Annotated in this window: 54 protein-coding genes, 1 tRNA gene and 2 pseudogenes (1 of these 57 running past the window's edge); 26 read left to right on the top strand and 31 right to left on the bottom strand. The window is 63.6% G+C overall.

Annotated elements, in window-relative coordinates; translation table 11 throughout:
- Positions 1-256, top strand: partial view of a DUF1326 domain-containing protein gene (locus AC1D10_RS08540; protein ID WP_477270555.1) — the 3' portion only. It extends 383 nt beyond the left edge of the window; 256 of the gene's 639 nt are visible here — the last part of the coding sequence; its start codon lies beyond the left edge, outside the window; the stop codon is at positions 254-256.
- 9 nt (positions 257-265) lie between these two features.
- On the top strand, positions 266-1,129 hold the full coding sequence (locus AC1D10_RS08535) for a DUF2182 domain-containing protein (RefSeq protein ID WP_477270553.1): 864 nt from the start codon (positions 266-268) through the stop codon (positions 1,127-1,129).
- Positions 1,130-1,541: 412 nt separating this feature from the next.
- Here the strand turns inward: AC1D10_RS08535 and AC1D10_RS08530 are convergent.
- Positions 1,542-1,617 (bottom strand) — tRNA-Ile (locus AC1D10_RS08530).
- A gap of 134 nt (positions 1,618-1,751) precedes the next feature.
- On the opposite strand from AC1D10_RS08530, the gene AC1D10_RS08525 reads away from it, so the two are divergent.
- On the top strand, positions 1,752-2,465 hold the full coding sequence (locus tag AC1D10_RS08525) for an SIMPL domain-containing protein (protein WP_477270551.1): 714 nt from the start codon (positions 1,752-1,754) through the stop codon (positions 2,463-2,465).
- Between the two features lie 165 nt (positions 2,466-2,630).
- Here the strand turns inward: AC1D10_RS08525 and AC1D10_RS08520 are convergent, their stop codons facing one another.
- Together AC1D10_RS08520 and AC1D10_RS08515 are read right to left on the bottom strand one after the other, a co-directional pair.
- A complete protein-coding gene (locus tag AC1D10_RS08520) occupies positions 2,631-2,987 on the bottom strand; it encodes a hypothetical protein (protein ID WP_477270549.1) in 357 nt (118 codons plus the stop codon).
- Positions 2,988-3,256: 269 nt separating this feature from the next.
- Positions 3,257-3,703 (bottom strand): YcgN family cysteine cluster protein, encoded by a 447-nt coding sequence (locus tag AC1D10_RS08515; protein ID WP_477270953.1) that lies wholly within the window; start codon positions 3,701-3,703, stop codon positions 3,257-3,259.
- Positions 3,704-3,902: 199 nt separating this feature from the next.
- On the opposite strand from AC1D10_RS08515, the gene AC1D10_RS08510 reads away from it, so the two are divergent.
- Entirely contained in the window at positions 3,903-6,092 is a 2,190-nt protein-coding gene (locus AC1D10_RS08510) for an OmpA family protein (RefSeq protein WP_477270547.1), read from the top strand.
- A 330-nt stretch (positions 6,093-6,422) separates the two neighbouring features.
- A complete protein-coding gene (locus AC1D10_RS08505; protein ID WP_477270545.1) occupies positions 6,423-6,938 on the top strand; it encodes a TIGR00645 family protein in 516 nt (171 codons plus the stop codon).
- A 112-nt stretch (positions 6,939-7,050) separates the two neighbouring features.
- Here the strand turns inward: AC1D10_RS08505 and AC1D10_RS08500 are convergent, their stop codons facing one another.
- The 3 genes from AC1D10_RS08500 to AC1D10_RS08490 all read right to left on the bottom strand — a co-directional run bounded on the left by AC1D10_RS08500 (position 7,051) and on the right by AC1D10_RS08490 (position 9,538).
- Entirely contained in the window at positions 7,051-7,917 is an 867-nt protein-coding gene (locus AC1D10_RS08500) for an SDR family oxidoreductase (protein ID WP_477270543.1), read from the bottom strand.
- 110 nt (positions 7,918-8,027) lie between these two features.
- Positions 8,028-8,657, bottom strand: a complete 630-nt coding sequence (locus tag AC1D10_RS08495) for a helix-turn-helix transcriptional regulator (protein WP_477270541.1) — start codon at positions 8,655-8,657, stop codon at positions 8,028-8,030.
- Positions 8,658-8,665: 8 nt separating this feature from the next.
- The gene (locus AC1D10_RS08490; RefSeq protein WP_477270539.1) at positions 8,666-9,538 is read right to left on the bottom strand and encodes a S1C family serine protease; all 873 of its coding nucleotides are present in this window, start codon (positions 9,536-9,538) and stop codon (positions 8,666-8,668) included.
- A 169-nt stretch (positions 9,539-9,707) separates the two neighbouring features.
- Between AC1D10_RS08490 and AC1D10_RS08485 the strand changes: the two genes are divergently transcribed.
- The gene (locus AC1D10_RS08485; RefSeq protein ID WP_477270537.1) at positions 9,708-10,655 is read left to right on the top strand and encodes a S1C family serine protease; all 948 of its coding nucleotides are present in this window, start codon (positions 9,708-9,710) and stop codon (positions 10,653-10,655) included.
- Here AC1D10_RS08485 and AC1D10_RS08480 read toward each other — a convergent pair.
- Complete coding sequence (locus AC1D10_RS08480; RefSeq protein WP_477270535.1) at positions 10,618-11,562, bottom strand: arginase family protein; 945 nt, start codon at positions 11,560-11,562, stop codon at positions 10,618-10,620. The two genes, AC1D10_RS08485 and AC1D10_RS08480, sit on opposite strands and share 38 nt — an antisense overlap.
- Positions 11,563-11,662: 100 nt before the next feature.
- Positions 11,663-12,079, bottom strand: coding sequence for a VOC family protein (locus AC1D10_RS08475; RefSeq protein WP_477270533.1), 417 nt, complete (start codon positions 12,077-12,079; stop codon positions 11,663-11,665).
- Between the two features lie 66 nt (positions 12,080-12,145).
- On the opposite strand from AC1D10_RS08475, the gene AC1D10_RS08470 reads away from it, so the two are divergent.
- Positions 12,146-12,772 (top strand): TetR/AcrR family transcriptional regulator, encoded by a 627-nt coding sequence (locus AC1D10_RS08470; RefSeq protein ID WP_477270531.1) that lies wholly within the window; start codon positions 12,146-12,148, stop codon positions 12,770-12,772.
- On the opposite strand, the gene AC1D10_RS08465 is transcribed toward AC1D10_RS08470, so the two are convergent.
- Complete coding sequence (locus AC1D10_RS08465; protein WP_477270529.1) at positions 12,705-13,664, bottom strand: LysR family transcriptional regulator; 960 nt, start codon at positions 13,662-13,664, stop codon at positions 12,705-12,707. The two genes, AC1D10_RS08470 and AC1D10_RS08465, sit on opposite strands and share 68 nt — an antisense overlap.
- A 109-nt stretch (positions 13,665-13,773) precedes the next feature.
- Here AC1D10_RS08465 and AC1D10_RS08460 point away from each other — a divergent pair, with 109 nt between their 5' ends.
- The gene (locus AC1D10_RS08460) at positions 13,774-14,409 is read left to right on the top strand and encodes an FMN-dependent NADH-azoreductase (RefSeq protein WP_477270527.1); all 636 of its coding nucleotides are present in this window, start codon (positions 13,774-13,776) and stop codon (positions 14,407-14,409) included.
- 56 nt (positions 14,410-14,465) lie between these two features.
- Here the strand turns inward: AC1D10_RS08460 and AC1D10_RS08455 are convergent, their stop codons facing one another.
- Together AC1D10_RS08455 and AC1D10_RS08450 are read right to left on the bottom strand one after the other, a co-directional pair.
- On the bottom strand, positions 14,466-14,765 hold the full coding sequence (locus AC1D10_RS08455) for an AzlD family protein (protein ID WP_477270525.1): 300 nt from the start codon (positions 14,763-14,765) through the stop codon (positions 14,466-14,468).
- On the bottom strand, positions 14,762-15,496 hold the full coding sequence (locus AC1D10_RS08450) for an AzlC family ABC transporter permease (RefSeq protein ID WP_477270523.1): 735 nt from the start codon (positions 15,494-15,496) through the stop codon (positions 14,762-14,764). Before AC1D10_RS08450 ends, AC1D10_RS08455 begins: the two co-directional genes overlap by 4 nt.
- Positions 15,497-15,668: 172 nt before the next feature.
- On the opposite strand from AC1D10_RS08450, the gene AC1D10_RS08445 reads away from it, so the two are divergent.
- Positions 15,669-16,127 (top strand): Lrp/AsnC family transcriptional regulator, encoded by a 459-nt coding sequence (locus tag AC1D10_RS08445; protein ID WP_378917654.1) that lies wholly within the window; start codon positions 15,669-15,671, stop codon positions 16,125-16,127.
- A 346-nt stretch (positions 16,128-16,473) separates the two neighbouring features.
- On the opposite strand, the gene AC1D10_RS08440 is transcribed toward AC1D10_RS08445, so the two are convergent.
- Positions 16,474-17,070: a hypothetical protein gene (locus AC1D10_RS08440; RefSeq protein WP_477270520.1), complete on the bottom strand. Its 597-nt coding sequence runs from the start codon at positions 17,068-17,070 to the stop codon at positions 16,474-16,476.
- Between the two features lie 243 nt (positions 17,071-17,313).
- Between AC1D10_RS08440 and AC1D10_RS08435 the strand changes: the two are divergent.
- A pseudogene (locus tag AC1D10_RS08435) lies at positions 17,314-18,515 on the top strand (MFS transporter).
- A gap of 8 nt (positions 18,516-18,523) precedes the next feature.
- Here the strand turns inward: AC1D10_RS08435 and mocR are convergent.
- Entirely contained in the window at positions 18,524-19,993 is a 1,470-nt protein-coding gene (mocR, locus tag AC1D10_RS08430; RefSeq protein ID WP_477270518.1) for a rhizopine catabolism transcriptional regulator MocR, read from the bottom strand.
- Between the two features lie 98 nt (positions 19,994-20,091).
- Here mocR and AC1D10_RS08425 point away from each other — a divergent pair, with 98 nt between their 5' ends.
- The 5 genes from AC1D10_RS08425 to AC1D10_RS08405 all read left to right on the top strand — a co-directional run bounded on the left by AC1D10_RS08425 (position 20,092) and on the right by AC1D10_RS08405 (position 25,166).
- Entirely contained in the window at positions 20,092-21,210 is a 1,119-nt protein-coding gene (locus AC1D10_RS08425) for a Gfo/Idh/MocA family protein (RefSeq protein ID WP_477270516.1), read from the top strand.
- Positions 21,207-22,106: a myo-inosose-2 dehydratase gene (gene iolE / locus AC1D10_RS08420; protein ID WP_477270514.1), complete on the top strand. Its 900-nt coding sequence runs from the start codon at positions 21,207-21,209 to the stop codon at positions 22,104-22,106. Before AC1D10_RS08425 ends, iolE begins: the two co-directional genes overlap by 4 nt.
- Before the next feature lie 156 nt (positions 22,107-22,262).
- Complete coding sequence (locus AC1D10_RS08415; protein ID WP_477270512.1) at positions 22,263-23,219, top strand: rhizopine catabolism ABC transporter substrate-binding protein; 957 nt, start codon at positions 22,263-22,265, stop codon at positions 23,217-23,219.
- 55 nt (positions 23,220-23,274) lie between these two features.
- Positions 23,275-24,372 carry an ABC transporter permease gene (locus AC1D10_RS08410; RefSeq protein WP_477270510.1) on the top strand — a complete coding sequence of 366 codons (1,098 nt, stop codon included), beginning with the start codon at positions 23,275-23,277 and terminating at the stop codon, positions 24,370-24,372.
- Complete coding sequence (locus tag AC1D10_RS08405; protein WP_477270508.1) at positions 24,372-25,166, top strand: ATP-binding cassette domain-containing protein; 795 nt, start codon at positions 24,372-24,374, stop codon at positions 25,164-25,166. Before AC1D10_RS08410 ends, AC1D10_RS08405 begins: the two co-directional genes overlap by 1 nt.
- Positions 25,167-25,197: 31 nt before the next feature.
- On the opposite strand, the gene AC1D10_RS08400 is transcribed toward AC1D10_RS08405, so the two are convergent.
- Positions 25,198-25,494, bottom strand: a complete 297-nt coding sequence (locus tag AC1D10_RS08400; protein WP_379100554.1) for an HlyU family transcriptional regulator — start codon at positions 25,492-25,494, stop codon at positions 25,198-25,200.
- Between the two features lie 52 nt (positions 25,495-25,546).
- The gene (locus AC1D10_RS08395; protein WP_477270506.1) at positions 25,547-26,188 is read right to left on the bottom strand and encodes a TetR/AcrR family transcriptional regulator; all 642 of its coding nucleotides are present in this window, start codon (positions 26,186-26,188) and stop codon (positions 25,547-25,549) included.
- 183 nt (positions 26,189-26,371) lie between these two features.
- Here AC1D10_RS08395 and AC1D10_RS08390 point away from each other — a divergent pair, with 183 nt between their 5' ends.
- Complete coding sequence (locus AC1D10_RS08390) at positions 26,372-27,049, top strand: PspA/IM30 family protein (protein ID WP_477270504.1); 678 nt, start codon at positions 26,372-26,374, stop codon at positions 27,047-27,049.
- 77 nt (positions 27,050-27,126) lie between these two features.
- Positions 27,127-27,387 carry a YiaA/YiaB family inner membrane protein gene (locus AC1D10_RS08385; protein ID WP_379100560.1) on the top strand — a complete coding sequence of 87 codons (261 nt, stop codon included), beginning with the start codon at positions 27,127-27,129 and terminating at the stop codon, positions 27,385-27,387.
- Positions 27,388-27,456: 69 nt separating this feature from the next.
- On the opposite strand, the gene AC1D10_RS08380 is transcribed toward AC1D10_RS08385, so the two are convergent.
- A complete protein-coding gene (locus AC1D10_RS08380; protein WP_477270501.1) occupies positions 27,457-28,125 on the bottom strand; it encodes a PadR family transcriptional regulator in 669 nt (222 codons plus the stop codon).
- A gap of 272 nt (positions 28,126-28,397) precedes the next feature.
- Here AC1D10_RS08380 and AC1D10_RS08375 point away from each other — a divergent pair, with 272 nt between their 5' ends.
- Entirely contained in the window at positions 28,398-28,655 is a 258-nt protein-coding gene (locus tag AC1D10_RS08375) for a DUF2798 domain-containing protein (protein WP_477270499.1), read from the top strand.
- A gap of 69 nt (positions 28,656-28,724) precedes the next feature.
- On the opposite strand, the gene AC1D10_RS08370 is transcribed toward AC1D10_RS08375, so the two are convergent.
- The 3 genes from AC1D10_RS08370 to AC1D10_RS08360 form a co-directional block, all read right to left on the bottom strand.
- On the bottom strand, positions 28,725-29,117 hold the full coding sequence (locus AC1D10_RS08370; protein ID WP_477270497.1) for a thiol-disulfide oxidoreductase DCC family protein: 393 nt from the start codon (positions 29,115-29,117) through the stop codon (positions 28,725-28,727).
- A gap of 40 nt (positions 29,118-29,157) precedes the next feature.
- Complete coding sequence (locus AC1D10_RS08365; RefSeq protein ID WP_477270495.1) at positions 29,158-30,222, bottom strand: DMT family transporter; 1,065 nt, start codon at positions 30,220-30,222, stop codon at positions 29,158-29,160.
- Between the two features lie 151 nt (positions 30,223-30,373).
- Positions 30,374-30,667, bottom strand: a complete 294-nt coding sequence (locus AC1D10_RS08360) for a GYD domain-containing protein (protein WP_111543731.1) — start codon at positions 30,665-30,667, stop codon at positions 30,374-30,376.
- 328 nt (positions 30,668-30,995) lie between these two features.
- On the opposite strand from AC1D10_RS08360, the gene AC1D10_RS08355 reads away from it, so the two are divergent.
- Positions 30,996-32,051, top strand: a complete 1,056-nt coding sequence (locus AC1D10_RS08355) for a TauD/TfdA family dioxygenase (RefSeq protein WP_477270493.1) — start codon at positions 30,996-30,998, stop codon at positions 32,049-32,051.
- Between the two features lie 137 nt (positions 32,052-32,188).
- On the opposite strand, the gene rpoD is transcribed toward AC1D10_RS08355, so the two are convergent.
- From rpoD to AC1D10_RS08340, 3 genes are all read right to left on the bottom strand, one after another.
- Positions 32,189-34,210, bottom strand: a complete 2,022-nt coding sequence (gene rpoD, locus AC1D10_RS08350; RefSeq protein ID WP_379100570.1) for an RNA polymerase sigma factor RpoD — start codon at positions 34,208-34,210, stop codon at positions 32,189-32,191.
- Between the two features lie 519 nt (positions 34,211-34,729).
- On the bottom strand, positions 34,730-36,673 hold the full coding sequence (gene dnaG / locus AC1D10_RS08345) for a DNA primase (protein WP_477270490.1): 1,944 nt from the start codon (positions 36,671-36,673) through the stop codon (positions 34,730-34,732).
- 151 nt (positions 36,674-36,824) lie between these two features.
- Positions 36,825-37,190 carry an RcnB family protein gene (locus AC1D10_RS08340; RefSeq protein WP_477270488.1) on the bottom strand — a complete coding sequence of 122 codons (366 nt, stop codon included), beginning with the start codon at positions 37,188-37,190 and terminating at the stop codon, positions 36,825-36,827.
- Positions 37,191-37,539: 349 nt separating this feature from the next.
- Here AC1D10_RS08340 and AC1D10_RS08335 point away from each other — a divergent pair, with 349 nt between their 5' ends.
- From AC1D10_RS08335 to AC1D10_RS08325, 3 genes are all read left to right on the top strand, one after another.
- Positions 37,540-39,204 (top strand): Na/Pi cotransporter family protein, encoded by a 1,665-nt coding sequence (locus AC1D10_RS08335; RefSeq protein WP_477270486.1) that lies wholly within the window; start codon positions 37,540-37,542, stop codon positions 39,202-39,204.
- Positions 39,205-39,309: 105 nt separating this feature from the next.
- Positions 39,310-39,519, top strand: coding sequence for a DUF2061 domain-containing protein (locus AC1D10_RS08330; protein WP_477270484.1), 210 nt, complete (start codon positions 39,310-39,312; stop codon positions 39,517-39,519).
- Positions 39,520-39,645: 126 nt separating this feature from the next.
- Positions 39,646-40,830 carry an MFS transporter gene (locus tag AC1D10_RS08325; RefSeq protein ID WP_477270482.1) on the top strand — a complete coding sequence of 395 codons (1,185 nt, stop codon included), beginning with the start codon at positions 39,646-39,648 and terminating at the stop codon, positions 40,828-40,830.
- Between the two features lie 18 nt (positions 40,831-40,848).
- On the opposite strand, the gene AC1D10_RS08320 is transcribed toward AC1D10_RS08325, so the two are convergent.
- Positions 40,849-43,131, bottom strand: coding sequence for a heavy metal translocating P-type ATPase (locus AC1D10_RS08320; protein WP_477270480.1), 2,283 nt, complete (start codon positions 43,129-43,131; stop codon positions 40,849-40,851).
- Positions 43,132-43,240: 109 nt separating this feature from the next.
- Between AC1D10_RS08320 and AC1D10_RS08315 the strand changes: the two genes are divergently transcribed.
- On the top strand, positions 43,241-43,657 hold the full coding sequence (locus tag AC1D10_RS08315) for a MerR family transcriptional regulator (protein ID WP_477270478.1): 417 nt from the start codon (positions 43,241-43,243) through the stop codon (positions 43,655-43,657).
- A gap of 12 nt (positions 43,658-43,669) precedes the next feature.
- Here AC1D10_RS08315 and AC1D10_RS08310 read toward each other — a convergent pair whose 3' ends face one another.
- Entirely contained in the window at positions 43,670-44,227 is a 558-nt protein-coding gene (locus AC1D10_RS08310; RefSeq protein WP_477270476.1) for a GNAT family N-acetyltransferase, read from the bottom strand.
- Between the two features lie 193 nt (positions 44,228-44,420).
- Positions 44,421-46,607 (bottom strand): catalase/peroxidase HPI, encoded by a 2,187-nt coding sequence (gene katG / locus AC1D10_RS08305; protein WP_477270474.1) that lies wholly within the window; start codon positions 46,605-46,607, stop codon positions 44,421-44,423.
- 262 nt (positions 46,608-46,869) lie between these two features.
- Between katG and AC1D10_RS08300 the strand changes: the two genes are divergently transcribed.
- Entirely contained in the window at positions 46,870-47,823 is a 954-nt protein-coding gene (locus AC1D10_RS08300) for a hydrogen peroxide-inducible genes activator (RefSeq protein ID WP_477270472.1), read from the top strand.
- Between the two features lie 23 nt (positions 47,824-47,846).
- On the opposite strand, the gene AC1D10_RS08295 is transcribed toward AC1D10_RS08300, so the two are convergent.
- Positions 47,847-48,563, bottom strand: coding sequence for a DNA helicase (locus tag AC1D10_RS08295; RefSeq protein ID WP_477270470.1), 717 nt, complete (start codon positions 48,561-48,563; stop codon positions 47,847-47,849).
- Positions 48,564-48,976: 413 nt separating this feature from the next.
- On the opposite strand from AC1D10_RS08295, the gene AC1D10_RS08290 reads away from it, so the two are divergent.
- Entirely contained in the window at positions 48,977-49,966 is a 990-nt protein-coding gene (locus tag AC1D10_RS08290; protein ID WP_477270468.1) for a hypothetical protein, read from the top strand.
- Positions 49,967-50,018: 52 nt separating this feature from the next.
- Here AC1D10_RS08290 and AC1D10_RS08285 read toward each other — a convergent pair.
- From AC1D10_RS08285 to AC1D10_RS08265, 5 genes and pseudogenes are all read right to left on the bottom strand, one after another.
- A pseudogene (locus AC1D10_RS08285) lies at positions 50,019-50,273 on the bottom strand (3-oxoadipate enol-lactonase); the annotation flags it as partial.
- 115 nt (positions 50,274-50,388) lie between these two features.
- A complete protein-coding gene (locus AC1D10_RS08280; RefSeq protein ID WP_477270466.1) occupies positions 50,389-51,096 on the bottom strand; it encodes a GIN domain-containing protein in 708 nt (235 codons plus the stop codon).
- Between the two features lie 34 nt (positions 51,097-51,130).
- Positions 51,131-51,697 (bottom strand): DUF1700 domain-containing protein, encoded by a 567-nt coding sequence (locus tag AC1D10_RS08275; protein WP_477270464.1) that lies wholly within the window; start codon positions 51,695-51,697, stop codon positions 51,131-51,133.
- Entirely contained in the window at positions 51,694-52,020 is a 327-nt protein-coding gene (locus AC1D10_RS08270; protein ID WP_477270462.1) for a PadR family transcriptional regulator, read from the bottom strand. The genes AC1D10_RS08275 and AC1D10_RS08270 overlap by 4 nt, the downstream gene beginning before the upstream one ends.
- A 211-nt stretch (positions 52,021-52,231) precedes the next feature.
- Positions 52,232-52,681, bottom strand: coding sequence for a GatB/YqeY domain-containing protein (locus AC1D10_RS08265; RefSeq protein ID WP_477270460.1), 450 nt, complete (start codon positions 52,679-52,681; stop codon positions 52,232-52,234).
- Positions 52,682-52,957: 276 nt separating this feature from the next.
- Between AC1D10_RS08265 and carA the strand changes: the two genes are divergently transcribed.
- Positions 52,958-54,163 carry a glutamine-hydrolyzing carbamoyl-phosphate synthase small subunit gene (gene carA, locus AC1D10_RS08260; RefSeq protein ID WP_477270458.1) on the top strand — a complete coding sequence of 402 codons (1,206 nt, stop codon included), beginning with the start codon at positions 52,958-52,960 and terminating at the stop codon, positions 54,161-54,163.
- The last annotated feature ends 32 nt before the right edge of the window (positions 54,164-54,195 follow it).

Below are 54,195 nucleotides of genomic sequence, written 5' to 3'. Positions count from 1 at the left end.
GGCGGGCGACCTGGCCACCTGGCGGGTCGAAATTCCTGGTCTCGTCGTTGGACGCGCAGAGGCGCTTTCCGGTCCGACCACACCACCCGGCAAGCGAGTGCAGACGATCAACCCGCCGGGTTCGGAGGTCGGCCCGGGCCAGGTTGCCACCTGGGGGCGTTCTGTCGAAGTGAGCACCAAGGGCTTCGGGCTCGACTGGACTGGCACGGCCCGCTCAAGCAAGCACATTCCGTTCGACTGGACCGGCCCGAACTAGGGCGTGACAATGGCTGACGCGTTCCCCAGGAAGTCGCGGCGGTTCACCCGGAATCTGCGCGGGATCCCGCTCGGTCTACTCGCATCGCTCGTCGGGCTGACAGCAGCGGCGTGGACGCTCACCCTCTACCAGACATTCAGCATGGATATGCCCATGGGCATTGCCGTGCGCGGCGGTATGGAGGGTATGGAAGGCATGGCTGGCATGGCGATGGCCGGAATTGCCGCCGACGACTGGTCATTTGCCGGCGCCGCCGCTTTTCTTGCTGTGGGGACCGTGATGATGGCGGCTATGATGCTGCCAGCCGCGGCGCCCATGATATTTATGTTCGCGGCGGCGCAGGCTAGGCGCGAACAACATGTGGCCATCCCGACGTGGACCTTCGTCGCGGGCTATCTGCTCGTCTGGGCGGGGGCGGGCCTTCTCGTATATGTCCTGGTCCAGCTCGGTAGCGACGTTGCAACGAGCCTCGATCCGCCCCAGCGTGCGAAATGGGCACCGCTCGCGCTCGGCGCCACGCTTGGCATCGCCGGGCTCTATCAATTCACGACCCTCAAGCACATTTGCCTCAGCCATTGCCGTTCGCCGCTCGCTTTCGTTGCGCAGCACTGGCGCGACGGGCGTGTTGGCGCGCTCAAGATGGGGCTGCGCCATGGTCTCTATTGCTTTGGCTGCTGCTGGGCGCTGTTTGCCGTGCTGGTCGCGACCGGCGTGATGAGCGTCGCCTGGATGTTGCTTTTGACGCTGCTCGTCTTCGTCGAGAAGCTGCTGCCCCGTGGCCGCCGCTTCGAAGGTAGTTTGGGGATTGCTTTGGTGGCCCTCGGGATCGTTGTATCGCTCGGGGCGATCGATATGCCTTGGATGATCGGCTAGACGAATAGAGGCATAAGCATCTCAGCTGTGCCGGCAGACGCTTTCGACGGCAATCCATTCGCATCGCGCTGGTTTTTAGTTGGCTGTCGCGAGACAAGCTTGAGTATCCGGTATGACGGTAGTCGACGATCGTCTTCTCGAAAGCCGAACGGCAAGCGCCTCCGAGCATTTGAGCCTGCCGCCAAAATCACAACCCGCCTAATTGCACGTCGTTGCCGCCGATTACCGCACGAATCGTTGCAGGGTCTTTCGAAGCCGCGAGTAGTGAGCTACGTGTGACGGGTGCCATCGACGAGACGGAGAAAATTGACGAACAGGCCCAAAACCATTTTGCCCAGAAGCCATAGGTTTACCCGATAGCGCCCAATTCAAACTCAAGGAATTAGGCGTAAGGTGTTGATATATAATAAGTTGGTGGGCCCGGAGGGACTCGAACCCCCAACCAAGCGGTTATGAGCCGCCGGCTCTAACCATTGAGCTACAGGCCCCACGCGGGCTGGATTAATGTTTTTCGCATCGCGGCACAAGGCTTTCCCGTCAGGCTTCCGCAGATCGCCCAAATCAACCCATAATCGCGCTCTACGCGACCTTTGCGACTTGATCGCAGACCAAGGAGATTTTCATGACCAGACACCTTTTGCCGCTCGCGCTCGCCGCTGCAATCGCTTTTCCGGCGATGGCTGGAGCCACCGATTTGCCGACGCCGCCCCGCATCATTGTGTCAGGCGAAGGCGAAGCAACCGTAGCCCCCGATCTGGCGGTCCTGACGCTCAGCGTCATGCGCGAGGCCAAGACCGCGCGCGCAGCGCTCGACGCCAACAACGACGCCATGGCCGCCGTGATCGCGGCGATGAAGTCGGCCGGCATCAAGGATCGCGACCTGCAGACCGCGGGCATCCAGATCAACCCGCGCTACAACTACACCAACAAGCCGGACGGCAGCCAGGAAGCCGAACTCGTCGCCTATCAGGTGACCAACACGCTGTCGGTGCGGGTGCGCGATGTCGACAAGACGGGCGAGATTCTGGACAAGGCGGTGTCGCTCGGCGTCAACCAGGGCGGCGGCATCGCCTTCACCAACGACAACCCGGCGGCGACCGTCACCGAGGCCCGCAAGAAGGCGGTCGCCAACGCCATGGCCAAGGCCAAGACGCTGGCCGAAGCCGCCGGCGTCAGCATCGGCCGGGTGCTCGAGATCACCGACCAGAACATCGCGCCGATGCCAATGCCGATCAACGCCAAGGCGTTCGACGCCGCAGCCGGTGCCGCGGCTCCGGTGCAGGCTGGCGAGAACTCCTACAACGTCCAGGTCACCGTCACCTTCGAGTTGAAGTAAGCGGCGTTGACGATCCTGGGGCCGAGCCTTGCTCCGCCCAGGATATACCGTGCATGAAAAACCCCGCGGGATTGCTCCCGCGGGGTTTTTTCCAGCCACACCCTTCAGACGGAATGGGGCTCAGCTACCTGCCGACCTTCGAGAAGGTCGTGTCTCGAGCTGATCTCAGCGATAAATCACCGGGCAGCCGCGATCATTTGCGAACACGACGACAACACGGTCGCCGTACTGGCGGCCCGCCACCTTTACCGTACGACGGTTAACGTCGACGATGCGGACACGGTGGAGACCCATGCGCTCGGCCTTGTCGAGGGCACGGTCCGGCGAACAGCCACGGCGCCACTCGCCACGGCGTTCATCGCGGCGATGGCGATAGCCGTCGTCACCGGCATAGACGCCGAAACGCGTGTCGTTGTTGTTGCCGAAGCCGAGATACAGGCTGTCGGCGTGAGCGGGGATGGCCGCCAGCGTGCCGAGGCCGACCAGTGCCGAAAGGGCTGCCGTCTTCATGGTGTTGAACATCGTCTTCTCTCCTTGTTGCGGGCTCTCGCCCGTCCTCGTGAACCGATGGGGGGAGAATGCACTTGTCTGTCTGAACTTATTGCGAACCGGCTGTTCATCTCCGGTTCATGTGGCGAAAAGGCATTCGCCGGGCATTTACCATCGACCCTTGCCGAGGTGAATGTTCCAAAACGCCTCAGCCAGGGCCCGGTTCCCAATCCAGCAGATCAGCTTGAAGATCAGGGCTCGTCGTCGCTGCGCGAGCTGCCGTTCGTCGTCCCTGCGCGAGCCTACGGCTCGTCGTCCAGCATGTAGTCAAAATAGTCTTCCGGCTCGGCCAGGTCGGTCTCGCTCGCCTTGACCCGGCCGCGCATTGAGATTCCGGCTTCATGCACGGTCTCGGCGCTGCCCGACACCAGCCGGTGCCACCAGTAGAGATCATGGCCCTCGGCCACCAGCCGGTAGGCGCAGGTGCTGGGCAGCCAGCTGATCGTGCGAACATTCTGCGGCGTCAGCCCGACGCAGTCGGGAACGCGCGCCAGCCGGTTGGCGTAGTCCGAACAGCGGCAGCTCTGCGCATCGAACAGCCGGCAGCCGACGCTGGTCCAGTAGATCTCGCCGGTATCCTCGTCCTCTAGCTTCGACAGGCAGCATTTGCCACAGCCGTCGCACAACGATTCCCACTCGGCCGGGCTCATCGCCTCCAGCGCCTTGGTTTTCCAGAATGGCGTTTCCATTCCCGGGATGTGGCCCCAGCCGCCGGCAAGGTCAAGCACGACGAAGGCCCAAAATGCGGCGGTCACCAGGAGGAATGACACGAAGTTGCCTTCAAAAGGTCGGCCAATCGCCCCGTACGGCCTCTATCCCAACCAAACTGGAACCAATCGGCCCGAGATCGGTTTCGGCAAGGATGGGACCCCATAAGGAGAATTTTCGATGAAACGCCAACCACGGATTCTGGCAGGCACCGCACTTGGCCTGCTGATGGCATCCGCGCCGTTGGGCGCGTTCCCGCTTCAGGGAGGCGGCCCCGCCCAGCACACGTCAGCCGCGTTCATCTTGGCGCAGGCAGCGTGCGCCGAGGGCGAATCGGCCGAGGCCTGCGCGCAGAAGCAGCAAGCGGAGCCGAAACAAAAGCACGAACGCAAAAAGGCCGAGCCGGAGCAGCAGGCGGCGCCCGCCCAGAGCGAGCAGCCCGCAGAGCAGGCGCAGCCGCGCAAGAAGCGTGAGCAGCAACAGCAGACGGAGTCCGCCCCTGCCGAGCAGGCCGCTCCAGCCGTCGAGGAGCAGCAGCCGCGCAAGAAGAAGCGCGATCAGCAGCAGCAGACCGAGCAGGCGCCGGCGGAGCAAGCCGCTCCAGCCGCCGAACAACAGCAGCCCCGCAAGAAGAAGCGCGACCAGCAGCAGCAGACTGAGCAGGCGCCGGCGGAAGCGGCACCCGCGGAGCAGGCAGCACCGGCTGCTGACGAACAGCAACCGAAACCGCGCAAGAAGAAGCGCGATCAGCAACAGCAGACCGAAGCGCCGGCCGGAGAGGCACCCGCCGGCCAGGCCGAACCGGCCAACGACAACCAGCAGGTCGAGCAGCCCAAGCCGCGCAAGAAGCAAAAGCAGGATCAGCAGGCCGCGCCGACGGAGGTAGCGCCAGCCGTCGAGCCCGCGCAGAAGCCTGAGAAGCAGAAGAAGCCTGTCGAGGTAGCCAAACCGGCCGTCGTGCCGGAAGCCGCGCCGACGCCGACCGAGAAGGCAGCTCCAGCCGGCGAACAGCCGGCCGCCCAGGGCGAGCAGCCGCAGGACAAGACCAAGAAGCACGGCAAGAAACCGGTTGGCGAGCAGCCTGTCACCGGCGAGCAGCCTACGACGGCCGAACAACCGGCCAGCGGCGAAAAGCCTGCCACCGCCGAACAGCCGGCCAATGGCGAGACGGCCGCGCCTGTCCAGGGCGAGAATCCTGTGCAGGGCGAAGCGCCTGCCGATCCGAACGCCGCTCCGGTTCTGGACAGCCAGAAGGATGCCGAGCGCAAGGGAGGCAGGAAGCAGGGCAACAAGAATGCGCAGCAGAATGGCGGGCAGAATGCCCAGCAAGGTGCCGATCAGAGCGAGAAGCCCGTGGTCGCTCCTGTCGATCAGGGGCCGCCGCCCACCGACGACAAGGCCGCCCAGCAGGAGATCAAGCCCGAAAAAATGGTCCCGGTGACGGAGGAAAAAGGCACGCGTGTCGATCGTGCGCCCGACGAGAACATCCGTGACCGCCGCCGGCCCAAGGGCGTCGACGTGCTCAAGGAGATCGGCGACCGCGTCATCATCCAGCTCAACAACCAGACGATCGTCCAGAGCAATGACGGTCCGCGTATGAACCGCGGCGCCAAGGACGTCTACTACGAGGATCTGCCGCAAGGCCGTACACGCGAGACGGTCGAGCGCGCCAATGGCGTCCAGATCGTCACCATCCGCAACCGCTACGGTGATGTCATCCAGCGTTCGCGCATCACGCCTGATGGGCGCGAATATGTGCTGAGCTATGTCGACGAGCAGGACTATCAGGACGAGGGCGACTGGCGCGATCCCGGCGACGACCTGCCGCCGATGCGGCTGACCATCCCGCGGCGGGAGTACATCCTCGATTCCGAGGACGTCGAGAGCCCGGACGACTACTACACCTTCCTCGAACAGCCGCCGGTGGAAAAGGTCCAGCGCCTCTATTCGATCGATGAGGTCAAGCGTTCGGCCCGCGTGCGCGACATTGCACGCCGCGTCGACCTCGACACGCTGAACTTCGAATTCGGCTCGGCCTCCATCTCCGACACTGAGGTGCAGAAGCTCGAAGGCGTCGCCGGCGCCATGGAGAAGCTGTTGAAGAAGAACCCGGCCGAGACCTTCCTGATCGAAGGTCATACCGACGCCGTCGGCAAACCGGAGGCGAACCTTGCCCTATCCGATCGCCGCGCCGAATCGGTGGCGGAGGCCCTCACCAATGCCTTCGGCATCCCGCCGGAGAACCTGACGACGCAGGGCTATGGCGAGGAGTATCTGAAGGTCAACACGGCCGCGCCCAACCGTGAGAACCGGCGCGTCGCCATTCGCCGCATCACCTCGCTGGTGGCGCCGGTCGCCAGCAACAATTGATCTGCTTTTCCAGAGGCTTGAGAAGACTTCTGGAATCAGATCGGCAAGAAAGGATCCATCCCGGCCTACCGGGATGGGTCGGACCGCGGACAGCATCCCGGTTCAACAAGAATTGTACCGGCATTAGAGCCGGCTCATTGAATCGAAGGCTTGCCCACCCCAGATTCTGACCAGGGCATCCCTGCCCCGTCCCGACTCCAGCGGGACGCATTGAGCCCCGCCGGGCCCTCACCGGCGGGGCTTTTTGTCTTGCAAACGGGGGCGACCTGATCGAAATACGACCCACTGCCCTACGGCCACTATCCAAAGAGAACCAACCGGAACCACTGCATGAAGCGTCTCGAACTCGCCATCGAATCGATCATCCTTGCCTCGCGCTGGTTGCTGGTCGTCTTCTATCTCGGGCTGGGCGTGGCGCTTGCCATCTATGCGCTGTCCTTCGGCAAGAAGCTCTACGAGTTCGTCACCGTGGCCTTCACGCTCGACGACACCGACACCATCCTGAAGATGCTCGGACTGATCGATGCCGCACTGGTCGCCTCGCTGGTGGTGATGGTCATCATCTCGGGCTACGAGAATTTCGTCAGCCGTTTTGACGACGAGGACGGCGGCGTGCATTGGCTGGGCACGATCGATGTCGGTTCGCTGAAGGTCAAGGTCGCTTCGACCATCGTCGCCATCTCCTCCATCCACCTCTTGCAGGTGTTCCTCAACTCGTCCTCTTATTCGACCGACCAGCTGATGTGGCTGACCATCATCCACCTCGCCTTCGTCGTCTCGGCGTTCATGCTCGCCTATATCGACCGGCTGATGGGTCTGAGCAAAGGCAAGAAGGGCGAGGAGTGAGGCTGGCGCCTGCCCGGGCGTTGAATCACTCCGGCAGGATCGTCACCCTATCGCCTTGCAAGAGCAGGATTTTCCGGTGATCGAGGATTGGCTGTTTGGCTGCCTCGAGTCTCTAATAAATCCCCTTGATCTTCGTATCCGTCCGCGCAAACACCTCGTCCGGCACAAAGAAATCCCCGGCCAGCGGCCCGGTCGCACCTGGCGCATAGACCGAAAAGTCGCTGACGCCCTCGGCGCGCAGCACCTCTTCGTCGATGTAGAAATTGCCGGTCGCCTCGCGTGATGGCCGCATGAAGATCGCGTGCGCGGCATCGGCCATGATGTCGGGCGAACGGCTCATCGCCGCCACCGTCGCGCCGCCAAGCAGATTGCGCACCGCGGCCGTGTCGATGGTCGAGATGGGCCACAGCGAATTGACCGCAATGCCGTCCCTGGCGAACTCGACACTCATGCCCAGCGTGCACATCGACATGCCGAACTTGGCCATGGTGTAGGCAACGTGGTTCTTGAACCATTTGGCCTTCATGTCGAGCGGCGGCGCCAGATTCAGGATGTGAGCATTGCCGGCCAACTTCAGGTGCGGAATGCACATTTTGGAGACGAGGAAGGTGCCGCGCGTGTTGATCTGGTGCATCAAATCGTAGCGCTTCATATCGGTCTCCAGCGTGCCGGTGAGTTGGATGGCGCTGGCATTGTTGACGCAGATGTCGATGCCGCCGAACTTTTCCACGGTCCTTGCGACCGCCTCTGCAACCTGCGCCTCCTCACGGATGTCGCACAGCACAGGCAGTGCCTTGCCGCCGGCCTGCTCGATCTCTTCAGCCGCCGTGTAGATCGTGCCCGGCAGCTTCGGATGCGGCTCGGCGGTCTTGGCGGCGATCGTCACATTGGCGCCGTCCCGCGCGGCGCGCAGCGCGATCGCCAGCCCGATGCCGCGCGACCCGCCGGAGATGAACAGCGTCTTTCCCTTCAGCGACATTTCCTTGCGCCTCCCTTGCAACATGGCAGGCGCGAACCTTTGCGCGGCAGGGGACCGCAGCGCAAGGCCCGAGGCGCTGGATGCCGAGTTACGCTGCGTAGGGTTTGTTACTAGACCAGCACCAGTCCCTGGCGCATCGCAATGGCAATGGCGTCGGTGCGGTTGGCGGCACCGAGCTTGATCAGGATCGCGGCGACATGGAACTTCGCCGTGTGCACGGAAATGTTCAGCCGCCGCGCGATCACCTTGTTGGGCGCGCCCTCGGCCAGCAGCGCCAGCACTTCAGCCTCGCGTGGTGACAGCGAAGGCCGGGCGGCGTGCTCGTCGGAGGCTTCATCCTCGAACGGCTCACCATCGCCGGCATGGAAATCCTCATTGCGCCCGCGACTGCCATCGCCCGATACGCAATAGCCGGCCGCCGCCAGCCGCGCCGCGGCGGCGATCAACAAATCGTCCGCACCCGCGGGCAGTATCGCCAACACCTCGCCGGCAGGCCGCTCGCGGCTGCCCGACAGCAGCACCCTTGGCGTGGAGGCTGGCACGGCGTCACCACTGCTGTCGTCAACGATGGCGACATCAGCGGTACCGCCGCCAGCCACGACCGGCAGCAGGTCGTCGCTCGCGGCGAGCGAGGCAGCCAGGCGCTCGGCGCGCCCCGCATCGCCAAGCGCAACCAGTACCACCAGCCGCCGCGAGGCGGCGCCGTCATGCATGATCCGGTCGCTGGTGGGCGTGTCCATCACTCCTCTCAGGAAAGCGGCTTTTCGCCGATGGTCAGCACGACGTCGCGCTGTTCGCCGCCGCGCACGACGCCGAGCGTCACCGAAGCGCCGGCGCTGTCCGGTCCGAGCCTGCGGATCAGGTCGCGTGGGCCATGCACGGCCTCGCCGTTCCACGCAACGATGATGTCACCCAGCGAAAGACCGGCGGCCTTGGCCGGGCCTTCGTCGTCGAGGCTCATCACCATCGCGCCATGCGCGTCGCGGTCGCGCACCGGATGCAGGCCGGCGCCGAGATAGCCGCGCGCGACATGGCCCTTCTCGCGCAAGGTCGCAACCGCCCGCTCGATCGTCTCGTACGGCATGACCAGCGCCCGGTGGCGCGGCCCGAACAACAGCATGCCGATCAGCGCGCCCTCGGCGTCGAGCACCGGGCCGCCCTCGAAACGGCCGCCGGCACCGACGGCAAGATTGATGCGCTGGTCGATGGTGCCACCACGCATCGAGCGCCAAGCCGGGCCGACCTCGCCGACCGAGCCCGACACGACCAGCGCCGATCCCTGGCTGTTGCCGATGGCGATGGCGATGTTGCCGGGCCGCACCGCATCGGCCTTGGCAAGCGAAGGCGTCGTGGCCGCATTGGCCGGCTTCAGCAGGGCGACGCCGGTGGAAGGATCGCGGCCGACCAGTTCAGCCTTCACCGTCTCGCCCGACGCCAGCGTCAGCTCGATCTCCTCGCCAGCCTCGACGGCTTCCTCGGCGGTGACAAAATAGCCGTCGCGCCAATGGAAGGCGCTTGCCGTGCGATGATGATGCGTGGCGAAACTCGCCGTTGCCGGCGCCGCCTTGGCGGCGAGATCGGCAATGGCCTGGGAAAATGCGCTGAGATTGAAATCGCTCATAGTGGTCTCCTGGGTTTCTTGCATAGCCCAGATATCGCTCGGCAGCGCGCTTGAAGGTACTCGCCTGACGGCTAGTTGCTGGTTTGACTGGCCATCTGGTCAGGTCGCGGTGGTTCCACCCGCTCCGCACATATAGTCATCGTTACGACTGAAAACACGGAGCCCGCCCATGGCCCTCGCCGCCGCCAAATTCCAATCCGACGACACGCTGCTCGATGCCTATTCGACGACAGTTGCCGACGCCGTCGACCGCATCGGCCCCGCTGTCTGCCGCATCGAGCGCATTGGCGGTCAGGGCGGCCATGGTTCCGGCTTCGTCATCGCGCCGGACGGGCTGGTCGTCACCAATTTCCATGTCGTCGGCGATGCGAAGACGGTGCGCGTCTCGATGCCGGACGGCGCCTCCCGCGACGGCCGCGTACTTGGCCGCGATCCCGACACCGACATCGCGCTGGTGCGCGCCGACGGCAGCTTTGCCGATGTCGCCCCCCTTGGCGATTCCAAGCGGCTGCGGCGCGGCCAGATCGCCATTGCCATCGGCAATCCGCTCGGCTTCGAATGGACCGTCACTTCGGGCGTCGTCTCGGCACTCGGCCGCTCGATGCGCGCCTCCACCGGTCGCCTGATCGACGACGTCATCCAGACCGACGCAGCGCTCAATCCCGGCAATTCCGGCGGGCCGCTGGTGTCGTCGGCCGGCGAGGTCATCGGCGTCAACACCGCCATGATCCACGGCGCGCAAGGCATCGCCTTCGCGGTCGCCTCCAACACCGCCAACTTCGTCATTTCGGAGATCATCCGCTTCGGCCGCGTGCGCCGCGCCTTCATCGGTGTTTCCGCCGACACGACGAACCTGCCATGCCGCGCAGCCCTCCTGTCGCAAGTCTCGACCAGCACGGCGGTGCGCCTGCGTAGCGTCGAGAAGAATGGCCCGGCGGCCAAGGCCGGCCTGAAGGAAGGCGACATCATCGCCGCCATCGACGGCCGCCCGGTCACCGGCGTCGACGATTTGGTGCGCCTGCTCGACGCCGAGCGAATCGGCCACGACACGCTGTGCACCGTCGTGCGCCGCACCGGCGTCAGCCAGGTAAGTGTGACGCCGGTGGCGCGTAGCTGAGGTCTCGCTGCTCGAGCATCCGCCCAAGCAGCGACACCAATAACGCCGCCAGTTCGCCGGTCGGGTCGAGGTCGGGATCGAAGATCGTCATGTCCATGCCGATGCAGGCAGGACCGGCAACCAGTGCGGACAGGATAGCGACGAGATCGTCGGGATCGATGCCGGGACTGCCGGGCGAATCCACCGCCGGCATCACCGCCTGGTCGAGCACGTCAATGTCGAGATGCAGCCAGTAGGAAGACTGCGCCAGCGTTGCCCGGGTCTTTCCCAACACCCTCGCCACGCCAAGCTCGCGCGCGGCAAAGACGTCGATCAGCGTCATGGCGGTGGAGGTGATGTCCGGCCAGGCGAAGTCGGCATCACGGCTCTCCCGTTCGCCGATCTGGATCACCCGTTCGTCGGCCACCAACGGCCCGGCAATGCCTGGCCACTCGGTCAGCAGCGGTTCGCCGCGCCCGGTGGCGAGCGCGAGATCCATGCCGGCGGCCGAGCCGAGCGCGGCATCGGCATCGTAGTTGCCGGGATGACGGAAATCGCTGTGACCGTCGACATGCACCAGGGCCAGTGGACCGGACCGCCGTGCGGCCGCCAGCGCGCCAAGCAGGATCGAACAATCGCCGCCGACGACCAGTGGAAATTCGCCCCGTCCGATCGCGCCGGCGACAAACTCGGCAAGCTCCAGATTAAACCGGCGGATCGCAGGGCCATTGCGCAGTCGGGTGCCCGGCTGCGGTTCGGTGCCGTAGGCGGGCCGTTCGAGATCGACCACCTTGGCGGGCGCAACCACCTCGACCAGGCTGGCCTCGCTCAGCGCCTGCGGCGCCCGCCATGTCCCCGGCACATGGCCGGGCCGCAGCGGACGAAGACCAAGGTTGGACGGGGCGCGGATAAGGCAGATTTCACGCATGGAAGAGCCTGGGTTTGCCAAGCCCACCATAGACCGCGAATGCCCGCCAGGTCACGCAGCCGGAGCCGCCAGACATCTTTGCCGACAGTTGCTGCCAGATTCAGGCACCCTCGGTAAATTGCGCCTGAAACTCCGGGCTCGGCGGGATCGGCTTGATCACGTCGATCAACACGCCATTGGGGTCCTTGGTGATGAAATGGCGCTGGCCAAAGGGCTCGTCGCGCAGGCTGCACAAGATCGGTAGGCCGGCGGCGGTGATCCGTTCGTAGACAGCATCTGGGTTCCTGACCTCGAAATTGATCAGCAGGCCGGACGTGCGACCCCGCCCCTCTTCGGGAATCGTTTCATGATCGCCATGGACGATGCCGAGATTGACGCGGCGATCCTCGGCCGATTGCAAATGCACGTACCAGTCGCTCTCAAACAGCGGCTTGAAGCCGAAATGCTTGATATAGAAGGCTTTTGTGCTGGCAACATCGCCTGTCATCAGCACCGGGTAATAGCTCGTAGTCTTCATCTTTCCTTCCCCCGTCAAACAACATACAGTCTGCATGTAAATCGAAATAACATACAGGCTGTATGTATGCAACAGGAATCCGCGCGCCGTTCCAACCGCGACCGCACCGAGGCGACGCGCGCCGACCTGATCGCCGCGGCGCGCAAACTGTTCACCGAAAAATCCTATGCCGAGACCGGGACGCCCGAGATCGTCGCCGCCGCTGGCGTCACGCGCGGCGCGCTCTATCACCATTTTGCCGACAAGCAGGCGCTGTTTGCCGCCGTGGTCGAGCAGGAGGCGGCAGCTGTCGCCGAAGAGATCGAGCGCGCCTCGCCGCCCTCGTTGTTTGCCCGCGACGCGCTGATTGCCGGGTCGGATGCCTATCTCGCCGCCATGCGCGCGCCCGGCCGCACGCGGCTGTTGCTGCTCGATGGTCCGGCCGTGCTTGGCCGCGCCGCCATGGACGCGATCGACGACCGCCATGGCAACCGCTCGCTGCGCGAGGGGCTGGTCGCGGCAATGCGGGCGCAGGCAATGACGAGATTGCCGGTCGAGGCGCTGACCGCGCTGCTTGCTTCCGCCTTCGACCGCGCGGCGCTGGCCATCGAGGCCGGCGCGTCAGCCGAGGATTACCGCGCCGTTCTCATGGCGCTGATCGATGGATTGTCTCCGGCTCCTCATCCGGCACCTCGGCCGGCTCGAACTCGTTGAAGCAGCCGAGCTGGCGCTTGAACTGCTCGATCAGCCAGGCCGCCGCCGGCTTCGGGCTGCTGTCGCTGCGATGCATGGCAAACAGTGGCGAGTTCACCTCCCTGAAAGGCTCGAGGTCGATTTCCACCAGCCGGCCACTGGCCAGATCGTCAGCGATCAGCCAGCGCGGCAGCCCGCCCCAGCCCAGCCCCTCGCGCATGAGCATATGCTTGGTGCGCATATCCGTAAGCCGCCAGGTTCGGTAGGCGAAGACACCGAAGTCGCGTCCCTTCGTGCGTTCGGACTGGTCGGTGACGACAAGCTGGATGTGTTCGCGCGCATCCTCGATCGCCACCGGCTTCGGCAGCAGCGCCAGCGGGTGGCTGGGCGCAGCAGCCAGCACGATCGACATGAAGCCGATGCGCACAAGATGCACATCATCGACCTCGCCCAGCAGGCCGCCAATGCCGAGATCGGCCTGTCCATTGACGACGTGATCCGGGATTAACCCAAGCGAGCCGATATGCAGGCGCAGCATCACGGTCGGAAACTGCGCCTCGAATGCCTTCAGCACCCGAACCAGCACTGGCGAAGGCAGCGCAGCATCGACCGACAGCGCGACTTCGGCCTCCAGTCCCTGATGGTGGCCATCGGCACGCGAGCGGATCCGCTGCAGGACGCCGACCATGCGCCGTGCATCTTCCAGCATCGCCCGGCCGATCTCGGTCAGCTGCGGCTCGCGCGTGCCCTCGCGCTCGAACAGTTTCAGCCCAAGCTGCGCCTCTAGGTTGGCGATGCCATAGCTGATGACCGATTGCGCTCGGTTGAGCTTGCGGCCGGCGGCCGAGAAACTGCCGGTTTCGGCGACAGACAAGAAGATTTGCAGTTGGTCGAGCGTCGGGTTGGGCTGCATGGCCATATCCACTTTATGGATGGATTGTATAGAAAATATACCAGTTTCTCAAATGGGTCGATGGCCCCATATCAACCGGGACAAATTATTCCAACCCTGGAGAGCCAACATGTCCATCCTTCTCGTCACATCGAGCCCGCGCGGCGCTGCTTCGCACTCGACCCGCATCGCCACGGAATTCGCTGAAAAGCTTGTCGCTGCCGACCCGTCGAACACGCTGGTCTTGCGCGACCTCGTCGCCAACCCGCTGCCGCATATCGATGCCGACTATTCGACCGGCATCTACACACCGGCCGAAGCGCGCACCCCGCGCCAGGCTGAAGTGGTCGGCGTTTCCGACGTCGTGCTCGACGAGCTTTTCGCCGCCGACACGGTGATCCTCGCCACCGGCTTCATCAACTTCAACATCTCCTCGACGTTGAAGTCATGGGTCGATCACGTCGCCCGCTCCGGCAAGAGCTTTGCCTATGGCGAGAACGGCCCCAAGGGCCTCGTCACCGGCAAGAAGGTCTATATCGTGCTGGCCTCGGGCGGCATCTACTCCGAAGGTGCCGCCGTGCAGATGGACCACGCCATTCCCTACCTGCGCAGCGTGCTCGGCTTCATCGGCATGACCGATGTCGACGTCATCCGCATCGAAGGCGTCGGCATGGGTCCTGATGCGGTCACCGCTGCGCTCGCCAAGGCGACCGCCAAGGTCGATGCCGTGGTGGCGGCCAGCAGGGATGTTGCGGCAGCCGCGTAAAGCACTGATCGTCATCCGCATCGAAAAGGCAGGCGCCCTCGCCTGCCTTTTTCGTTCTAGCCGATGAGGTGTCTCAAAAGGCCCGCCGAAGCGACCCCTACCAACACAGTCGGCAACATCGAAAGCCGCGTTGCAGCGACAAAGGTAATGGCCAGCGCCAGAAGGTCGGCCGGGTTCCTCGACACGAAGGCCGGCGCGATCACCGAGATCAGCACGCAGCCGGGTGCTGCTTCCATCACCGCCGTCGCGCGGGCGCTGAGCGTGCGGTTGCGCAGCACCACATAGCCGCCGATCCGGGTCAGATAGGTGACACCGGCCATCAGCACGATGGTAAGCAGGGTCGCCGCGTCGATCATGTTTCTCTCCAGAGGAACCAGGCCGAGACCAGCCCTGACACAGCGCCCGCGGCGACATACCAGGCGCCGGGAGCAAAGAGGTAGACCAATGCCGCGACGACCAGGCTGACCAGCCAGGGCCGCGCGGCGGCCACGCCCTTCCACATGCCGCGCATCAACACCAGGAAAACGGCCGGGAAAGCCATGTCGAAACCATAGGTCTCGACATGGCCCAGCATCGGGCCGAGCAAGGCGCCCGTCGTGGTGAAGACCACCCAGGTGAGATACATCGCCAGCGCCGCGCCCATATAATAGCGCGGGCTGAAAGCCGGCGTGACACCGGCCGCGGCACGCTGTCTGGCATCGGCAAGGCCCAGCGCCCAGCTTTCGTCGCATAGGAAGAACAGCGCAGGAAACATCTTGCGCCGCGGCAGGTGGCGCAGGAACGGCGCCAGTGCCGCCCCCATCAGCAGATGCCGGCTGTTGACCAGGAAGGTGATGGCGACGATGAGCACGATGTGCGGCGGCGACGTCCACAGCTGGATCGCAGCGAATTCCGAGCCGCCAGCAAAATTCAGCCCTGTCATGGCCGACAGTTCGACAACGCTCAAACCTTTCTGGGTGGCCTGGGCGCCAAGCACCAGCGCATAGGGGATGGTGCCGAACAGCACCGGCGCGCACGACGCCACGCCACGGCGGAACTCGGACCTCGAACCATCGCCTGCCGTCTCGACTGCCTGTGAAATGCTCATGGTTTTCCACGGGCTGGCCTCGCGGCCGCCGCTTTCGGTTGCGTTTGAAATCACGTGATGTCGGCAGCAACCATACTGATAACGTCTCGCAATTTGGTTGCGAAGATTGTTGTACTTCATCGAATTTTGGCATTGACTGCCGCAAATTGCCAAACGAATGGAATCCATAGCCATGAAGCTGGACGAGATCGACAAGCGGATCCTGCGGGCGCTGCAGCGTGATGGCCGCATGGCCAACAACGATCTGGCCAACGAAGTCGGGCTGTCGCCATCGCCTTGCTTGCGGCGCGTGAAGCTGCTGGAGGAAGCCGGCGTCATCGACCGTTATGTCGCCGTGCTCAACCCGGCCAGTATCGGCAAGGGCCTGACCTTCTTCACCCGCATCTGGCTGAAAGCGCAGGACGAGGACACGATCGAGCATTTCGCCACTGAAGTGGCCAAGCTTCCGCAGGTGATGGAATGCTACCTGATGCTCGGCGATTGCGATGCCATGGTGCGCGTGGTGGCGGCCGGCATCGATGACTACCGCCGCTTCCAGTCCGAGCATCTGAGCCGCATCAAGGGCGTGCAGAACGTCAAGACCGACGTTCCCAGCCAGACGATCAAATACACGTCGGAACTGCCGATCTGACGCATGCCGCTCAAAGCATATCCTTCGGGCTCGACTCGGGGTGTGAAGCGGCTTTGGGACAACGCCCGTCATCCAAATTGAAAAGCCAGACGCTTCGGCGCCCGCCTTTCTGCTTCAGGGTGAACCATCCTGGCGTGAGATTTTCGGGCCAAGCGAGCCAATCAATGGAGTGGCCCCGACAGACGGAGTGGCCCTTGTGCAGAAATAGATCGCACTGGTGGTTGCCATGCTCGACAGCGTAGCGAAGACATAAGCAAAAGGCAGCCAGTGGTCGGACAGCGCCAAAGCCACGACCGTGAAGAAGGCCGCGAAAGAGAACGACCCGACGATAACGCCACGCAACAGATTAGCGGCGGCGGGCGCTCGGCCGCTGATGATGGGTGAACATCGCCAGGACAAGAACGAATACGGGAAACGGTGCCACAAGCCCACTGAGCTCCGGCCCAAGGTATCTGGTCGATAGGGTGATCAGAAAGACGAAGCCAGTCGAAACGGCCATCCGGGCGGGAAGGTCCCATCTGGGCGCTATCCTGGCCAGTGCTTCCATATTCACCGGTTTGGTGAGGAAGGACAGGAAGAACAACGTCACCAGAAGCAGCCCAATAGCCTGCGCGAATGTCCAGGCGGACAGGTTCCAGATAAAAGTGGCGAGAAAGAAGGCGCCGACTCCGGTGATCATGCTGACCCAGCAGTTGAAGCGCCTGGCGGCGCGGGCATAGACGAAGCAGAAGATGCACGTTGACACCTGGCCCACCAGATTGCCCACTGCCGCGTGCTGAGCGAACGCCGCACCATTTTCCAATGCAGTGAAGACCGATACGGGGCCGGTCACCAATGGAATCCCCATCAGCAGCCCGCCCACCGCCGGCCCGAAACGCCGGCTCAGCAATGTGAGACAGAGGATAAGGAGCGGCGTGCTGAGCAGCTTGAAGACCAAGATCATGAAACGGATGTCTTGGCCTTGTCCGACCGCCCTGAAGAAAGATCGCCCATCAATACCGCAGCAAGTCAGCCGATGCCACACCGATCATGAATAGCGCCGGCGGAATGCGGCCCGGCCGACGGGAAAACACCGTCACGTCAAACTGGATAAAAAATGCAACCGGATTGTAGGATCGGCCTCTGCGTCAGCGTCCTTCGGGATGCAAGCAGCGCGTAGCGCTGCCCTCTGGCATGGGAGAAAAACATGAACCTTTCCTATCGTTGGGTCATCGTCGCGGCTGGCGCGCTGATGTCCTGTGTCGCCATCGGCACGATGTTTTCGCTGGCGATCTTCCTCGAGCCGATGGCGATCGACACCGGCTGGTCGCGCGCCGGCATTTCGAGCGCCATGACGCTCAACTTCCTGGTGATGGGCCTCGGCGGCTTCGCCTGGGGCGCCCTGTCCGACCGTTTTGGCGCCCGCATCGTCGTGATGATCGGCGCGGTGCTGCTCGGGCTGGCGCTGGTGTTGGCCAGCCGCACCGGCTCGCTGCTGACCTTCCAGGTCACCTATGGCGTGCTGGTCGGCCTCGCGGCCAGTGCCTTTTTCGCGCCGATGATCGCGCTGACATCAGGCTGGTTCGACACCAACCGCAGCCTTGCGGTTTCGCTGGTCTCGGCCGGCATGGGCGTCGCTCCAATGACGATCTCACCCTTCGCCCGCTGGCTGATCTCGGCCTATGACTGGCGCACCGCCATGTTCGACATCGGCATCACCGCATGGGTGCTGCTGTTGCCGGCCGTGCTGCTGGTCCGTCAGCCGCCGAAGCCGGCCGTGGCCGATATCGGTTCCGCGCCGGTTGCCGAGGGCGCCGGCCTGACGGTTGGCCAGGCGCTGCGCTCGCCGCAGTTCATCGTGCTGGGGCTGACCTTCTTTGCCTGCTGTGCCGCGCATTCCGGGCCAATCTTCCACATGGTGAGCTATGCCATGCTGTGCGGCGTGGCGCCGATGGCGGCGGTCTCGATCTACAGCGTCGAGGGCCTTGCTGGCCTGGGCGGCCGGCTTCTCTACGGCGTGCTTGCCGACCGGTTGGGCGTCAAGCCGGTGCTGATCGCCGGCCTGGCGATCCAGGCGATCGTCATTGCCGCCTATCTCAGCATCAGCCAGCTCGGGCAGTTCTATATGCTCGCCGTCATCTTCGGCGCCACCTATGGCGGCGTCATGCCGCTCTATGCGGTGCTGGCGCGAGAATATTTCGGCCAGCGCATCCTCGGCACCGTGTTCGGCGCTGCAACCATGCTGTCCAGCCTCGGCATGGCGCTCGGACCGTTGGCCGGCGGCATGGTGTTCGATGCCTTGCCAACTATTCCTGGCTGTTCATCGGCTCCGCCATCATCGGGCTCGGCGCGGTCGGCATCGCCATCGCCTTCCCGCCACTGCCGCGCCGGGAACTGCAGACCGCGTAATCTCGGGGTTACGTGAGATTGTTTGTTCGTGAGAAATGGGCTTTCAGCACGGCCCTAAATTTTTGCATGGTCTTTTCGGTTGTCTGCGCATCGGCAGCCGCAAAGCCCATGACAAGACCGTTCTGTTTTGTGCCGTGACGATACTGGATCGATAGAGCCGAGACGTTGATCCCTTGCTGGAGCAACGCCTCGGCAATGGCCGCGTCGTTACATTTCTCGCGGAAAATGCCGACAACCTGAATGCCGGATTCGGTGGCATGGAAATCCAGCCATTCTCCTATATGCCTTTGAGCGCTTTCCAGGAAGAACTGGCGCCTTTCCGCATAGAGACGCCGCATGCGCCGGAGATGGCGGGTAAAGTGGCCCTCGTTCATGAAGTCCGCCAGCGCAGCCTGGGCAAGCAATGGGGCGAACTGGCCGGTCACGCTCAGCGCCGAGACGATTGTATGGTCTATTGCCTTGGGCGCCACCAGAAAGCCGAGGCGCATGGCCGGAAACAGGATCTTCGCGAAGGTTCCGACATAGACCACCCGGTTTGATGCACCGATGCCCTGCAGCGCCGGAATTGGCTGCCCTTGAAAACGGTATTCGCCGTCGTAGTCGTCCTCGATGATCCATGAACGCCAGGTCTCGGCCATGTGCAGGAGATTGAGCCGCTGTTCCATCGGCATGGTTATGCCCAGCGGGTGATGGCAGGAGGGCGTCACGAAAATCATGCGCGGAATGACGGGAGGCGGATCGAGGTTCCAGCCAGCATTGCCCACGCGCAGCGGTGCCAGTTTCGCCCTCGCCGAGACGAAAGCCGAACCCGCTCCGTAATATCCTGGCTCCTCCATCCACACCGTGTCGCCTTCATCGATCAGCAGGCGGGCCAGGAGATCGAACGCCGACTGGGCACCGTTGGTCACGACGATCTGCTCGGCGGTGCACCGAACGCCCCGCGAAGCGGTGAGATAGCGGGCTATCGCCTCGCAAAGCGGTGGATAGCCTTTGACGTGATAGGTCCCGAAAAGGTCGATATGCGCGAATTTTGCCCGGCGGCTGAGCAGTTTCGACCAGGTGTTGAACGGGAAATTATCCGGGTCCGGCATGCCGGGATGAAAGGCAAGCATGCCGGGCCGGCCGTGATGATATGGCTGGGCGAGCATGGTCTGCCCGCGCAGAGATATCGGGTTCTCGTCCTCGGCCGACACATGCTCCGCCGCGGTCGAACGGGTCGGCAGATCCATGACCAGCGAGGGCCTGCGTGGCCGGATGGCCAGATAACCTTCCAGCGCCAGCTGGTCGCAAGCGGCAATCACCGTGTTGCGGCCCACCTGCAGATCCCGTGCCATGACCCGTGTCGAGGGCAGCGCGTGGCCGCTCGGCAGCAAGCGCCGTTCGATCAGGCTGCGCAACTGGGCATAGAGCTGCCGGTGCAGGTTGGCGGAACTGCCGCGATCCAGTGCGATGCCGTCGATCGGAAAACTGGTCTTCATCCTGGTTCCGAAAAATCAATGCAATCTGGTTCTAACAATGGAACCAAAGCAGTCCTAGGCTCAAGAAAAATGCGTTCGGGTTCAGATGGGGCTGACCGATGCAGTGCATAAAGGTGGGAGTGATCGGTGCGGGTGGCGTCGCCCAGGTCGAGCACATTCCGAATCTGCTCAGATTGCACCGGCAGTTCGAGATCCTCGGCGTCTATGATCCTTCGCGCAAAGTCCGCGCCTTTGTTGGAGAGGAATTCGGACTTACGACATTCGCCGATCTAGACCAGCTTCTTGCCATGCCGCTTGACGCTGTGGTCATAGCCTCGCCCGATGCCTTGCACTGGGAACAGGCTCTCGCCGCCTTCGCCAGGGGGCTGCACATCTTCTGTGAAAAGCCGCTTAGCTATAGCGCCGAGGATATCGACGACTTGATCGCCGCCAGGGATCGCGCCGGCAAGGTGCTTCAGGTCGGCTACATGAAGCGTTTCGATCCGAGCTACGAGGCGGCGCTGAAAATGCTGCCAGGCACGGCGCGGACGCTTCGCTACATCTCGGTCGAGGTCAATGATCCCGACGCGTGGCCGTTCGTGCGGCATCACTCCACATGCCGGGGCGACGACGTGGCGGCGGGGTTGGTTGCCTCGACCGAAGCCAGGCAGCGCGAGCAGGTGGACCGCGCGGTGTCCGGTTTGGACGATCCCAACGCCTTTCGCGGCTTTGTCGGCGCCTATTGTTCGGCGATCGTGCACGACGTGAACGCGGTCCACGGCTTGCTCGATGCGCTGGGGATCGCGGAGGGTGACATTGTCGGCGCCTCGCTTTTTGCCAGGGGCGAAGGCGGCCAGGGTGCCGTGCGGCTGCTCGGCGGCCAGGCGCTGTGGAACATGGTTCATCTGGCCGTACCTGGGCTCGCCGACTACCGCGAGCGCATAACCCTCTACTTCGACCACGCCTCGCTCGAACTGGAATTTCCCTCGCCCTACCTCAACCACCAGGCGACGCGGCTGACCGTCCGCACGAGCGACGGCCACACCCTGTCCAGCCGCGACATCCGCAGCGGCTACGAAGAGGCGTTTGTCGAGGAGTTGAAAGGTTTCTGGTCGGCGATCGTCGAAGGCACGCCGGTGCGCAACACCGCCGAGCACGCCCGTCGCGACATGACGCTGCTGGCCGGGCTCACCCGGCATCACCTTGCCCAACTCAAGCAGCCAGGAGTTCGCCCGTGACGGTTCGCATCGGCATCAATCCGATCACCTGGAGCAACGATGACGTGCCCGAACTCGGCGGCGACACGCCGCTTGAGGTCTGTCTTAGCGAAACCAGACAGGCCGGCTATTCCGGCACTGAACTTGGCGGCAAGTTTCCGCGCCGGTCGGCTGACCTGAAGCTGATCATGGAACGCTATGGCCTCGCCGTGATTTCCGGCTGGTATGATGGCCGCTGCGACGAGAAGGATGTCAGCGCGGAAATGGATGCGATCATGCCGCATCTCCAACTGTTGAAGGATATGGGCTCGACCCATGTCGTCTATGCCGACACCTCGCGCGGGCGCCATAACGCCATCTGGGGGCCGATCTCGCAGCGCCCGGCGCAGAGCCCGCAGGAGTGGCCGGCCTACGGCCGCAAGCTGACCGCGCTGGCCGAGCGGATGGCGGATTTCGGCGTGCGCATGGCCTTTCACCACCATATGGGGACCATCGTCGAGACCGATGCCGAGGTGGGCCTGCTGATGCGGCACACCGGCGAGGCGGTTGGCCTGCTCTACGACACCGGCCATTCGATATTTTCGGGCGGCGACCCGCTGGCTTTGATCAAGGCGCACGTCAAACGCGTCGTGCATGTGCATTGCAAGGACGCGCGCAAAGCCGTCCTTGATCGTGCCCGCGCGCAAGACATGAGTTTCATGGGCGCGGTCATGGAAGGGATATTCACCGTTCCCGGCGACGGGTTCATCGACTATCCGGCCATTTTGCGCGTGCTTGCCGACAACGGCTACAGCGGCTGGCTGGTCGTCGAGGCCGAGCAGGATCCCAGCAAGGCCAACCCGCTGACCTTTGCGACAATGGGATTCCAGAACCTGTCGCGCATGGCCAGCGAAGCCGGATTTACCATCATGGAATGATCGGGGCCGCCATGCGGCCTCTGGGGAACCAGTGCTGATGAATGAAACTGGACAAAGGTGTGCGAAGATCGAGGTCAGGTAATAACAACACACCTTGAAGGGGCAACTGGACTGCCGACCGTAACTGCGGCGGCGGAAAACAAACAGGAGGTTGTTATGTTTTCACTTGCGAAATTGATAAAGCCTGCGCTCGGCCTGCTGGCCGGCGTCACAATGATGGCGGCGGCCACCAGCCTTGCGGCCGCCGACGAGACGCACGTGGTGTTTGTAACCCATGGCCAGAGCGGCGACCCCTACTGGTCGGTGGTGAAGAACGGCATGGACGACGCGGCCAAGACTCTGGGCGTCAAGGCCGAATATCTGGCGCCGGAAACCTTCGACATGGCCAAGATGGCGCAGATGATCGACGCCATTGCAGCCTCGAAGCCAGATGGGATGGTTGTTTCGATCCCTGACGCCGCGGCCCTTTCAACTCCGGTCAAGAATGCCATTGCTGCCGGCATCCCGGTCATCGTCATCGATTCCGGCGGCTCGAAGCTGACCCATGATCTTGGCGGCCTGCTGTTCATGGGACAGGACGAATTTCAGGCCGGCGTCATGGCCGGCGAGCGCATCAAGGCGCTCGGCCTCACCAAGGCGGTCTGCGCCAACCACGAGGTGGGCAATTCCAGCCTTGACGATCGCTGCGCGGGCTTTGCCAAGGGCCTGGGCGTCGACGTTCCGGTGATGAATGGCGTCATCGACCCGACGGAAATGAAGAACCGCATGATCGCCTACATGACCGCCCATGCCGATACGCAGTTTATTCTCGCTGTCGGCGCCAGCGGTGCCGAACCGACACTGGCCGCGCTCGATGAAATGGGCCTCGGGGGCAAGGTGAAAACCGGCACGTTCGATCTGTCTCCCACGATCCTGCAGGCCGTTGTTGACGGCAAGATGGAGTGGGGCATCGACGCCCAGCAATATGCCATGGGCTATATCCCGGTCGCGATGTTCGACCTTTGGAAGAAGTACAAGATCATGCCGATCTCCGACTATCCGACCGGTCCCGGTTTCGTCACCAAGGACACTGCCGCCTCGGTCATCGACCTGGCAAAACTGGGGAAGCGTTGACTGCTCGCGGCCGGGCCTCGGCCCGGCCGCTTTCACCGATGAAGGTAACGCATCCATGGCTGCAGAGATTCGCGACGAGCGGGTCCGGTCCGTCTCCCGCCTGAGCCGTCTGCTGAGCAGGCCGGAACTCGGTGCGGCGGCCGGGACCGTTCTGGTCTTTGTGTTCTTCGCCATCACGGCGGGAAATACGGGACTTTTCAGTGCCAAGGGGATCATCAATTTCCTCGAGGTCTCGGCCCAGCTTGGCATTCTCGCCGCACCCGTGGCCCTGTTGATGATCGCCGGCGAGTTCGACCTGTCGGTTGGCTCGATGATTGGCTTTGCCGGAATCCTGATCGCCATCCCCTCCGTGTTCTGGGGCTGGCCGATCTGGCTTTCACTGCTGTTTTCCTTCGCTGTTTGCGGCGGTATCGGCGCGCTCAACGGGCTTGCCGTTGTCAGGACCGGACTGCCCTCCTTCATCGTCACGCTCGGAAGCCTGTTCATGCTGCGCGGCCTGACGCTCGGCCTGACGCGCGGCATATCCGGGCGAACCCAGGTGTCGGGCGTGCATGAACTGGCGTTGCACGATCCTCTCAACAGCCTGTTTTCGGGACAGGTGTTTTCCGGCCTCATCGCGTGGCTTTCGGACATCGGCCTGGTCGGCAAGCGGGCCGACGGCTTGCCGTCGATCTCCGGCATTCCAGTGTCGATCGTCTGGTGGATCGTACTGACCCTGCTCTGCACCTGGTTGCTGACGCGTAGCCGCTTCGGCAACTGGATCTTCGCCGCCGGTGGTGAAGCCAATGCCGCGCGCAATCTCGGTGTGCCGGTGGCGCGCACCAAGATCACGCTGTTCGTCATGACGGCCATGGCGGCCGCGCTTTTTGCGGCGATCCAGGTCCTGGTCACCGGCTCGGCCGACACGTTGCGCGGCACCCAGAAGGAGTTCGAGGCCATCATTGCCGTCGTCATCGGCGGCACGCTGCTCACCGGCGGCTACGGATCGGCAATCGGCGCCATGTTCGGCGCGTTGATCTTCGGCGTGGTGCAGATGGGCATCTTCTACACCGGCATAGACACGGACTGGTTCAAGCTGTTCATGGGCGCCATGATGGTCATCGCGGTGCTGTTCAACAGCTATGTGCGCAACCGCGCCATGAGGAGCCGGTGATGACCGAGCCCTATGTCGAACTGAAGTCGGTCAGCAAGTATTTCGGGTCGGTCGTTGCCCTGAAGGATGTGTCCTTCGACGTATGCCCCGGCGAGGTCCATTGCCTGCTCGGCGACAATGGTGCGGGCAAGTCGACGCTGATCAAGACGCTGTCCGGCGTCTACGCGCCCGACGAGGGTGAGATCCGCGTCCAGGGCAAGCCGACACGATTTGCGTCGCCGGCCGATACGCGCAACAGCGGCATCGCAACGGTCTACCAGGACCTGGCTCTGGTGCCGCTGATGAGCGTGGCGCGAAACTTCTTTCTCGGGCGCGAGCCGATGCGCAAGTTCGGCCCGATCAGCCAGTTTGACGCCGAGTTCGCCAACCGCACCGCGTATGACGAATTGTCGGCGATGGGCATCCAGCTGCGCGATCCGGAACAGCCCGTCGGCACGCTTTCGGGCGGGGAACGGCAGTGCCTGGCCATCGCCCGCGCCGTTTATTTCGGCGCCAAGGTGCTGATCCTGGACGAGCCGACATCGGCGCTGGGGGTGCATCAGGCGTCCGTGGTCCTGAAGCTCATCGTCCAGTCCAAGGCGCGCGGCATCGGCGTCATCTTCATTTCCCACAACGTTCATCACGCTTATGTGGTCGGCGACCGCTTTACCCTGTTGAAGCGGGGCAGATGCACGGGCACCTACGCGAAAAGCGAAATCGATCGCGATCAGCTGCTCAATCTGATGGCCGGCGGCAAGGAGCTGGTGGATCTGGAACAGGAGCTGAGCAAGGTCGCCAAAAGCAGTCCCGCGTAGGCTAAGCAGATGGTCAAGCGTTGAAGCGGAGCTACCCGAATATCCGCTCGCCCTGCTCGTCGACCAGCTGGATGCCCTTCTTGATCGAGATGTCGACGGCGTCGTCGAGCCCGGCGAAGCGGTCGGCGCGGATGAATTTGTGCTCCTTGATGACGCCATCGATCTCCTTGGAGACGATGCCGCAGGTCTGGTACTGGCCCTCGGCCTTGTAAGGCGTGGCGCTGATCAGGAAACCCTTGTGCTCAACCTGCTTGGCTGGCGCGGCACTTTTTGGTTCACCAGCCTCAGCACCGCCACCGCCGCCGAAAAGACGTTTTAGAAAAGACATCGCTCAAATCTCCCTGTTCGCCTTGCAAATCGCGGCCTGCCCTGTTCGCGATTCACGGCGTTGTTGTCCCAGCATGCGCGAATGTGCCGCCGCGTTCCAGCCCCCTGATGAAGACGTCGACCAGCAGGTCGATCTGCTGGCCGATCTCGTCCGCCTGCCGGCGGACCGATTTGGCCGCATAGCCGCTGGTGACGATGCCATGCACGCTTGACCAAAGGGTCCGGGCAGCGATCCGGCGCGTCTCATCGTCAAGGTCGAAGTCGCCGCCGGCAAGCACGCCGGCAATGATCTCGAACAGCTGGTCGAGGCGCGCTTCATAGGCATCCGGCTCGGTGCGCACGGCGCGCCGGCGGTTGAAGGCGAGCAGCGCCGGCCAGCTGCCGGGATGCACTTCCACGAAGCGCACATAGGCGCCGGCGAGCGCCAGCAGGCGTTGGCGAACATCCGTCACTCCGCGCCGACCGAGATCGGCCATCGCCGCCGCACCCGCTACGCCCAGCCGGTCGAGCAGCCGCATGTTGACGGCACGGTGCACCTCATCGAGATCGGCGAACAGATTGTAGACCGACCCGACCGAGATACCCGCCTGCTCGGCGATGGTCCTCGCCTTCAGATTATCCATGCCGCCGTCGTTGATCAGCGTCTCGGCAATGGCGAGCACCCGCTCGCTCATCTCTTCCTTGTCCAGTGCCATATCGATCCTTCTTGCCTGCGCGTCCACTGTGACGCGCCACGCTCTCACAGCCTCGTTCTTTCCTTTGTTTACCATATCCTGGAATTCGTGAACAGCGTTCAAAAACCTCTTGAACAATGTTCATTTCCTGTTATGTTGGGTTCGTGAACACTGTTCAACCACTTGGAACGAAGGGAGAAGAAAATGCTTAGCCTGATCAGAACATTGCTCGACGGCGCCAGTGCGCGGGCCGAGGACGGCCTCAAGGACCGCTTCGCCATCGACCTTCTGGCGCAGCGGATCCGCGACGCCGAGACGGGTCTCACCGCCGCCAAGCAGACGCTTGCCTCATTGATTGTCCGTCAGCGTGCCGAACAGGCCAATCTCGACCAGCTCGATCGCCGACACGCCGATCTGGAAAGACGCACAATCAGCGCGCTGGCCGCGGGCAACGACGCGCTTGCCGAAAGTGGCGCGGCAGCCGTTGCCGAGCTGGAGAACGAACGCGAGGTCCGCCGCGCCACCGTGCATAGCCTTGGCGAGAAGACATTGCGGATGCGCGTTTCGGTGGAGCGGGCGCATCGCCGGATCATCGACCTCAACCAGGGCATGATCTCGGCCCGCGCCATCGATGCCGAGCGCAAGGCGCAGTCACGCCTCGTCAGGTCGATCGGTCAGTCGGCAAGTCTCAACGAGGCCGAAGACCTTTTGGCCCGCATCAAGGCAGGCAGCGACCCATTCGAGGAGGCCGGCATCCTCGACGAGATCGATGGCGAGCTGCGGCATGAGGCTATCCGCGACCGCCTCGCCGACGCCGGGCATGGCCCAGCGGTGAGAGTGCGCGCCAAGGACGTGCTCGAGCGCCTGAAGACCATCAACTGAAAACGCATTTCCAGACCTGATTTCCATCAACCCAAATCCATCAAAGCCACGTTTCGTCAAACCAACGGAGAACTTCAATGAACGCCAACCAGACCTACATCATGTTCAACACCATTTCGGTCGGTGCCGCCTATTTCATGCTCGGCTTGTCGCTGTGGCTGGCGCCGGTCGACCTGTCGACCAAGGGCTATTGGGCCATGGGCATCCTGCTGCTCACCGGCAGCCTGGTGAACCTGGTCAAGTACCGCACCGACGAGCGCCTGTCGGCCGAGATGACCGCCAAGATCGAGAAGGCCCGCAACGAGAAGCTGATCAGCGAGTATGTCGGTAAGGAATGATCCAGCACGCCTGGAGATGAAAAAGCCCGGGTCTCCCGGGCTTTTTTGTCTGTGCTGGATTAGACGGCCTCAGCTGCGCGACAGTGCCTCCAGCGCCTCGGCGGCGCCTTCGAGAATGGCGATCGCTTCGGCCTGCTTGTCGGCCGGGGCATCGACGAAGTCGCCGAGGGCCGCGCGCAGCCGGTGCCGCACGGCGCGGAACTCGTCACGCGCTTCCGAGCGGCCGCCACGACGTCCGCCCTCTTCGCTCTCGTCGTTCCAGCCGAACCAGTCGCGCGCCTTGGCCATCTTGCGGCCGAAGCGCTCGAGATGCTCGAGCACCCCGTCGATCATCTCGCGGTTGTCGTTGAGATGCGCCTGTCCGGCTTCGGTGATCGAAAACACCTTCTTGTTGCCGTCGGCGGCGGAGGCGGCATAGCCGGCCTCTTCCAGGAAGGTCAGCGTCGGGTAGACCACGCCCGGGCTCGGGCTGTAGATGCCGCTGGTGCGCTCTTCGAGGGCCTTGATGATGTCGTAGCCATGGCGCGGCGCCTCGGCCAGCAGCGACAGCGTGATCAGCTTGAGGTCGCCGTCGGCCAGCATGCGCCCGGCGCGGAACATGTCGCCGGGGCCACCGCGTCCGCCGCCACGACCGCCATGGCCGAATGGACCGAAACCGCCGCCACGGCCGCCGAGCTTGCCGGCCATGTGCATGAAAGCGCGCAACGGGTGCTCGCCAGAATGATGATGTCTGTGCATTGATTGCTCCTTGAGTTCTATCTTACGATATATCTTAGTTAGGCGTACCAGATGCTGGAGTCAAGATATATCTTACGATGTATCTGACTGCCGCGTCAGAGGCTTGATTTCGCCGAAACGTGCCGCTAGAAGGCCCACGGGCGGCTCGGCTGCTCCGTAAGCGTCTGACGTCAAGCAACGCATCCAACCCCGGTCTTTCCGGGCAATTGCGCCGGTCACCGGCGAATGGATGCCAAATGCGAGCGACCGGACACTTCAGGGAACCTCCCAAAATGACTGCAAGAAATCGGCGCAGGAAGCTGCCTGCGCGCTATGCTGCCATCCTCAGCCCGCTGGTGCTGTCGCTGTTGATGACCTTCATCGTCTCGCTTATCTCGACGCTGAAAAGCCTTGGTTTCCACCCCAACCTGCCGTCCATCTGGATGACCGCATGGGGCCTGTCCTGGCTGGTAGCGTTTCCGACGTTGCTGCTGGTGCTGCCGGTGGTGCGCCGCATCGTCGGCGCGCTCTGCGAGCCGGCCGGCCGATAAGGCACGGCGAATGGAGGTCCGCCAATGTTTTCCGGACCTCCATTCGCCCCGGTCACCGATGACGAACCGCTACCAGCGGCCCTTGCGCCGGTTCCAGGCGTAGAGCAGGTCGGCGAAACGATCATAGGCAAAACGCGTCAGCGGCAAGACAACCGGATTGCCGAACACCGTAGCCAACCAGCCCTCGCCCGGCGTTATCAGCCACACGGCAATCGCGACATCGGCGCCGACCAGCAGCCGGCCGTCCGCGTCGGTGGCGTGCAGCCGGCGACGGATATCCTCGAGCGACGCGCCAGATCCGGCAAGTGCTGCCGGTTCAAGGTTGATGTCGCGAAACTCGATCCGCCCGGCCTTGACCGCTTCGATCAGCCGCCGCTTCTGCCGGCTGATGCCGGCATCGCAAACCGGGCAACGCGTGTTGTACCAGACGGTCAGCAAAGGCTTGGTTCGTTGTTCGGGCATGATGCTTCCAAAAACCCACACCTGTTTTTTAGGATCATGCTCAGCCGTGGCCATGCCTGTGGTGCAGGTCGGGATAGTGCGGGTGCCGGTGACGCATGGGCGCATGCCGGTGCCAGTGCGAATGCGGCTCGCTCACCGGTCCGTCATGATCGTGCTGGTGGTGCTCGTCATGCACATGGCTGTGTTCGTGCTCCATTTCCTCGTGCTCGTGCTCGTGCTCATGGCGTTCCGACAGATGCAGCCAGGGGCCGACGCCCATCAGAAGCCCGGCGACCGCCAGCCTGAGCGTGACGGCGTCACCCAGGATGGCGATTGCCAGCAGCGCGCCGATAAAGGGGGCGAGCGAGTAATAGGCCCCTGTCCGTGCAGTGCCGAGATGGCGCAGCGCCACGATGAACATCACCAGGCTGACCCCGATGGCAAGGAAGCCGACGGCCGCGGTGACAGCGACGATTGACATCGGGGGAAACGAAGTCCCGCCGGCAAGCGCCAGCCCGACATTGACGACACCCGCCACCAGCCCTTTGAGCATGGCGATCATCACCGGGTCGGTGGCCGAGATCCTGCGTGTGAAATTGTTGTCCAGCCCCCATGCCAGGCACGCCGCGGCGACCAGCACGGCGCCAAGGTTGAAGGTGACGCCTTGACCTTGCCACGACAGCAGAACGGCACCGGCAAGGATGGAGAAGGCGCCCAGGAGCAGGCGCCGGTCGACATTCTCACGGTAGACGAGCCAGGCGATCGCCATCGTCGCCAACCCTTCGAGGTTGAGCAGCAGCGCGGAACTGGACGCGGTGTTGAGGCTGAGGCCGAACATCAGCAGCACCGGCGCAACGATACCACCCATGCCGATTGCCAGGGCCAGCCAGGGAATATCCCCAGCGGTCAGCTGCGCCTCGCCGGCCGCAGCCTGATTGCCTCGAAGCAAGCGATACAAGGCCAGCCCGGCACCGGCGCCGAGATAGAGCAGGCCAGCCAGTATGAAGGGGTTGACGCTGTCGAGCAGCAGCTTGCAGAGCGGCGGCGCCGCGCCGAACAGGATGGCTGAGCCAAGAGCAAGCGGCACGCCGGGCCACAGATGCGCATGTGAATTCGGTTCGGACATGGCCGCATTCTAGTGCATGTCGCCCAAACCGCGCAGCGGTTTTGGGACAACGATATGCATGAAACAGAGACTTGAAGCGCGTCGGCTGAACGATCAGGCGCCGTCAACACTGCGCCTGATCGTCAAACTGTCCATCCCGCTTTTCAGGGCTCTATCCGAGCGAGGTGATGATCTCGCGGTAGGCGAATTCGGGGAAGGCTTTCAGCGTCCGCGTCCTGATGTTGCCACTCGCCGCCAGCATCAGCGAGAATCGAGCCAGCACCGCGTCGTCGGGCGCTTCGAGCACCGCCACCATGTCGTATTCACCCATGGTCAGATAGAACGCCTTGAACGATCCGCCCATGTCTCCCAGCTGTTTCCTGGCGGCGTCGAGTCGTTTCGGTGAATCGCGCACATTTCTGGCGCCCTGTTCCGTCCAGTTCATCAGCACGATGTAGCTTGTCATGCACACCTCCCTCCGGGCCACGGAGCACGGCGGCTTCGCCGGGGCGGGCATCCGGGTTTGTCGCCCAGAAAATGCATCCGATGCGAAACTATCCTCCCGCGGCGAACGTCCTGCAAGGACTACCGCGCCGGCGCCCTATTGCCGGGTGAAGGCGAGCCTCGCGCCAAGCGCCTTGAAGGCTGCGGCAAAGCGACCGTAAGACAGTCGGTGCCGACCAGCGAAAGTCGGTTCAAAAACCCGCCTGGTTGCGGCAATCTCCGTCGTGGCCGTCGATCTGGCGAAAATCCCCGGCCGACGTCCGAAACCGATCCAGCTGCCGGAGAGCTTCATGCGCGAGACCATCGATCTGCCGCCGGAATCGATCGAAAGTCCTGCTGCATGGACCGGCGAGGAGATGGCGAGGCATCCCCAGCATTGGCTGATCGAACTGGATGCGCGGGACGTCGCGGAACTGGAATTGGCGGCAACCGGCTTTCTCGCTGGTTCGCAGGACATCGGTAACCTGACAAAGGCCGATTTTCCGCTGCCCCGGCTTGCCGGTCATCTTGCCGCCCTTCGCGAAAAACTGATCGTAGGCATTGGGTTCGAGGTGCTTCGCGGTCTCCCGGTGGAGAGATACTCCGCGCAAATGGCGGCAACGATCTTCTGCGGGATTGGCGCGCATCTGGGAAGCGCACGATCCCAGAATGCCCAGGGCCAAATCCTCGGCCATGTCCGCGACATCGGCGCCGACGCCAAGGACGCCACGACACGCATATACCAGACCTCGGAACGCCAGACATTTCACACAGACTCGGCCGATGTCGTCGGATTGCTCTGCCTGCGCGATGCCATGCAAGGCGGCGAATCTTTGCTGGTAAGCACTGTGACGATCTACAACGCGATGCGCAAAAGGCGACCCGATCTGGTCCGCCTGCTGTTTGATCCGATTGCGACCGACCGGCGCGGCGAGATACCGGAAGGGGAAAAGCCCTATTTCGAAATCCCGATCCTCAACTGGCATGCGGGATTGCTGACCGGAATCTATCAGCGCCAATACGTCGACAGCGCGCAGCGATTCCCGGATGCGATGCGGTTGAGCGCCGCCCATGTCGAAGCGCTGGATCTCTTCGACAGCCTTGCCAACGACCCGAAGCTAAACCTGTCGATGCGGCTGCGGCCCGGCGACATGCAGTTTGTCTACAATCACTCGCTGCTTCATGACCGCATGGGCTTTCGGGATTGGCCAGACCAGGACAAACGACGCCATATGCTGCGCCTGTGGCTGTCGGTCCCGGGCGACCGTCCGCTGCCTGAGTGCTTCAGGCAACGCTATGGCTCGATAGAGATCGGCAATCGAGGCGGCATCATCGTCAAGGGGGCGCGGCTGAACATGCCGTTGTAGGAGCAATTCGAGGACAAGTGTGAAACGCCCTCCGCCCCTGAATTATAGAGCGGTCCGGCGTTTCCTTGATGAACCACTTGAAACGAAAAAGGGCGCCAATCGGCGCCCTCAACTCTTCGCAACAGACAAATCCCAACTCAGCTATCCAGGAAGCTCCGCAGCTTGCGGCTCCGGCTCGGATGCTTGAGCTTGCGCAGCGCCTTGGCCTCGATCTGGCGGATGCGCTCGCGGGTGACCGAGAACTGCTGGCCGACTTCTTCCAGCGTATGGTCGGTGTTCATGCCGATGCCGAAGCGCATGCGCAGAACGCGCTCCTCGCGCGGCGTCAGCGAGGCCAGCACGCGCGTCGTGGTCTCGCGCAGATTGGCCTGGATCGCTGCGTCGATCGGCAGGATCGCCATCTTGTCCTCGATGAAATCGCCCAGATGCGAATCCTCCTCGTCGCCGACAGGCGTTTCGAGCGAGATCGGCTCCTTGGCGATCTTCAGCACCTTGCGCACTTTTTCGAGCGGCATGGCGAGCTTTTCGGCCAGCTCTTCCGGTGTCGGCTCGCGGCCGATCTCGTGCAGCATCTGGCGCGAGGTGCGCACGATCTTGTTGATCGTCTCGATCATGTGCACCGGAATGCGGATCGTGCGCGCCTGGTCGGCGATCGAACGCGTGATCGCCTGCCGGATCCACCATGTCGCGTAGGTCGAGAACTTGTAGCCGCGGCGGTATTCGAATTTGTCGACCGCCTTCATCAGGCCGATATTGCCTTCCTGGATCAGGTCGAGGAACTGCAGGCCGCGATTGGTGTATTTCTTGGCGATGGAGATGACGAGGCGCAGATTGGCCTCGACCATTTCCTTCTTGGCGATCGCGGCTTCGCGCTCGCCCTTCTGCACCTGGTTGACGATCTTGCGGAATTCCAGGATCGAGATCGCCGTTTCGGTGGCCAGATGCTGGATCTCGGCACGCAGGTCGCGGATGGCGTCCTTCTCGTTCTTGGTGAATTCCTTCCAGCCGCGCGAGGTCAGGTTGCCGATCGCGCGCGTCCAGTTCGGGTCGAGCTCCGAGCCCTGATATTCCTTCAGGAACTCCTCGCGGCGCACGCCGTAGCTTTCGGCTAGCCTGAGCAGCTTGCCCTCGTTCTGCACCAGGCGCTTGTTGATGTCGTAGAGCTGCTCGACCAGCGCCTCGATGCGCGCCGTGTTGAGCGACAGCGACTTCACCGCCTTGATCAGCTGGTCCTTCAGCTCCTTCAGCCGGCGGTCCTGGCTGGGCGACAGCGTGCCGGCCGCGGCCAGCCGGTTCTCGACCTGCTGGTCCTGCAGCTTGCGCAGCTTCTTGTAGGTGTCGGCGATGACGTCGAGCGTCTCCATCACCTGCGGGCGCAGTTCCGCTTCCATCGCCGCCAGCGACAGGCTGGCCTCGTCCTCGTCTTCCTCGTCGTCATCGACCAGCCCGCGCGTGTCGGCGCCGACATTGGTGACGTCTTCTTCCTCGTCGCGCGAACGGCGCGGCTTTTCCTCGACCTTGGCTTCCTCGATGCGCTCGACCACCGGCGCCTGCTTGGCCTCGGGACCGGCATAGGTGGCTTCGAGATCGATGATCTCGCGCAGCAGGATCTTGGATTCGTTGAGCTCGTCGCGCCAGATGATGATGGCCTGGAAGGTCAGCGGGCTTTCGCACAGACCCGCGATCATCGTCTCGCGGCCGGCCTCGATGCGCTTGGCAATGGCGATTTCGCCCTCGCGCGACAGAAGCTCGACCGAGCCCATCTCGCGCAGATACATGCGCACCGGGTCGTCGGTGCGGTCGGTCGGCTCTTTCTTGGTGGTGGTGGCGGCAACGGCGGTGCCGGTCTGCTCGGCCAGCTCGTTGGCGTCTTCCTCGGCGTCGGCAGCGGTATCGCCGGCCTCCGGCTCCTCGCCCTGCTCGTCGTCCTCGACCACGTTGATGCCCATGTCGGACAGCATCGCCATCGTGTCCTCGATCTGCTCCGAGGTCACTTCCTCGGAGGGCAGCACCGAGTTCAGCTCGTCCATGGTGACATAGCCGCGCTTCTTGGCGGCCTTGATCATCTTCTTGACAGCATCATCGGAAAGGTCGAGCAAAGGCCCATCGGTGGCGCCTTCGCGTTCGGTTTCGACCTCTTCCTTTTCCTTTGTCGCCATAGTCTTTATCTTCTCCTAGCGGCCGGACATCTAAGCCGCGTAAGCTGTCGGACCAGTCAAATCGGATGCGCTCGCTTATGAAACGCGCTTCACCGGGCCAGTAACTGCATCTATCGTTAAGTCCAGATTAACCCTGATATCTGTGGCAGGCAGCCTGCCTGTCCAGTGGACCAGTACCTCACATCGCCTATTTCCCGTCGACGCGGGTGCGGGTTAACGTTTCGAATCGTCCTGATTCCGCCATTCTGCCGGAAGGTCAAGCGCCTCTCGCATGATTCGCATGAAAAAAGCGAATCAATTACCCGACTTAGCCCGCCACGCGCCATTTGGACGCGCAACAACGCCTTCACATTTCACTCTCTTACCAACCCCGTCCCGCCGCTGGGCCGGCAAGGGCTCTGTCTTCATGTGGTGGAAGCCACGACCTTGTCCGAAAACCGGTCCCACTTTTCGGGATCATGCTTTTGGTGGAAGCATGACCTTGTCCGAAAACCGGTTCCCACTTTTCGGGATCATGCTCTAAGCCCGCCCGGCCCTGCCCGAGGACACGCCGAATCCTTCGATCAGCGCTTCCGTCGCTTGTACATCCTGGAATTGCGCCTGAATTTCGATCAGGTGCCGGTAGTTTTCGTCTGTGGGATCGGTGGCGAGCGCCGCTTCCGCCTGTTTCAGCTCCTTATGTAAGGTGCGCGCGCTGCGCTGCAAGTGCAGTGCCTGGCTGAAAGCGTCGCGGGCATCCTCGAGCGCGGCGGTCTCCAGCGCCGGCCATTGCCGCGCCCGCCGGATCAGTCCGACCGCCCGCTCCCAGATCTCGGCGCAGCCGGCGCGCTCGATGGTGGAGATAACGGCCTGGCGGTCATTGGCCATGTCATGCGCCATCGCATCGAGGATGGCGCCGTGCAGCCGCCTCAGATCGGAGTTGGCGAGATCGAGAAACTCGATATGAGCGAAATTCTCGTCGATCAGCGCCGGATGGTTGACCAGCGCGACGATGATCGTCGCCTCGCGCATCGACATTCCCTCGTTGCCGCGCTTGACCAGTGCCGATTGGCCAAGGCTTTCGGTGATCGCGATGCGGCCGCCACCAGCCTTGGCGAACTGTCCGCCGGGCGCGGCCTTGCCCTGGCCGCGCTCGCCTGGCCTGCCCCCATCTTGCCGACCTTGGCGCGCACTGCGCTGGTTGCCGAAGAAGCTCAGCACGCGCTCGCGCATCTCCTGTTGATAGTGGTAGCGCAGGCTTTCGTCGCGAATGCGGCTGGTCAGCTCGCGCAGCGTCTTCTCCAACTCCGCCCGCCGCTCCGGCGTATCGAAGACGCCGCCCGCGGTCTCGCGCATCCACAGAAGATCCGCCAGCGGCCGCGCCTCGGCCAGTACGATGCGGAACGCATCCGGCCCTTCGGCCTTGACCAGGTCGTCGGGGTCCTTGCCTTCCGGCAGCAGCGCGAAGCGTGCCGAGCGCCCGGCCTGCACCGAGGGCAGCGCCATGTCGGCGGCGCGCCACGCCGCCTTAAGCCCGGCCTTGTCGCCGTCGAAACACAACATCGGCTCCGGCGCCATGCGCCACAGCAGTTCGAGCTGGTTTTCTGTGAGTGCCGTGCCGAGCGGCGCCACGACGTTCTCGAAGCCGGCCTGCGCCAGCGCGATCACGTCCATATAGCCTTCGACGGCAATCACGGTGCCGCCCTTGGCCAGCGCCTTGCGCGCGCGGGCGAAATTGTAGAGCACATTGCCCTTGTGGAAGAGCTCCGTATCGGGCGAGTTCATGTATTTGGCCAGCGCATCGGGCGCCAGCGCGCGTCCGCCAAAGGCAATGATCTTGCCGCGCGAATCCGGGATCGGAAACATGATGCGGTCGCGGAACCAGTCATAAGAGACCGGGATGTCGTCGCCGTGGCGCACCAGTCCGCAGGCCTCGATATCGGCCTTGGGAACACCCCTGGCGGCGAGATGCTCCTTGAGCGCATTGCGGCTGTCGGGCGCAAAGCCAAGCCGGAACGATTGCTGCGTCGCCGGTGTCAGCCCACGGTCGCGCAGATAGGCGCGGGCTTTCGCGCCTTCCGGTCCCTGCAGCCGCTCCTGGAAGAAGGCGGTCGCCATCTCCATGACATCGGTCAGGCTGGCGCGTTCCTTCTCGCGCCGTTCCTCCTGCGCATCGCGAACCGGCATCGGCACGCCGGCCATGTCGGCGATCTTCTCGACCGCCTCGGGAAAGCTCATGCCGTCGAGTTCGGTCAGGAACTTGAAATGATCGCCCGACACCGAGCAGCCGAAACAATGATAGCGGCCCTTCTTGTCCTCGCAGTGGAAGGACGGGCTCTTCTCGCCATGGAACGGGCAGCAGGCCCAGTAGTCGCCGCGCGGCGCATTGGTCTTCTTCCTGTCCCACGCGACGCGCTGGCCGATGACCGATGAAATCGGCACGCGGTCGCGGATCTCGTCGAGGAAGGCGGGCGGAAAGCGCATCGGGAAACTCGTTTCGCCTCCATATAATCATGCCTGCGAAGTCCGACGACCCCTAATGCGGGCCATACCCGGTTTCCACAGGGCAAAAAGAAAGGCGGCCTTTGCGGGCCGCCTCCTTTCAAGTTCCAGCCTTGTGCCGGCTCCGCCAGGTCTACTGCGCGGCAAGCGCGCCGAAGATGACGCCGGAGAGGACGCCGACCAGCACATAGTCATTGCCGACGCGGATCCATTCCTGGCCGCGGCCGGGGCGATGCAGGCCATAGCGGCCATAGTCGCGGATCGGCTGGTGACGCTTCCAGCTGGAATATTTCTGGCCATTGCGCCAGTTGTTCCGCTTCACGACGACCTTCTTCTTGAAGACGCGCTTCTTCACATCTTGGTGGCCGGGCTTCTGCCAGTCGACCTGGCTGTAGTTCGACTGCGGAGCGTTCGGTGCATTCATCGGTGCGGCCTGGCCGGTGAGCGACGTGGCGGCCAGCATCGAGAAAGCGAGGGCGGAAAGGACAATGCGTTTCATGGGAGGTCTCCTTGGTTGTCGATGTCCGAGGCATAGCCACCCACCGATGAACCGAAACTGAACGCCTGCATTACAATTGTGTAATGAATTCCTCCATTTACCCCAGAAAATTGAACATCATCGCAAAGGCAGCAGCCGCCGTGCCACAGCAACCATTTGCGTGTCCGTCCATTTTCCGACACCGCCTGTCGCGCGGCAACGGCCCCTCGAAATCGACAAGATTTTATTATCCGGCTAAAATAGTCGGGTTATTGTCGGTCACTGCCATGAATATGATTCGCAACTTCGCTTTTGCCCCCGATCGCCGCGCCGTCCGCGTTGCGGGCCCCGTCCGCACATGGGCGGTGAAATGAGCGGTTCCGTCGTCCTTCTGCATCTGGCCGGCGCCGTGGCGCTGATGCTATTTGCCACACGCATGGTGAAGACCGGCGTCGAACGCGCCTATGGCGATGTGCTGCGCCACAAATTGCGCGCCACCATGCGCAATCCGATCATGGCGGTGCTGGCCGGCACCGGCCTCGCCATCGCCCTGCAGAGCTCCACCGCCGTCACGCTGCTGGTCGGTTCCTTCGCCGGCTCCGGCATCGTCTCAGGCGCCGCCGGCCAGCTTGCCGTGCGCGGCGCCGAGATCGGCTCGGCGCTGGTGGTCAAGCTGCTGACCTTCGATCTCACCCTGCTGGTGCCGCTCTGCCTGATCACCGGCACGGTGATGTTCATGGCCACCGAGCGGCGCGACTGGCGCCAGTCCGGCCGCATCCTGGTCGGCATCGGCCTGCTGATCCTGTCGCTTGAAATGATCGGCCAGGCATCGGAGCCGCTGCGCAACAGCCAGCTCATGCCGGTGATCATCAACTACTTCTCCAGCGATTCCATCACCGCCTATCTGCTGGCGGCGCTGATCACCTGGCTGTTCCAGTCGAGCATCGCGGCGGTTCTCCTCATGGCGACGCTGGCCGGCCGTGGCGTGATCAGTCCGGAACTCGGCGTCGTTCTCATCCTCGGCGTCAATCTGGGCTCTTCCATCATCGCGCCGATGCTGACCCGTTCGGCCGGGCCTGCCGTGCGCGTCGTGCCGATCGGCAACCTCTTGATGCGCGGACTTGGCTCGCTGGTCATGCTGGTGCTGTTCATGACCTTCAGGCCGCAGGTCGCCTTCCTCGGCGCGACGGCGGCGGACCAGATCGTCAACGCCCACATCCTGTTCAATGTGCTGATCCTGCTCGCCGGCCTGCCGCTGGCCGGGTTCGTCTACCGCGCCTCGGAGAAGATCGTGGCACTTGGCACCAAGGCCGTGCCGGCCGCCACGCTCGACGTCGTCGAGCTTTCAGCGCTCAACGAAAGCGCGCTCGACGTGCCGAGCCAGGCATTGGCCAACGCCACGCGCGAAGTGGTGCGGGTCTGCGAGACGGTCGAGATCATGCTCAAGCGCATCATCGAGCTCTATGAGAGCGCCGACGCCGACAAGATCAAGGCACTGGCAGCCCTTGACGACCGCGTCGACCGCAAGCACGCAGCGATCAAGCTCTATCTGGCCAAGCTTACCAGGAATCCGCTGACCGAGGATGAGGCCCTGCGCTGCCAGGAACTGATCGGCGCGTGCGTCAAGCTGGAGCAGGTCGGCGACATCATCGTGCGCAATATGCTGGTGCATGTGAAGAAGAAGTTCGAGCGCGGGCTGGAATTCACCGACGAGGGCTGGAGCGAATTGTCCGCTTTCCATGGCTCGGTACTCGCCAATGCGCGGCTTGCCTTCAACGTGCTGGTATCGCGTGATCCCGAGACCGCCCGCCAGCTGGTGTTGGAAAAGGACCGGCTGCGCGACCGCGAGAAGGAAACCAGCGCCAGCCATTTCGTACGGCTGCGCGACGGCACCGCCAAGAGCGTCGAGACCAGCTCGATCCACCTCGACACCATCCGCGACCTGAAGCAGATCAACTCGCTGCTGGCGTCGATGGCCTATCCCGTGCTCGAAGAGCGTGGCCTGCTCACCGGGTCGAGGTTGAAGGCGAGCTGATTTTTGCGACGCCTTCACCGTCCTCGTCTCGGCGGCAAAATACCTTTGCTCTGTTTCCACCAGTCGGGATATGGGTCGGCTGGCCCAACCTTTCGGAGGAAATCGATGGACACCCATTCGCGCAGTTTCGCCAAGGCGCTTTCCTGGCGCGTGACCGGCACCATCGACACGATGATCATCTCGCTGGTCGTGACCGGAAGCATCAAGCTCGCTGCAGCCATTGGCCTGACCGAGGTCTTCACCAAATCGCTGCTCTATTATTTCCACGAGCGGGCGTGGCTCAAGATACCATACGGACGCAAGGCCCCGGCTTAGCCACCCCGGGGCGCGACTCGGTAACGCGAGAGTTCGATCAAGAAAACCTAAACCGGCGTCCACAATTTCTGGATTGCCCGCGACGCCCATCCGTGGTTTGAGGCCGTTCCAGCTAGGGCCTTCCCCATGTCGCTTCCGCTCATCGCCCTGTTCATTGCCGCCTTCGCTTTCGGCACCACCGAATTCGTCATCGCCGGCGTGCTGCCGCAAGTGGCCGAAGGGCTTGGCGTTTCGGTTCCCTCCGCTGGCTATCTCGTTTCCGGCTACGCCTGCGGCATCGCCATCGGCGGGCCGCTGCTGGCGCTCGCCACCAAGGCGCTGTCGCGCAAGACCTTGCTGCTCGGGCTCGCCGTCGCCTTCACCATCGGCCAGGCGGCCTGTGCGCTGGCGCCCGACTTCACCTCGATGCTGCTTCTGCGCATTGCCGTGGCGATAGCGCATGGCGCCTATTTCGGCGTCGCCATGGTGGTCGCCGTTGGCCTCGTGCGCGAGGACCAGCGCGGCATGGCGGTTGCGGTGATCCTGTCCGGCCTCACCGTTTCCAATGTCATCGGTGTGCCGGCCGGCACCGCGATCGGCAACATCTGGGGCTGGCGCGCGACCTTCTGGGTGATGTGCGCGCTGGGCGTGGTGGCAACGCTTGCCATGGCGGCCCTTTTGCCGCGCACCACCGGGTCGTCGACCAAGCCCGCCGGCCTGGCGCGCGAGGTTCGCGTGCTGGCGCGCCAGCAGGTCTGGACCTCGCTGATCCTCATGCTGATGCTGATGATCGGCCAGTTCGGCCTGTTCACCTACATCACGCCGACACTGCTCGAAATCACAGGTCTTGATGAAGGCCTGGTGCCGTGGGTGCTGCTGCTGAACGGCGTCGGCGCCACGCTCGGCGTCTTCCTCGGCGGCAAGCTCTCCGACTGGAAGCTGATGCCGTCACTGATCACAATGCTGGCCCTGCAGGCAGTAACGCTGGCGGTGATCTATGCCGTCAGCCCCTATCCCGTGCCGATGGTTGTCGCGATCGTCATCTGGGGCGGTCTCAACTTTGCCATCGGCACGCCGATCCAGACCCGCATCCTGGCCTGGACCGCGGATGCGTCCAACCTCGCCTCCTCGCTCATTCCATCCGGCTTCAATGTCGGCATCGCGCTTGCAGCATCGCTGGGCGCGGCCATGCTGAATGGCGGCTATGGCTACCGCAGCCTGCCGTTGCTTGGCGCCATCGCCATGCTGGTCGCCGTCGCGGTGGCGCTCGCTTCTTATGTCTGGGAGGGACGCAGCGACGCCACGCCGCCGCTGACGGCCCCAGCCGAGTAGAGCACGCGGCAAAGGCGCTCATCCGCGCCAGCGCAGCAGGCGCATGGCGTTGGCGGTGACCAGCACGGTGGCACCGGTGTCGGCCAGGATCGCCGGCCACAGGCCGGTGATGCCGGCAATGGTGGTGACCAGGAACACCGCCTTCAGCCCCAGCGCCACGGTGATGTTCTGGCCGATGTTGGCCATCACCGCGCGCGACAGCCGCACCATGCGCGCGACATCCATGACCCGGCCATGCAGGATCGCAGCATTCGCCGTTTCCAGCGCCACATCGGTGCCGCCACCCATGGCGATGCCGATATCGGCTGCGGCCAGCGCCGGTGCATCGTTGATGCCATCGCCGACCTTGGCCACCTTCAGCCCCTCGCGCTGCAGCTCTCCGACGATGCGCTGCTTGTCCTCAGGCAAGAGCTCTGCCCGCGCCTCGATGCCGAGCGAAGCGGCAATGGCTTCGGCGGTGCGGCGGTTGTCGCCGGTCAGCATCACCGTGCGGATGCCCTCGGCCTTGAGCGCCGCAATGCCGGCCGCCGCATCCGGCCTCGGCTCATCACGCATGGCGATCAGCCCCGCCACCACGCCATCGGCCACCAGCACCGAGACAGTCTTGCCCTGGCCGTTGAGGCTGTCAACGGCAACGCGCTGCGCCTCGGTCATCACGGCCCGTTCCGCCGCTGCCGAGCCGGAGCCGAGGAAGACCGCGACGCCGCCGACGCTGCCCTCGACGCCCTTGCCTGAGATTGCCTTGGCGGCCAAGGCAGGCGGCACCGGCGCCCGGTGGGCCTTGGCTCTGCCGAGGATCGCCATTGCCAGCGGATGGCTGGAGACCTGCTCGAGTGCTGCCGCCAGCGCCAGCACGGTGCGTTCGTCGCGCCCATACGCCACGATGTCGGTGACCACCGGTTTGCCGGTGGTCAGCGTGCCGGTCTTGTCGAAAGCGATCGCGGTGATCTGGCGAAAGCCTTCCAGCACAGCACCGCCCTTCATCAACAGGCCGCGCCGCGCGCCGGTCGCCAGGCCCGCGGCGATCGCCGCCGGGGTCGAGATGACCAGCGCGCAGGGGCAGCCTATCAACAGGATCGCCAGGCCCTTGTAGATCCATTCGCTCCAGTCGCCGCCGATAAGCAGCGGCGGCAGCAGCGCCACCAGCGCGCCGACCGCCAGCACGGCAGGCGTATAGATGCGCGAGAAGCGGTCGATGAAGCGCTCGGTCGGCGCCTTGGCCTCCTGCGCCGCCTCCACCAGCCGCACAACGCGGGCTATGGTGTTGTCCGACGCGGCAGCCGTCACCCGCACCTTGAGCACGCCGTCGGTGCTGATCGTGCCGGCGAAGACAGTTTCCGCGATCCCCTTGCGCCTCGGCGTGCTCTCGCCGGTCACCGGCGCCTCATCGATATCACTCGACCCCTCGACGATCTCGCCATCGGCCGGGATGCGATCACCCGGCCGCACCACGATCACGTCGCCGACCGCAAGGTTTTCGGCTGGAACTTCGGCCGTGCCGCCGGCCCGCTCGACAAGTGCCGTCTTCGGCACCAGGTCGGCAAGACCCTGGATGCTGGCCCGCGCGCGGCCGGCGGCGACGCCTTCCAGGAGTTCTCCGATCAGGAACAGCACCACCACGGCGGCGGCTTCCTCTGTGGCGCCGATCATCACGGCGCCGGCGGCGGCGATGGTCATCAGCATCTCGATCGAGAACGGCGTACCGGCCAGCGCGGCCATCAACGCGCGTCGGGCGATCGGCACCAGGCCGACCAGCAGCGCGGCCAGGAAAACCCAGCGTTCGGCCGCCGGAAACAGATGGCCGATGCCGTAGGCGGCAACAAGTGCCGCGGCACAAGCCAGCGTCAGCATAGCGCGTCGGGTGCGCCACCACGGCTGCCCCGGCTGGGCATCGCCGTGGAGATGGGCGGCTTCGGCTGTCGGCCTGGCCGGTTGCTTGCCAGCGTCATGGTTGTGGCTCGCATGATCGTGGCCCTCGTGATCACGGCCTTCATGGTCATGGCCTTCATGGTCATCGTGGCCGTGATCAGCGCGCGCCTTGCCCGACACCGGCACTGTGCGCGCCTCCGCCCTGACGATGCCGTAGCCGAGCCGCGCCACCTGCTGCAGCACCTTGTCTTCCGGCAGTGCGCCGCCGTGACTGACCGTCATGCTGGCGCCGGTCACCGAAACCGAGACATCGGCGACACCGTCGAGGCGGCGCACCGCCGTATCGATCTTGGCCGCGCAGGAGGCGCAGTCCATGCCGCCGATCCTGAACCGTGTCTGCCTGATACTTGCCTGCTTGAGGGGCGCCGTCATCGCATCACCTGTCTGCCTTGCCCGCGCGGCGTGCCGCCGCATGGGCCTTGAACCCTGATGCCAGGCACTGTAATTGCTCTAGTCACTAGAGCTTCAAGAGGCAAAATTCATGTTTTCGATCGGTGATCTTTCGCGCAGCACCGGGGTCAAGGTGCCAACCATCCGCTACTACGAGCAGATGGGCCTGGTTGCCGCACCCGAGCGTTCGGAAGGCAACCAGCGCCGCTATGGCAGGCAGGAGCTGGAGCGGCTGGCCTTCATCCGCCACGCCCGCGACCTCGGCTTCGCCGTCGAAGACATCCGCTCGCTGATCGAATTGAGCGGTCATCCCGAACAGCCTTGCGGCCACGCCGATCGGATCGCCGGCGAGCAACTGATATCCGTCCGGGAGAAGATTGCCCAGCTCAAGCGGCTGGAGTCCGAACTCGAACGCATCGCCTCCTGCTGCGACGGCAAGACGGTCGGCGACTGCTACGTCATCCGCGCCCTGTCCGACCACGCGCTGTGCGCCGACGAGCACGGGTGAGGACGGGTCGGGCTACAACTCGATCCGGAACCGCAGGCTTTCCACCCCACCATAGGCTGCATCCTCGAAGAAGCGCTCGACGAGCTTGCCGCCATTGGCAAGGATCACCTTGTGCGAGGCCGGATTGCCCGGCTTGGCGGTGATCTCGACATAGGGCAGGCCGACTGCCCTCGCCTCGCCCAGCATCAGCCGCAGCGCCTCGGTGGCGTAGCCGCGTCGCCGCTTCCACGGTACCACCGCATAGCCGATATGGCCGAGCACGTGCGGCGGCAGCGCTGCCGTACCCTGCTGCCAGCGGAAGCCGATCGAACCGGATGCCTCGCCATCCCAGATCCAGCGGCGGAACCCCGGCAGGCGCGGCACCTTTCTGCCGTCGGGCAAGGTGATCGGGCCGCCCTTGGCCTGGGGATCATCGAGGTCGGCGAGAAAAGCCACCGGATCCCTTTCGATCGCGGCAAGCTGCTCGCGAGTCGCTTGCTCGAGCCGCACATTGTCCGGCGACCACCCACGTTCGAGCGCCGCCTTGTAGGACGGCAAATGTTCAAGCGCGGGTTTGACGATTTCGACCATGTTGCACCGGCGGAGAAGTTACGCCGATAAATAGCAGCATTGCCCGGGAGGACACGGTCCACCAAGGCGCGGTCTCTTGCGACAAGGCCGCGTTCCCATCGCTGGAAACGCGGCCCTGGTCTTTTGCCCTTGGGAGGAACCGACGCTCCGGCCCAGCCATTTCCAGGCCGTGCCGGACTGTCGTTATGTGGGCTCAGGCGATGTCGAAACGGTCGGCGTTCATCACCTTGGCCCAAGCCGCCACGAAATCCCTGGTGAATTTCGCCTTGGCGTCCGCCGTCGCATAGACTTCGGCCAGCGCGCGCAGCTGCGAGTGCGAGCCGAAGATGAGGTCGGCGCGGGTGCCGGTCCACTTGACTTCACCGGTCTTGCGGTCGCGGCCTTCGAACACGTCCTTGGCGTCCGAGGCGGCCTTCCACTCCGTGCCCATGTCGAGCAGGTTGACGAAGAAATCGTTGCTCAGCGTTTCCGGCTGCATGGTGAAGACGCCGTGCTTGGACTGCCCGGCATTGGCCCCGAGAACGCGCAGGCCACCGACGAGAACCGTCATCTCCGGCGCCGTCAGCGTCAGCAACTGCGCGCGGTCGACCAGCGCCTCCTCGACGGTCAGCCGCTGCTTGCCGCTGACATAGTTACGGAAGCCGTCAACGGTCGGTTCCAGCGGCGCGAAGGAGTGGATGTCCGTCTGCTCCTGCGAGGCATCCATGCGTCCCGGCGTGAAGGGAACCGTCACACCGTGCCCGGCGGCCTTCTCGATGGCCGCTCCGCCGCCGAGAACGATCAGGTCGGCAAGCGAGACCTTCTTGCTGCCGGTCTGCGAAGCATTGAACTCCTTGCCGATCGCTTCGAGCTTGTCGAGCACCTTGGCGAGTTCAGCCGGCTGGTTGACGGCCCAGTCCTTCTGCGGCGCAAGGCGAATGCGCGCGCCATTGGCACCGCCGCGCTTGTCGGAGCCACGGAAGGTCGAGGCCGACGCCCACGCCGCCGAGACCAGCTGCGACACCGACAGGCCCGACGCCAGGATCCTGGCCTTCAGCGCCGCAGCGTCCTCTTCGTCGATCAGCACATGATCGACTGCCGGAATGACGTCCTGCCAGGGCAGTTCCTCCTTTGGAACCAACGGACCGAGATAGCGCACGAGAGGGCCCATGTCGCGGTGCGTCAGCTTGTACCAGGCGCGTGCGAACGCGTCGGCGAACTGATCCGGATTCTCGTGGAACCGCCGCGAGATCGTCTCGTAGGAGGGATCGAACCGCAGGGCGAGATCGCTGGTCAGCATCGAGGGCGCGTGGCGCTTGGCCGAATTGTGCGCATCGGGCACTGTGCCGGCGCCGGCACCACCCTTCGGCGTCCACTGGTGGGCGCCGGCCGGGCTCTTGGTCAATTCCCAATCGAAGCCGAACAGATTGTCGAAGAAGTCGTTGCTCCACTTGGTCGGCGTCGTCGTCCAGGTCACTTCCAGGCCGCTGCCGATGGCGTCGCCACCCTTGCCGGTGCCGAACTTGCTCGCCCAGCCGAGGCCTTGCTGCTCGATGTCGGCGCCTTCCGGCTCCACGCCCACCAGCGTCGCATCGCCCGCACCATGGGTCTTGCCGAAGGTGTGGCCGCCGGCGATGAGCGCGACGGTCTCCTCGTCGTTCATGGCCATGCGCGCGAAGGTGTCGCGAATGTCACGCGCCGAGGCGAGCGGATCGGGCTTGCCGTTCGGCCCTTCCGGGTTGACATAGATCAGGCCCATCTGCACCGCGCCGAGCGGATCCTGGAGATCGCGGTCGCCGCTGTAGCGCTCGTCGGCCAGCCACTTGCCTTCCGGACCCCAATAAATGTCTTCCTCGGGCTCCCATACGTCGGCGCGGCCGCCGGCAAAACCGAAGGTCTTGAAGCCCATCGATTCCAGCGCGACGTTGCCCGTCAGGATCAGAAGGTCGGCCCAGGAAATCTTGCGGCCGTATTTCTGCTTGATCGGCCACAACAGCCGCCGGGCCTTGTCGAGGTTGACGTTGTCCGGCCAGCTGTTCAGCGGCGCGAAGCGCTGCTGGCCGGCCCCGGCGCCGCCACGGCCGTCGGCGATGCGATAGGTGCCGGCGCTGTGCCAGGCCATGCGGATGAACAGCGGCCCGTAATGGCCGAAGTCGGCCGGCCACCACTCCTGCGAGTCCGTCATCAGCGCATGCAGGTCCTTGATCACAGCGTCGAGGTCGAGACTCTTGAATTCCTCGGCGTAGTCGAAGGCCTCACCCATCGGATCGGACAGCGGCGACTGCTGATGGAGAATCTGGACATTGAGCTGATTCGGCCACCAGTCGCGGTTGACCCTGCCAACGGCGGTGTGCACGACCGGGCATTTGCCCGTGCTGGGATCGTCAGTTTGTGCGTCCATGTTTTTCTCCGATCGTGGCTGTGTTGAGCTGTTTTCAACTGCTGCGTGAACAAGGACAATGGATGTCCCTGGAAGCGGTCCGTTTCATAGCTGGCGCAATGACCATATGCCCGATACGCGACCGAATATCTTGGATGTCCTGTTGCTGGGGGACCCTGGACGAAGCCGTCCCGGCTGCTCCTCATCTCCCTTGCAGATCCTATAGCAAAGCTGCGCGATTAATTTAAGTTGGATTTCCTGATTGCAGCGATAAGATCACATTATGACAAATCTGACATTGAAGCAGCTGCGCTATTTCGAGGCGCTGGCGCGGCACAACCACTTCGGACGCGCGGCGGACGCCTGCGCGATCTCCCAGCCCGCCATCTCGGTGCAGATCAGGGAGTTGGAGGAAACGCTGGGCACGGAGCTTTTCGAAAGAGGTCCGCGGCAGGTTCGGCTGACCAATTTCGGCGAAGAATTTGCCTTGCGCGTCCGCGACATCCTGCGTTCGGTGGACGAACTCGCCGACCTCGCACGCTCTTCGCGCGACAGGTTGGTCGGTCGGCTGCGCATTGGCGTCATCCCGACGATCGCGCCCTACCTCCTGCCGACCATCATTGGCAACCTCTCAAGCATGCATGATGGCCTCGATATCCATGTGCGCGAGACGCAGACGCAGAAGCTGATCCAGGAACTGGCGGACGGTCGGCTGGACGCCGCCATCGTTGCCTTGCCGGTGTCCGAACCGTCGCTGACGGAAATCGTGTTGTTTGCCGAGAACTTCGTGCTGGTCCGGCCCGGCGAAGACGAGGGAAAGCCGGTGCCCAATCGCGAGATGCTGCGTGAAATGCGGCTGCTTCTGCTGGAAGAGGGTCATTGTTTCCGCGACCAGGCACTGTCCTTCTGCAACATGCATTCGACACGGCCACGCGAGTTGCTGGACGGCAGTTCGCTGTCGACCCTGGTCCAGATGGTCAGCGCCGGCATCGGCGTTACCTTGATCCCGGAAATGGCCGTGCCGGTGGAGACACGCTCTGCATCGGTCTCCATCGCACGCTTCAGGAGTCCCCAGCCGTCGCGGACGATCGGCATGGTCTGGCGCAAGACCAGCCCGATCGCCAAACAGCTGCTGCGGATTTCCGAAGTCGTTCGTCAGTCGGCCGACACGCTGCGCGCACAGCACAATCCGACGCCGATTGCGCACCTGCTGAACCTGACGGCTGCCGCCCAATGAAGGCAGCAGCGGCGGCCGGATCGTCAACTCGACGCCTGGAACCGGATTTCGCCCTTGTTCAAGAAGCAGGTCTTGTTGAAGAGCGACAGATCCAGCGGGTTCGGCAACCGCACATCGCTGAGATCGGGAACCGGCTTGGTCGCCGGATCGTATGACCGATCGATCTGCGAGATGAAGACGAGGATCAATCCCTTCTCTCGGGCAAAGTCTTTCAGTGTCCGAACCTGCGCCATCAGGTCGGGATTTTCCCGCCTCTGATCGAGCAGCTGCAGATAGTCGATGACCACCAGCGTACCGCGTGGCGCCTGGCCCATCGTCTTGACGATGTGGTCGGCGCTGATGGCATCGGAATTGTCGAACACGAACCGGTCGTTGAACTGCGCCGGCTCCGCCCCGATGGCGCGAAACCGGTCGAGCACATCCCTTTCCGTATACTCCAGTGTGAAGAACACGCCGCGATTGCCGGACTTCATGGCTTCGATCGCGAGTTCGAGGCTCATCAGCGTCTTGCCGTGGCCCGGTCGTGCGCCGACCAGAACCAGGTCGCCGGGCTCCAGTTGCGCAAACAGTCTGCCGGCGGGCCCCGCCGCCTCGGCTGCCTTGGCCGCAAGCAGGCTCCAGCTGGCGAAACCTTCCCGTGCCGCAACACGGTCAAGCGCTTCGTGCAGCGCAATCCCGCCCTCGCGCGACAACAGCCTGGCTTGACGCTTCAGATGGTAGATGGGTGCGGACAGCTTCATCGCAAAACCTCCTGGTGCGAGCAGTTTTCGCAACCCCTCCTTATGCCTGGTGCTCGAACAGTCGGTTCAGTGATCGGATGACCCCGCATGCATAATGCTTCCCCGGCGGAGGGAGGAGGAGTGGGCCGCGCCAGAATCAAAATGATAGCGCAATCCCCGCGGATCGAAAATCGCCTGTGTCCGACACAAGTGAACCCTGTCCGGCGGCAGAATCAACGCCACCGCCCTGCCCAGCCAGGCGATCGCCAATGTCACCCCCGGCTGCCATGCTGCATATTTCGTAACGTGCAAGCTTCCTTGCGAGGGCGCTAAACAAGATGTGTTTCGCCGATTGGCGCGAGGCGATTTATGATTGCTTCCGGTGACAACACCGCGATGATTCGCAAGATGGCTTTGGCGGGAGAAGTGATCCGATGCGATTGAGATCTGTCCCTCTGGGTGTCGTCGCCAGCCTCCTCCTCGTCGTCGTCGCCTTGACGGTATCGGCGCGGTCGTTTGCCGCGCTGCAGCCAGCGGATGTTCCCGCCTGGCTGCAGGCCCATGTCGGCGACGGCGACGGGCAAATCTCAAAGATTGTCCTGGAGCGGGCGCGGGCGCTTTACCTGAAAAAAGTAGCGCAAGGTGCCGTCGAGAACCCTTGTTACTTCGCCATGGATGCCACACGTCCCGGCGATCTGGGCAATGGCGTGCCCGGGCGCCGGTATTATGTCATCTGCGAAGCCAGCCAGTCGTTCCGCGCGATCTCATCGGGTCACGGCGGCGGCCGGAATCTGAAAGGCACTGTCGATTTTTCAAATGGCAGGCGGTGCTCGAAGAACTTCGGCAATGCCATGGATTCGGAACTCACTGCCGGCGGGGCCTATATGACCCGTGAGTCGAAAACGTCGTTCAAGGGCTTCTATCGCACCGGCGCGAAACAAGACGCGGCTTTCCTGCGCACCTTCATACAGTTTGACGGCGAAGGTGAAGCCGCCAACGCCAGGCAGCGTGTGATCGGCGGCCACGCAGCGCAGGTGCTGCGCGGCATGTGCCTGCGCAAAAGCCCGAACAGCTCATACGCCGACCATGACGGTTACGTGCCGTTTGGCAAGCTGGTGGATTACGCCGGCGGCCGCAGCAATGGCTGCACCAGCTGGTCGCCGGCGGACGCGCAGCAGATCATCTCAATGGTGAAGGACAACCCGACGACGCTCTACATCTACCCTGAATCACGCGATATCGCCGCAGTGGCGGCCAACCGTTCGCAGTCGGGCGGTAGACCCTACTGGAACGCGTCCTGTTTGAAAGAAATCGGCGCTCCAAAATTCTGGCCGCGAAAAACCCTCGAGCCGATGATTGCTCAATACAAAAAGGATCATCCGGCACCGCCATCGCAGCCGCTGCCAATTTGCAGGGGGTCTTGAAGTCCCGCACCCGAAGAGGCTGCGAACTTCACTGGTGGTTTCGCGCGCCCGTTCACCGCAGAAAATCGAGCACGGCCTGCATGAAATCGGCATGGTATTCGACATTGGACAAGTGAACAGCGGGCAGGACAACCAGCTTCGCGCCAGGCACCGTCGCCGTGATCAGCTCGCTGTGGCCGGCAGCCGTCACAGTGTCATGCTGGCCGGCGATCACCAGCGTCGGCCGGGAGATTAGCGCCACCGTACGGCGAAGGTCCGCATCGCGAACCGCCGCGAACAGGCCCGCCAGGCCTTGCCGTGGGATCATATCCAGCAGGAGGCGCCAGCGTTGCGCCGTGCGCTCGAGCCGCGGAAACGGCCCGGTAGGGTCACCAGCCAACCAGCTAGCCAAGGGCGCAAACCGACGACTGCAGGCAGCCGGGCTACGGCACCTGCGTGATTCTGCCGCTGCCCCTTACCTCCGAACGCCGCATGGTCGGGTGCCCATACAGCTCTACGTCACCGCTGCCGGAAATCGAAACGTCCGCATCCGCTTGCGCGGTTATCTGCGCATCGCCGCTGCCACGAATCTCGATCTGTGCGGATTGGGCAATCAGGTTTTTGAGCCGCCCCGAGCCCGACCCGGAAATCTCCAGACCGACCGTCTGGGCGGTTCCGGTGGCAGCGACGCTGCCGCTGCCGCGGATGCTCAAGCGCAGTTCAGGCTGATTGATCTGCGACAAGGTAACGTCGCCGCTGCCGAGCACCTTCCAGTCTGAAATCGGCGGCCCCGACAGGTTGACATCGAACCGGGGCGCGAACCAGCCCGGCTCGCAGTCCAGACTGAGCCTGCTGCCTTCCATCCGCACATGGTCGAGCAGCGCTGGGTCGCCGGTTACGACGGCCTCGGCCTTGTCCCCCGGCTGGTAGTGAACCGAAGCCGGCAACTCGATCGTCAGACTGTCGCCGGCGCTGAAGGGCAATGTGATCTCTTTTCTGGTGGATGTGGCCGCTCCGCAGGTGGATTGCCCGCCAATCCACGCCCCCCCGGCATGGACCCAATCCGGTCCGGAAAGGCCAATGCCCAGAGCCAGAAAGACGACGGCGCCGATCAGTCCGGCAGTGGCGACGAATGCCAATTTTCCAGTCATTGTCGGTTTCCTTCAACGTAATGACAAACAACGCTCAAACGCGGTTGCGGTCCGATTGAGTGAGACGGGAATGCAGCCGCGCATAGCGCCCGAGGACCCGTATGCCCGCACTCGAGCCTAGTAACAGCAAGGCGCCGCCACCGAGCAGGCTGCTGACCAGTCCGGCGCCGATGAGCAGGCGACCCAGCGTAGCTGTGAGCGTCCCGCCGCTGGAGAACACCAGTGCGGTGAGAATGATCTTGACGCCGAGCGCACCGATGGCGACGAGCGTGATGCCAAGGCCGAGCGCAAGGACGGCCGCGATGATGAGCAGCGGCAGCAGGAAGACGATGTCGACGAAGGCAAGACCGGCCAGGGCGAGCGTCGCCGCCAACATGTTCGACACGCTCCAGTGGGCTTCGAAGCGGCGCAGCCCGGCCTCGGCCTGCAACTCGCGGGCAAGCCTGGCCGGATCACCCAAGGCAGAAGCGACCTCAGCTTCGCTGCGGCCCGAGGCATCGGCGAAATGAGCGCTGTAGTCGCCAACAATATCCTCGATCTCCTGAGGCGGCAGGCCGGCGAGCCCCACTCTCAGCGTGCGCAAGAAGGCATCCCTGGTCATGGCAAATCCTCGAGAAGTTTATCGACCGCGCCCGCGAACGAGCGCCAGTCACGGCTATGAGCTTCGAAAGCCTTCTGACCCAGCGGCGTGAGCCGGTAATATTTGCGCGGCGGCCCGCTGCTCGACTCGACGATGCGGGTCGCGACCAGGCCGTCATTCTGCATCCGCCGCATCAGGGGATAGATCGTGCCTTCCCCCATGCTGACCGCGGCGACCAGCGTGCTGGCGATTTCATAGCCATAGCTTTCGCCCCGCGACAGCACGGCCAGGACGCACAGATCAAGCGCGCCTTTTCGCAACTGCACCTGGATCGAGTCGGTCATGGCAGATCTCGGTTTCCAGAGGTGTATATAACACGCTACCTGTTTATGCAAGGTAGTGAATGGGCGTTCCTCGGCGGCTCGCGCAATCGGGAGGCGGGAGCTGTGCTCGGCGAAAAAATCCGATCAATGCGCGAGGTCGCGTGCCGCCGCGACGTCAGCTACCTGTTTCATGGAAAGAGTTCAGGACTTCCGTGCGCCTTTGCGGGGACCCTTACTGCAACAGGCCCTTGACGATGCCGCTCGCCTTGCCGAAATCCATCTGGCCGGCATATTTCTGCTTCAGTGCGGCGATCACCTTGCCCATGTCCTTCTGGCTGGCCGCACCCGTCGCCACGATCGCCTCGCGCGCCGCCGCGGTCACCGCGGCATCGTCCAGCTGCATTGGCAGGAAAGCGCGGATTATCTCCATCTCGCCACGCTCCTGCGCGGCCAGTTCCGGCCTTTTGCCGTCGTCGAACGCCTTGGCCGATTCCTCGCGCTGCTTCACCATCTTGGCCAGGATCTGCAGGATCTCCTCATCGCTGGCCGGCTCCTTGGCGGAACCGCGATTGGCGATGTCGCGGTCGTGGATGGCCGCCTGGATCAGCCGCAGCGTCGGCAGCCGGTGCTTGTCCTGCGCCTTCATCGCACTCTTCAGGGATTCGGCGATTTTGCCACGCATGGTGCTTTCTCCTTCGATCGGCGCGGACAATAGCGCCGCGAGCAGGCCAAGGCAAACTCTGATATTGTCAGGCAAGCTACTGATATTGCTTGACGAAATAATTCGGATCTCGATTTCGCATGATCATTGACCGCTCTGTCCCCTTCCCCTATGTACTGGGCCTTGCATGAACTGAAGCCTGAGTGCGTGAAAGCTGCGAAATCGCCGCTTTGCGCCGTTTGCTGCGCAGATGGCCCGCCGGGCCGGTTGAAGCGCGCAGCCTCATAGGAGTGCCGCATGGCCGAGATGACCGCCCCCTGGGCAACCGAAAAGCCGACTGCCCTTCTGGTGCTGGCCGACGGCACCGTCATTGAGGGTCGCGGCCTGGGCGCCACCGGCTCCGCCGTCGCCGAGGTCTGCTTCAACACCGCGCTGACCGGCTACCAGGAGATCCTTACCGACCCGTCCTATGCCGGCCAGATCGTCACCTTCACCTTCCCGCATATCGGCAACATCGGCACCAATGACGAGGACATCGAGGACCTCAATCCGGTTGCCCGCGCCGGCGCCGTCGGTGCCGTGTTCAAGGCCGAGGTCACCAACCCGTCGAACTACCGTGCCGGCACCGGTCTCGACCAGTGGCTGAAGAAGCGCGGTATCGTCGCCCTGTCGGGCATCGACACCCGCGCGCTGACCGCGCTGATCCGCGAAAAGGGCATGCCCAACGCCGTCATCGCGCACGCACCCGACGGCGTCTTCGACCTCGACGATCTGAAGCAGCGCGCCGCCGCATGGTCGGGCCTGATCGGGCTCGATCTCGCCAAGGAGGTCACCTCAGGCCAGTCATCGGTCTGGCGCGAGACGCCATGGGTCTGGAACGAAGGTTTTGGCGAACAGGCGGAGCCCTCGATGCATGTCGTTGCCATCGACTACGGCGTCAAGCGCAACATCCTGCGCCTGCTCGCCGGCCTCGGCGCCAAGGTCACCGTGGTGCCGGCCAACACGGGCGCTGAAGAAATCCTTGCCATGCAGCCCGACGGCATCTTCCTCTCTAACGGCCCCGGCGATCCGGAAGCCACCGGCGACTATGCCGTGCCGGTGATCCAGGACCTGCTGAAGACCGACATCCCGGTGTTCGGCATCTGCCTTGGCCACCAGATGCTGGCGCTGGCGCTGGGCGGCAAGACCGCCAAGATGCATCAGGGCCATCACGGCGCCAACCATCCGGTCAAGGACCACACCACCGGCAAGGTCGAGATCGTCTCGATGAACCACGGCTTTGCGGTCGATGCCGACTCGCTGCCCGCCGGCGTCGAGGAAACCCATGTCTCGCTGTTCGACGGTTCCAACTGCGGCATCACGCTGACCGGCCGGCCGGTGTTCTCGGTCCAGCATCACCCCGAAGCCTCGCCGGGCCCACAGGATTCGCACTATCTGTTCCGCCGCTTCGTCAATCTTATCCGCGAAAAGCGCGGCGAAGAATTGCTGGCCGAGCGGGCTTAACTCGAGCCGTTAGCGCTGCCCCTCGTCTGGTT

This window comes from Mesorhizobium sp. P2_A8, from assembly GCF_056404935.1.
Note: the sequence above shows the minus strand (reverse complement) of the source record. Positions and strands in the feature narration are given on the sequence as shown.

Bases quoted from the DNA above. Each gene is read 5' to 3' on its own strand.
- AC1D10_RS08495 (WP_477270541.1), bottom strand. From the start codon at position 8,657: ATGGACACGCCCACCAGCGACCGGATCATGCATGACGGCGCCGCCTCG.
- AC1D10_RS08360 (WP_111543731.1), bottom strand. From the start codon at position 30,667: ATGACAAGCTACATCGTGCTGATGAACTGGACGGAACAGGGCGCCAGA.
- AC1D10_RS08425 (WP_477270516.1), top strand. From the start codon at position 20,092: ATGCAGTGCATAAAGGTGGGAGTGATCGGTGCGGGTGGCGTCGCCCAG.
- AC1D10_RS08485 (WP_477270537.1), top strand. From the start codon at position 9,708: ATGGCCCTCGCCGCCGCCAAATTCCAATCCGACGACACGCTGCTCGAT.
- AC1D10_RS08300 (WP_477270472.1), top strand. From the start codon at position 46,870: ATGACAAATCTGACATTGAAGCAGCTGCGCTATTTCGAGGCGCTGGCG.
- AC1D10_RS08295 (WP_477270470.1), bottom strand. From the start codon at position 48,563: ATGAAGCTGTCCGCACCCATCTACCATCTGAAGCGTCAAGCCAGGCTG.
- mocR (WP_477270518.1), bottom strand. From the start codon at position 19,993: ATGAAGACCAGTTTTCCGATCGACGGCATCGCACTGGATCGCGGCAGT.
- AC1D10_RS08460 (WP_477270527.1), top strand. From the start codon at position 13,774: ATGTCCATCCTTCTCGTCACATCGAGCCCGCGCGGCGCTGCTTCGCAC.
- AC1D10_RS08275 (WP_477270464.1), bottom strand. From the start codon at position 51,697: ATGACCAGGGATGCCTTCTTGCGCACGCTGAGAGTGGGGCTCGCCGGC.
- AC1D10_RS08465 (WP_477270529.1), bottom strand. From the start codon at position 13,664: ATGCAGCCCAACCCGACGCTCGACCAACTGCAAATCTTCTTGTCTGTC.
- AC1D10_RS08370 (WP_477270497.1), bottom strand. From the start codon at position 29,117: ATGCCCGAACAACGAACCAAGCCTTTGCTGACCGTCTGGTACAACACG.
- AC1D10_RS08415 (WP_477270512.1), top strand. From the start codon at position 22,263: ATGTTTTCACTTGCGAAATTGATAAAGCCTGCGCTCGGCCTGCTGGCC.
- AC1D10_RS08280 (WP_477270466.1), bottom strand. From the start codon at position 51,096: ATGACTGGAAAATTGGCATTCGTCGCCACTGCCGGACTGATCGGCGCC.
- AC1D10_RS08440 (WP_477270520.1), bottom strand. From the start codon at position 17,070: ATGATCTTGGTCTTCAAGCTGCTCAGCACGCCGCTCCTTATCCTCTGT.
- AC1D10_RS08310 (WP_477270476.1), bottom strand. From the start codon at position 44,227: ATGGTCGAAATCGTCAAACCCGCGCTTGAACATTTGCCGTCCTACAAG.
- AC1D10_RS08320 (WP_477270480.1), bottom strand. From the start codon at position 43,131: ATGACGGCGCCCCTCAAGCAGGCAAGTATCAGGCAGACACGGTTCAGG.
- AC1D10_RS08270 (WP_477270462.1), bottom strand. From the start codon at position 52,020: ATGACCGACTCGATCCAGGTGCAGTTGCGAAAAGGCGCGCTTGATCTG.
- katG (WP_477270474.1), bottom strand. From the start codon at position 46,607: ATGGACGCACAAACTGACGATCCCAGCACGGGCAAATGCCCGGTCGTG.
- AC1D10_RS08390 (WP_477270504.1), top strand. From the start codon at position 26,372: ATGCTTAGCCTGATCAGAACATTGCTCGACGGCGCCAGTGCGCGGGCC.
- AC1D10_RS08365 (WP_477270495.1), bottom strand. From the start codon at position 30,222: ATGTCCGAACCGAATTCACATGCGCATCTGTGGCCCGGCGTGCCGCTT.
- AC1D10_RS08505 (WP_477270545.1), top strand. From the start codon at position 6,423: ATGAAGCGTCTCGAACTCGCCATCGAATCGATCATCCTTGCCTCGCGC.
- AC1D10_RS08335 (WP_477270486.1), top strand. From the start codon at position 37,540: ATGAGCGGTTCCGTCGTCCTTCTGCATCTGGCCGGCGCCGTGGCGCTG.
- AC1D10_RS08405 (WP_477270508.1), top strand. From the start codon at position 24,372: ATGACCGAGCCCTATGTCGAACTGAAGTCGGTCAGCAAGTATTTCGGG.
- AC1D10_RS08475 (WP_477270533.1), bottom strand. From the start codon at position 12,079: ATGAAGACTACGAGCTATTACCCGGTGCTGATGACAGGCGATGTTGCC.
- AC1D10_RS08330 (WP_477270484.1), top strand. From the start codon at position 39,310: ATGGACACCCATTCGCGCAGTTTCGCCAAGGCGCTTTCCTGGCGCGTG.
- AC1D10_RS08510 (WP_477270547.1), top strand. From the start codon at position 3,903: ATGAAACGCCAACCACGGATTCTGGCAGGCACCGCACTTGGCCTGCTG.
- AC1D10_RS08525 (WP_477270551.1), top strand. From the start codon at position 1,752: ATGACCAGACACCTTTTGCCGCTCGCGCTCGCCGCTGCAATCGCTTTT.
- AC1D10_RS08325 (WP_477270482.1), top strand. From the start codon at position 39,646: ATGTCGCTTCCGCTCATCGCCCTGTTCATTGCCGCCTTCGCTTTCGGC.
- AC1D10_RS08265 (WP_477270460.1), bottom strand. From the start codon at position 52,681: ATGCGTGGCAAAATCGCCGAATCCCTGAAGAGTGCGATGAAGGCGCAG.
- AC1D10_RS08470 (WP_477270531.1), top strand. From the start codon at position 12,146: ATGCAACAGGAATCCGCGCGCCGTTCCAACCGCGACCGCACCGAGGCG.
- AC1D10_RS08480 (WP_477270535.1), bottom strand. From the start codon at position 11,562: ATGCGTGAAATCTGCCTTATCCGCGCCCCGTCCAACCTTGGTCTTCGT.
- AC1D10_RS08450 (WP_477270523.1), bottom strand. From the start codon at position 15,496: ATGAGCATTTCACAGGCAGTCGAGACGGCAGGCGATGGTTCGAGGTCC.
- AC1D10_RS08385 (WP_379100560.1), top strand. From the start codon at position 27,127: ATGAACGCCAACCAGACCTACATCATGTTCAACACCATTTCGGTCGGT.
- AC1D10_RS08375 (WP_477270499.1), top strand. From the start codon at position 28,398: ATGACTGCAAGAAATCGGCGCAGGAAGCTGCCTGCGCGCTATGCTGCC.
- AC1D10_RS08445 (WP_378917654.1), top strand. From the start codon at position 15,669: ATGAAGCTGGACGAGATCGACAAGCGGATCCTGCGGGCGCTGCAGCGT.
- AC1D10_RS08355 (WP_477270493.1), top strand. From the start codon at position 30,996: ATGCGCGAGACCATCGATCTGCCGCCGGAATCGATCGAAAGTCCTGCT.
- AC1D10_RS08455 (WP_477270525.1), bottom strand. From the start codon at position 14,765: ATGATCGACGCGGCGACCCTGCTTACCATCGTGCTGATGGCCGGTGTC.
- AC1D10_RS08500 (WP_477270543.1), bottom strand. From the start codon at position 7,917: ATGTCGCTGAAGGGAAAGACGCTGTTCATCTCCGGCGGGTCGCGCGGC.
- AC1D10_RS08400 (WP_379100554.1), bottom strand. From the start codon at position 25,494: ATGTCTTTTCTAAAACGTCTTTTCGGCGGCGGTGGCGGTGCTGAGGCT.
- AC1D10_RS08395 (WP_477270506.1), bottom strand. From the start codon at position 26,188: ATGGCACTGGACAAGGAAGAGATGAGCGAGCGGGTGCTCGCCATTGCC.
- rpoD (WP_379100570.1), bottom strand. From the start codon at position 34,210: ATGGCGACAAAGGAAAAGGAAGAGGTCGAAACCGAACGCGAAGGCGCC.
- AC1D10_RS08340 (WP_477270488.1), bottom strand. From the start codon at position 37,190: ATGAAACGCATTGTCCTTTCCGCCCTCGCTTTCTCGATGCTGGCCGCC.
- carA (WP_477270458.1), top strand. From the start codon at position 52,958: ATGGCCGAGATGACCGCCCCCTGGGCAACCGAAAAGCCGACTGCCCTT.
- AC1D10_RS08380 (WP_477270501.1), bottom strand. From the start codon at position 28,125: ATGCACAGACATCATCATTCTGGCGAGCACCCGTTGCGCGCTTTCATG.
- AC1D10_RS08535 (WP_477270553.1), top strand. From the start codon at position 266: ATGGCTGACGCGTTCCCCAGGAAGTCGCGGCGGTTCACCCGGAATCTG.
- AC1D10_RS08410 (WP_477270510.1), top strand. From the start codon at position 23,275: ATGGCTGCAGAGATTCGCGACGAGCGGGTCCGGTCCGTCTCCCGCCTG.
- AC1D10_RS08520 (WP_477270549.1), bottom strand. From the start codon at position 2,987: ATGTTCAACACCATGAAGACGGCAGCCCTTTCGGCACTGGTCGGCCTC.
- AC1D10_RS08515 (WP_477270953.1), bottom strand. From the start codon at position 3,703: ATGGAAACGCCATTCTGGAAAACCAAGGCGCTGGAGGCGATGAGCCCG.
- AC1D10_RS08490 (WP_477270539.1), bottom strand. From the start codon at position 9,538: ATGAGCGATTTCAATCTCAGCGCATTTTCCCAGGCCATTGCCGATCTC.
- AC1D10_RS08290 (WP_477270468.1), top strand. From the start codon at position 48,977: ATGCGATTGAGATCTGTCCCTCTGGGTGTCGTCGCCAGCCTCCTCCTC.
- AC1D10_RS08315 (WP_477270478.1), top strand. From the start codon at position 43,241: ATGTTTTCGATCGGTGATCTTTCGCGCAGCACCGGGGTCAAGGTGCCA.
- dnaG (WP_477270490.1), bottom strand. From the start codon at position 36,673: ATGCGCTTTCCGCCCGCCTTCCTCGACGAGATCCGCGACCGCGTGCCG.